Origin of the sequence: Arthrobacter sp. TS-15 (assembly GCF_006964045.1) — a bacterium.
Lineage (GTDB): Bacteria > Actinomycetota > Actinomycetes > Actinomycetales > Micrococcaceae > Arthrobacter.
On the sequence record NZ_SDXQ01000048.1, the window covers coordinates 1 to 57671 of the forward strand.

Sequence of the window (57671 nt, forward strand, 5' to 3'; positions counted from 1 at the left end):
GCTCCCACCCCAGCCGCCCCACTCCCTGGCTTGAATACGCCTGCCGCAAGTTCGGCCGCAGTGAACCCGTGGCCGGCGATCGGCGCCGCAGTGGCCGGGGTCCTGGTGCTTGCTGGATTCCTGTGGTCGCCGAGGCTGAGCCGGACGGTGCTCCGGCGACGCCGGCTCAGCCAAAAGCCTCCGGCCGATTCCGAGCTCCCGGGCTATAAGGATCCTGCCCCTGAACTGGCGTGGGCGGAGTTGCAGGATCTCTCCACCGACTACGGCGTGCCGTCAACGCCCAGCGAGACGCCGAGGCATTTCTCCGCCCGGCTGCGCTCCAGCTCCGCCTTGGGGGTCGCGGGAGGACTCGACGACGCCGCACATGAGGCAGTCGCGTCCCTCACCTCGGACTTCGAACGGCAACGGTACGGCCGAACCATGACGATTGCGCCGTCAGCGGCCGCCCGGATCGCTGTCGTTCGCGAATCGTTGCGGAACAATGCCCGCTGGTTGGTCCGCTTCCGCGCGGACTGGCTGCCGCCGTCGATGATGCAGCGTTGGGTGCATGCCCTCGGCGCACCGTTCCGGGCTGTTGGAAGGTTCGGCACGGCAACGGGGCGGGCGATCGCTTTTTCCTGGCGCAGGCTCAAAGGATTGCTCCCCCAGCGCCACTAGGTCCGGGACCGCTGATCCGGATTCAGACGCAAAGGGCCCGACGCCGGAACTTGTGGTTCCGGGGCCGGGCCCCTGCATGTGTCAACCGTTCTTGTTGCGAGAGCGGCGGACAGGGCTCCTTGGTGGAAAGAGCAGCATTAGTCGGCGTACGGGTCCGCGATACCTACGTACTGGGTGTAGAGGTACTCTTCGATGCCTTCGGAGCCGCCTTCGCGGCCCAGGCCGGACTGCTTGACTCCACCGAACGGCGCGGCGGCGTTGGAGATCACACCGGCGTTGAGGCCGAGCATGCCGGTCTCGATCCTTTCGCTGATGCGCAGGCCACGGTTGAGGTCCTTGGTGAAGACGTAGGCAACCAGGCCGTATTCGGTGTTGTTGGCCAGTCGAACAGCGTCGTCTTCGGTGGAGAAGGTGATGATGGGCGCTACCGGTCCGAAGATCTCTTCCTGCAAGATGCGGGCATCTGCGGCAACGTTCTTCAGCACGGTGGGCTGGTAGAAGTAACCGGGACCGTCGACGGCGGCACCACCGGTGACTGCTGTGGCACCTCCTGCTACGGCTTCGGAAACCAGGGCGTGAACGCCGTCGCGGGCCTTGCCGTCGATCAGCGGGCCAACCTTGGACTCCGGCTCGGTGCCGCGGGCGGTGGTGAGTGCGCCGATCTTGGCGGCGAACTTCTCCGCGAAGGAATCGGCGATGGACTCGTGCACAATGAAGCGGTTTGCTGCGGTGCAGGCCTCGCCCATGTTGCGCATCTTCGCGGCGATGGCACCTTCAACGGCCTTGTCCAGGTCCGCGTCCTCGAAGACCACGAACGGGGCGTTGCCACCCAGTTCCATGGAGGTGCGCAGGACCTTGTCCGCGGCTTCACGGATCAGGGCCTGGCCCACCGGGGTGGAGCCGGTGAAGGAGATCTTGCGGAGACGGTCATCCTTGATCAGCGGGCCAGTGACAGCGCCTGCCGTGGAGGTCTGGATGACGTTCAGGACACCGGCGGGAAGGCCGGCTTCCTGCATGACCTGGGCGAACAGGAGGCTGGTCAGCGGGGTCAAGTTGGCGGGCTTGAGCACCATGGTGCAGCCGGCTGCGACAGCTGGGGCTACCTTGCGGGTGGCCATGGCCAGCGGGAAGTTCCACGGGGTGATCAGCAGGCAGGGGCCCACCGGCTTCTTCTGCACCAGCAGGCGGTTCTTGCCATCAGGTGCTGCGGAATAGCGGCCGGACACGCGGACAGCTTCTTCCGAGAACCAGCGCAGGAATTCGGCACCGTAGGTCACTTCACCGCGGGCTTCGGCCAGGGGCTTGCCCATTTCCAAGGTCATCAGCAGCGCGAAGTCTTCGGCACGCTCAGTGACCAGCTCGAAGGCACGGCGCAGAATTTCGCCGCGTTCGCGCGGTGCGGTGCGTGCCCAGTCAGCCTGGGCGGCAGCAGCGGCGTCGAGGGCGGCAGCGCCGTCTTCAGCACCGGCATCGGAGATGCTGAGCAGGACCTTGCCCGTTGCCGGGTCCTCAACATCAAAGGTCTTTCCGGAACCAGCCGGGCGCCACTGACCGTTGATCAGCAGGCCGGTAGGGACGGAAGCCAGCAGTTCGCTTTCGCGTTCAACCGTGACAGTCATGGCGACTCCTTCGTCTTGGGTGCTTTGGAGAATTGCACCACAGGGGTTTGTTGCCGGAAGTGGCGTGAATTACTGCCACGGTACTGCCCCACGAGAAGCAGTGTCTACGCCTTCACGCACTGCCACATGGTCGTCGATTTGTGCAGGTGCACAGCATAGGTCAGCGTGCTGCGAGTACCGCTGAGTAGAGCTCCCGCTTGCTGACCCGGGCCTCCTCGGCCACTGCGGCTACGGCCTCCTTCAACCGGATGCCCTGCGAAATGAGCTCGTTGACCGCTGCGACGTGGTCCTCCGGCTTGCCGGGTTCCTGTTCGGGCGCACCGGCCACCACAACCGCGATCTCGCCACGGACCTCGTTGATCTCTGCCCACTGGAGCAGTTCACGCAACGTGCCTCGAATAACTTCTTCATATGTCTTGGTCAGCTCACGGCAGACTGCCACGCGGCGATCGGCCCCGAAACGCTCATGAAGTGCCCGCAACATGACCTCAAGCCGGTGCGGGGCCTCAAAAAAGACCATGGTGCGGCGTTCGTCGGCCAGGTCTGCAAGGCGTGAGTTCCTGTCCCCCGACTTTCGCGGCAGGAATCCTTCAAAGCAGAAACGGTCGGTGGGCAAACCGGATAGCGCCAGCGCCGTCAGTACCGCGGAAGGGCCAGGAACCGCCGTGACCGTCAGCCCGGCAGCAACCGCACCCTCCACCAGACGGAAGCCGGGGTCCGAAACTGCGGGCATCCCGGCGTCGCTGACCATCAGGATGGTCTTGCCAGCGCGGACGTGGTCCAACAGTTCACCGGTCTTGGCTACCTCATTGTGCTCGTGGTAGCTGATGACGCGTCCCTTGACTTCAACCCCAAGGGCAGTGACCAGCCGGTGCAAACGGCGGGTATCCTCTGCGGCCACGATGTCCGAGGTGCCAAGGAGTTCAACCAAACGCGCGGAAGCGTCCCCGACGTTGCCTATGGGTGTTGCCGCCAGGACAATCCTGCCCACGCCGGGAGTTGCGCCCGAGGCAGTAGCCGCCTCTTCCAGGTTCTCGTTGAAGGGAGCTTCGTCAGGGGTGCCGCGTTGTTCGTCCACCTGCCAAGCCTAATACCGCGCGGGGTTCAGGGTTGCAGGCGCGGGGTTCAGGGTTGCAGCAAGGATGGAAAGGTAGCATGGGCGGGTGAACCAGTCGCCCGTTCCTGCCACCGCTTCCGGATCCCCGGCAGCGTCCCCAGCGAGCCCGGAACCTGAAGACTCCAAGGCCGCGGAGAACAACGGGCAGTCGGACACACCGAAACCCGCAGGCACGTCGCGCGCCCATCCGGAAGAAGCCCCGCCCGCTGAGACCTGGCCCAGCCGAGGACTGCCCGGCCGGGGTGTGCCCGGCCGAGGCCTGGAGGGGCACCGCTGGATCGCACGGCCGTCCGAGGCCTACACTGCCGCGGCGCTGAAGGAACGTCTGATCGGCGCAACCCAAAGCTGGCGGGACTACCCGGCGTCCCTGCGCTTATGGTTTTGGCTGATCCCTACCCTCACGGCAATCCTGGGCGGCATTCTCCGCTTCTTTCGCCTTGATGCCCCGCACAGCCTGGTTTTCGATGAAACGTACTACGTCAAGGACGCCTACTCCTATGTGGTGAGCGGCTACGAACGCAGTTGGCCGGCCAACGCCAATGACTCCTTCATCGCCGGCAACCCGGATGTTCTCCTCAACACTCCCGAGTACGTCGTCCACCCACCGGTGGGCAAATGGATGATCGCGTTCGGGATGTGGCTGTTCGGCGGGGACAACCCCTTCGGCTGGCGCTTCAGCGCGGCTTTGGCGGGCACGGTGACGGTCTTCCTCGTGTCACTGATCGCACTGAAGCTCTTCCGCTCACACACCCTCGGTGCCGTGGCCGGACTGCTACTGGCCGTCGACGGCCATCACCTGGTGCTCTCCCGCACGTCCCTGCTGGACGTGTTCCTGGCCCTGTGGATCCTGGCCGCTTTTGGCGCCTTGCTCATGGACCGCGACGACGGCCGACGCCGTTTGGCGTCACGGCTTGCCGCGCAAGCGGCTGCTTCGCCGGGCGGCCTACCCACACCCCCCCAGCTGGTCACCGGTCCCTGGCTGGGCATGCGGTGGTGGCGGCTGGTTGCAGGGCTTTGCCTCGGCCTTGCCGTGGGCACCAAATGGTCTGCCCTGTTCTTCGTCGCGGCTTTCGGCATCATGACCGTGCTGTGGGACCTGAACGCCCGCCGTGTCGCCGGGATCCGGAGCTGGTTCAGTGCCGGCATCATCAAGGACGGCCTGCCGGCATTCGTGACCATCATTCCCATTGCAGCAGTCACCTACGTGGCCACGTGGACGGGCTGGTTCCTCTCGAAAGACGCCTATTACCGGCAATGGGCTGCCACCAACCCTGCCCCGGGCTGGGATTGGCTGCCCAACTCCGTGCGCTCCCTGGCGCACTACCACCTTGAAGCTTACAAATTCCATCAGGGCCTGAGCTCGGACCATCCGTATGAGTCCAGCCCCTGGACGTGGCTCATCATGGGCCGTCCCACCTCGTTCTACTACCAGACTCCCAAACCGGGCACTCCCGGCTGCCTGGCTGAGACATGCTCTTCGGCCATTCTGCCCGTGGGTAATCCGGTGGTTTGGTGGGGTGGAACCATCGCGTTGGTGATCCTCTTGTTTTGGTGGGCGGGCCGCCGCGACTGGCGGGCCGGTGCCATCCTCGCCGGCGTGGCAGCCGGGTACCTTCCATGGTTCATGTACCCGGAACGCACCATGTTCATCTTCTACGCCGTGTCCTTCGAACCCTTCCTGGTTCTGGGCCTGACATATGTGTTGGGGTTGGTGCTGGGACGCAGCAGCGACCCCGTCTGGCGGCGACGGTCCGGCCTCTACATTGTGGCTCTGGTCATGGTGTTGGCCGTGCTGGCAACGGCATTCTTCTATCCGGTGCTCACGGCGGAGGTCATCAGCTACCAGGAGTGGCGGATGAGAATGTGGATGCCATCATGGATCTAGGAGGAGTCAAGCAGTGAGGGAAGCAAGCACGGACCTTCTGGTCGAGGCGGACCCGGATACCAACGTGACGGACCTTCTTCTGGAACGCTGCCATAAGGATCCGTTCGGAAACCTGTACGCGCATAACACTGCGAACGGTTGGTTGAACGTCTCCGCTGCGAGGTTCCTTGGCGATGTTACCGCCCTGGCCAAAGGCCTGATCGCAGGAGGACTCAACCCTGGAGATCCTGTGGCGGTGTTGTCCCGCTCAAGCTTTGAATGGACTTTGGTGGACTTCGCCATCTGGATGGCCGGCGGAGTCACGGTGCCCATTTATGAGACGTCGTCGGCAAGCCAGATCGAGTGGATCCTGGCCGATTCCGGAGCCCGACGCATCTTTGTGGAGGACGCCGCCAAAGCAGATCTCGTCCATACACTGGTGGAGCACTCTGCCGTCCTGGGCGAGGACCCCGTGGCCATCATTCGGATGGAGCACGACGGCGACGCACCCAACCTGACCAGCGTCTCCGCCGTCGGGATCGGCGTCATGGACAACGAACTGGAGCGCCAGCGCAGCGCAGCGAACCTGGCCAGTGTCGCCTCCATCGTCTACACCTCCGGAACAACGGGCAAGCCCAAGGGCTGCGAAATCACCCACGGAAACTTTGTCCTCGTGGCGCGGAACGTCATCCCGTTCCTCCCCGAGCTCCTCATGCAGCAAGGCGCGCGGACATTGATGTTCCTGCCCTTGGCGCACGTCCTCGCCCGCGCAGTCCAGGTGGTCTGCCTCACTGCCGGCATTACTCTGGGACACAGCGCCGGCGCCAATGGACTGATGGCAGACCTGGGATCTTTCAAGCCCACTTTCCTGCTCGCCGTACCGCGCATTTTCGAGAAGGTCTACGCCGGTGCCAGCCACAAAGCGGCCATGAGCGGAAAATCCGCGCTCTTCTCGGCAGCGTCCGCCACCGCAGTTGAGTATTCGACGGCGGTGGACCTCGCCGCCCGTGGCGAGGGGCAGGGGCCGGGTTGGCTTCTGGGCATGAAGCATTCGTTGTTCAACAAACTCCTCTACCCCAAGGTGAGGGAGCTGTTCGGCGGCAATGTAGGTTACACAGTTTCCGGTGCCAGTCCCCTGAGCCTGCGGGACAACCACTTCTTCCATGGAGCCGGTGTTCCGGTTCTTGAGGGCTATGGGTTGACGGAGACTACTGCGCCCTGCACGGTCAACACACCCGCTATGTCCCGGATCGGGACCGTGGGGATTCCGCTTCCGGGGACCACCATCAGGGTGGCCCGGGACGGGGAGGTGCTGGTCAAGGGCATTGGTGTCTTCAAGGGCTATCACAACAATGACGAGGCCACCCGGGCTGCCTTCGTTGACGGGTTCTTCCGCACGGGAGATCTGGGCGAACTCGACGCCGACGGCTTTCTGACCATCACCGGACGCAAAAAGGACCTCTTAGTGACCGCCGGAGGAAAGAATGTGGCGCCGGCTCCGCTGGAGGAGAAACTGCGCGAACACCCCTTGGTGGGGCAGGCCGTGGTGGTGGGCGATGGCCGGCCGTTCGTCGCAGCATTGCTTGGCCTGGACCCTGAAGGGATTGCTGACTGGTGCGCGGAGAACAAGGTGGCAGCCATGTCCCCCGACGAAGCCGCCGCTGATGACCGGGTGAAGGCAGCGGTTCAGTCTGCAGTGGACGAGGCCAACAAACTCGTCTCGGCTGCTGAATCCATTAAGAAGTTTGCCTTCATCACGGCGGAGCTCAGCGTCGAGTCCGGGCACCTGACGCCCTCGCTCAAACTGAAGCGGGCTGCGGTGCTCAGCGACTTCTCAACGGCAGTGGAGAAGCTGTACGAGAAGTAGCGCACCACCTAGGTAGCTCCGGATCACCACCTAGTCCTTCCAACTCAGCACCTAATTCGGCGCCAATCACCACCTAGTTGGACCGATTCCCCTCTAGGTGGCGTTGTTGTCCCCGTAACGTTTCCTCACGAACCAACGTTCAAAGGGGAACTCATGTCAGATCCATCGGCTGGGCCGGCTCGGGCACTCTACTACTCCCGGGTGCGGGCAACACTGCTGCCTCGTTACATCGGGCTCACGATCATAGCGGTCGGCATGCTTTTCGTAGCCCTGTCAATGGCTCAGCAACGCGTCGACTTACTCGTCCTTCCGATCATCTTCTTTCCGCTGGGATCATTTATCGGCTTCATGACGGTGACGGTGAAAGTCGATCTCCAAAACGTCGTGATCACCTTCTGCGACATCGTCAAACGCACCCTACCAAGGGCAGGAATTGCAATTGTGACCACTGATAAAACGGCCGGTCCCAGCGGCTACGGAATCCGATATATGGGACCCGGCGTGGTCGGTTATCTCGTGGGCGGTCCCGAGGTCAATATCGAGACGAAGTCCGGCAAAACCTTCATCGCCAGCACGGACCGTCCCGACGAGCTCATTGCTGTTCTAACCGAAGTAAGCAACTAAAGAGGAGAAGCAATTGTCGAATCGAACTTGGCCATTGTCAGCAGGAGCTGTGGCACTGAGCGCAGCCCTCGCCCTAGGCACAAACGGGGTCGCAACAGCAGCACCCCCAGAAACCCACGCCGTCACGCGCCATATAGTGAAGGATGCTACGTCCGAGGGCAAAGCGCTCTTCAAGGCCATCTACTTTGGCGTGGGACCGCAGGTAGCTGAGGTTCGGGAGAAGCTGGCCGACGACTCCTACGTGTCCTTCACACAGACCGCGTCGAGCCAAGAGGGACAGGATCTGGCAGCGGACGCGGTTGTGGCTGCTATCGAAGCCAAGAATCCCAAATTCTTCGGAACCTTCCACGCAGCCCTGATCAGTGGGGACGTCCTGCGGGTTGATGCAAAATTCAAGCAAGTCCAGAAGGTCATGACGGACCTCCTGAAGTCCGAGCCACAGCAGGTTACGGCATTGGCAAAGTCAGACACCGCGAATCCGTTGGCGGCCGTACCCGTCTTCATTTGGGCCGCAGCTGTGTGGGATGTCGCTGCGGCGGTCAACTACGCTGTCGGTGTCAACGTTGCTGTTGCCGCTGCAGCCGTCGTCGTGGTGTACGCCAAGGTCGCTTTCTGGCCCTCAAGCGCAACCACGGGTTCGCAGCTGGAGAGTGAGAACAGCATCTCCCAATTCACTGCCGCTCTTGCGCAGGACTGATCCGGCCGCGATTGATGACCTGCGAACAAACCGTTGAGGGTGTCCCCGCTACTGGCCGGACACCCTCGACGGGACCATACGTCCTACCAATTCATCTGCTGGCCCCGACGGCCGGCCTTCTGCTTCTGGGAGCATACTCCATCTTTTCGTCCATACCGTCAACGATCCTGACTCTGCCCTACCTGGACCAAATAAAACCGAACGCCGTGTCAGCTATGCCTCAGGGGTGGGCCTTTTTCTCCAAGTCGCCCCGCGATCCTTCCGTTGCTCCTTACCGCGAGGATGCCAGTGGCTCTTTGGAGTCGCTCAGCCGACTCCCAACCACCCGCGTCGAGAATCTCTTTGGTGTTAGCAGGGAAGGTCGCGCCCAAGGCGTTGAGGTCGCTTTGATATCCAGCGGATCCGAGGCCGGAAATTGGATGGATTGCTCCAGCCCTGTAGTTCAGGAATGCGTGGAACTCCTGCGTGACGCACCCTCGATTGCGGTAACCAATGCTGTTGCCTCGCCCACAGTCTGCGGTGATGTGGTGCTTGTGCAAACCACGCCGGTGCCTTGGTCATTCAGGCACCAAACGTTACTGAGGGATAGGGCCGATAAGGCCGTTAAGATGCGTGTGGACTGTCATGGTCGTTAGGCTCCCAACCATCGTCGCGATCCCGCGAATAGCAATGCCATTGGTCTGGTCCCCGTTCTTGGGAATTATACGAAGCCTTTTGGCAGTGGGAACCATGCTGACGTTGGTTTTCACGAGCAACGACGCACTATTCAGGCCGGTTCTTGGTGTGGGCGATTATCCCCTGTGCCGCGGCGTTGAATCATTGGGCTTGTTCTGTGTCATTCCGCGTGAGCAACTGGGTCTATCCAAAGTCCTGGGGATCTTTATCCTGTTGCTGGTGATCTCCGGAGTCTTGCCCCAGCTCACCGGTGTCCTGCACGCATGGGTAGCCTTCAGCGTTGCAACGGGCATCTCAATTCCGGACGGCGGCGACCAAATTACGTCGAACCTGGCACTACTACTAGTTCCTATCTGCCTCACGGACCCGAGGATGAACCACTGGCGCAGCGCCCGCTCAGGAGTCCGATTGTTGGCATCCCGGGCTGGAACGGCAGGAGTTTCCCTACTGGCCCTGAAGTTGCAGGTCTCTATCCTCTACTTCTATTCAATGACGGGGAAGATATTCCAAACCGAGTGGGCGGAAGGGTCTGCCCTCTACTACATCGGATCTGGCTTTTTCGGCCCCTCGGGAGCCCTAAAGGACGCTTTCGGCCTGCTGACGGACAATCCCGTGGTATCCCTTGGCATGTCGTGGGGCGCACTCCTGATCGAATTGATGCTCGCCGTTACGTTGCTGACCCCCGACAAGTTCCGCCTCGCCTGGTTCGCTCTGGGCGGTTCGCTCCATGCAGGAATCGCGCTGTTCCTAGGGATCTGGAGCTTCCAAGTAGCTATGCTGGCTGCCCTGTCCCTCCTTACGATTCCGGCTACGTCACCGGTCTATTCGGCAGGATTCCGCCTTCGTCACTTCAGGTTCAAGACGGCTTTCGTAGGGACTCGATAATCCCGAACGAATGCAAACCGGAAATTGGCGGCTTAGTGTCCGTTTAGCTGGCCCCTAACGGCGGGATTCCGAGACTTCCTGGCGAAGGCCAGACGACTCCGACTCCTCGTCTGCTTCCCGCGCGGAAGGTTCAGCCTCGTCCGCGGCCTCCTGCTTGTCCGCAACGCCGCGGCGCCGCTTGGTGGGCCATGTCAGGATGAACGTGACCGTAGCCGCCAGGAATACCAGAGCGCCGATCACAATGCCCGCGTCAATCCAGAACTGGCCCGGGAAAAGCCGGATGAGGGTGTCTTCCAGCGCGAAGGTCCATGTTCCGTTGGCAAAGAAAATCCGGTGGAATTCCGTGAAGAACTGCTGCCAGCTCAGGGCGGCCAGGACAGCTAGACCAATGATGATGACCAGCGTGACAATGGATCCGGCAAAGAGACCTCGACGGATCCCGCCATTGCTCCGCTTACGCAAATACAGGATGGCGATGATGCTGAGGATGATGAGCAGGAGCCCTGCCCCGAAGGAGGACAGGATGACCAGCTTCACGTCGGCCATATGGGAAACTTCGCTGTCCGTGAAGAGCTTCTCCCCGTCCTGATTAACCAAGCCTCCCAGATACCGGGGGGCGGCCCAGTTACTGAGGTAGTCCACAGCGTACGAGCCGTACGTCATTCGGTCGTCAGTGCTGAAGCCGTATCCGTCGCCGGGGAAACCCGGACGGTTGTACTCCACCCACAGGAACAACGGACTGGTGACTGCCCGGACGGCGAGCACCAGGAGAATGATCGGGTACGAAATGGCCAGCAGCACCTGAAAAACCCGAGGCCCTATTGGCTTCACCTTTGCCGCTTGCTCGCGTTCGGCGTTCCGTCGCGCCACTTCGTCTTCCGGCGGGCGGACCTGAAGGGCCGACGTAGGCAACGGTTCAGAATAGTGCGCCGGCGCCTTGCTGGTGGAGGCTTCGGCAAGGGTGTCCGCGAACAACGGGGTTTCAGTACCGGCGTCGGCAGCTTCAGCAGCTTTGCGGTCCGCGCGGCTACCGGGCTGGCCCTTAGCTGGCGTCGCAGTTGAATCAGCTGAAGATTTTGCTGCCACGGTGGTGGCTCCAGTGGTGGCTGCAGGAGTGGCCTCGGTGGCGCCGCCGGACGTTTTTGGCTTCATCCAGTCGAAGGCCGGTTCGTTGGGGTCCTCGTGGACGGCCGTGTCCGGTTCTTGTGGTTTTTGGCTCTTGTCGCTCACAGCGGGTTCACTTCCGTAGGCATCCACCGGCGATTGCTTGCGGCCGGCTCTCTTGTCTGCTTTCGAGCCTACCGCCCGGCCTTACAGAGACACGCGGTGCCACCCCGGCTGCGACCAGATTGAAACGCAACTGTAAGCTCTACGCTGCGATGCTTCGGTACCCGGCGTCGTTGGCATCCATGTCTCCCGTGACGCCCGCGCGGACGGCCTTCCCGCCCAGGACCAGCGTGTACACCCAGTAGCCTGCTAACACCAAGGCGCCGATAGCGATCTTGGCCCATACGGGCAGGGAACTCGGGGTCACAAAGCCTTCCACAATGCCGGAGACGAGCAGGACGAGCACCAGCCCCAAGGCAATGGTGATCAGGGAACGGCCCTCATCAGCCACGGCCTGCAGCCTCGTCCTCGGGCCCGGCCGCACCATGGCCCAAAAAATCTTGAGCCCCGCAGCACAGGCGATGAAAACGGCCGTAAGTTCCATGAGACCGTGCGGAAGGATGTAGCTGAAGAAAATGTCCATCTTCCCCGTCGCAAGGAAAAGTCCCGCAGCGATTCCCAGCCCCTGCGCGTTCATGAACAGGATGAAGGGCACCCAGAATCCGGTAACGCCGAAAGCCACGGCCTGAGCTGAGATCCAAGCGTTGTTGGTCCACACTGCGCCGGCAAAGGAGGCTGCCGGATTCTCGGAGTAGTAGTCAATGAAGTCTTCCTCCACGTACTGCTGCACTCTGGCGTCACTGGAGGCCACAGCCCTCAATGCCTCCGGTGAGGTGCCAATCCACAGTGCATAAGCACCCGCCACCAGGACAAAGGCCAGCCCGCACCACAGGGTCAGCCACCGGATGCGGTAAAACGCCGCAGGAAGTGAAATGACGAAAAACCGCGCCAGATCCTCCATGAAATTCGAGCGGGCCCCGGTGAAACGCGTCCGGGCCTGGGCCAGCGCTGCGGACAAGGATGCGGACAATCCCGTCTCCGGTGCCACAGAACGGATCAAGGAAAGATGCCCGGACACCGTCTGGTAAAGGCGCAGAAGTTCGTCCGCCTCGGCACCCGTCAGCCTGCGCTTGTGCGCCAGGAAATGAAGCCGCGACCATTTGTCCTCATGTACGGCCGAGAAGGCATCAATGTCCACGCCACCACCCTAGCGCCTGTATCCACCGTGCGGTCAGCCCCGCCGCTAGACTCGTTGATGCGGGCGATCACAGCGCCCACAGAATTGGCAAAACTTGGGGGCAGGCATGAGTTCAATCATCACAGGCGAGGCAGTAGTCCTCGAGCTTCGCCCCGCCTCCTTTGCCGCGCGGGCCCTGGGCCTCATCCTGGATGTCATCTCCCAGGTGGTCCTCGCAATACTCCTGATCATCCTCATCGCCTCAACCTCCCGGGACCTTGACGATGCCGCCATCCGAGCACTGATCCTCAGCAGCGTTGTGTTCTCCGTGGTCATCGTCCCCGTCACGGTGGAGACCCTGACCCGCGGGCGTTCCTTGGGAAAGCTCGCAACAGGGCTACGAATAGTCCGCGACGACGGCGGGTCCATCCGCTTCCGGCACGCCCTCATCCGCGGGCTCCTTGGATTCCTGGAGATCTACCTGACCTTCGGCGGCCTCGCAATCGGTGTGGCACTCTTCAACGACAAATCCAAGCGCCTCGGGGACATTGTTGCAGGCACCTACTCCCTCCGGCAGCGAGTACCCTCAAAGCCCCGGATCATGCCCGTAGCCCCGCATCATCTTCAATCATGGGTGGCCATGGCTGACATCGGCAGGGTACCGGACGCCACCGCCCGACGGGCTGGAACTTTTGTACAGCAGGCTTATCTCATGGCCCCGGCCTCGCGCGTCAACATGGCGGCATCGCTCGCATCCGAACTCGCAAGGTACGTGGCACCGCCCCCGCCAGCGGGCACCATCCCCGAAGACTACATAGGCGCAGTCCTCGGGGAACGGCGCAACCGTGAACTCATCCGCCTGCGGCAAGCGGAACAGCGGAACGCAACCATAGGCGAGCGACTCAGGAAACTGCCGTTCACTGACAGTTAGCGCCCCGCTACCGGCTGACGCCGGGCGGCCGCCACCCCGTTTAGCTCACCAGTGAGCCGGTTTTGTGAGTCTTGGGGGTAGGAGGGTGTGGGGGTCGCCTTCGGCGGCGTTGATCTGCGGTTGGGTCACATAGAGCGCCCTGGAGAGGTCCGCTCCGTGAAGCTGTGCTCCGCGAAGGTCAGCTCCCAGGAGGTCTACGGCGGTGAGGTCTGACTTCCTCAGATTGGCTCCGATCAGGTACGCGCCGCGGAGATCTGATCCGCAGAGGCGCTGGTTGGCAAGGTTGGCGCCCATCAGGTCGGCACCTGGCTGGAGGCCGCCGTCGGGCGTTTGCTGGTCTTCTGCGCCGTAAGAGGCGCGGGTATCTTCACTGACCTCCACCAAGAGCGCCCGGACCTCCCCGTGGAGTGTCTCGACGTCGGTGGCAAGGACCGTTGACGCGTCACCTTGGGCGGCGGCTACTACGCCCTCTGACAGGTGGTCCGCCGCGGCCGCGAGCTCGGGATCGAAGGTCCGTTGCCGGGCCTCAGCCAGGTACCAGAGCATCTCGTGGAGTTGCCTGACTACTTTGAACACCGCGAACATCGAGGACATGGATGAGGGATCCTGTGTCCAACTGGTCCCGGCGAAAGTGTGTTGGGAGACCACTTGGCCGGCACCGAAACAATCAAAGACCGTGCAGCCGCGGAAGCCCCGGGGCCGTAAGCGTTGGTGAATGGTGCAGGAAAAGTCGTCCGCCATGTTCGGGCACGGCGAAGCGGCAGGTTTGTCGATCGCAAAGTCAGCCGACCGGGCAAATCCGAGCGCGGTACAGCACAGGGCGAAGCAGTTGCCGCAGTCCGGGGTGAGGTTTGGTGAAGGTCTCATGCATACTCCAGGTGAAGAGAATAGGTCCGGTGGAAGGAGCCGGGGAACCCATCAACGGGTTCCCTAGGGGGACACCCGCAATCACCATGGAGGGCAGCGCAAAGAGCAGGGCCGACGAACCGTCAGCGCTGGAGAAATGGGTCAAAGCGCGCAGGAAAGAATCACTGCAATGATGTTAACAGCTGTACTAGCGTTGAGCGTAGCTCGCCCAGGGTATGTTCCAGTCTCCAAAGCCTTCCAGCGGTTCCACTGCCGGTGCTCCGGTGTTGAGGATCTGAACGACGTCTCCGGTCTTCATGTTGTTGAAGAACCATGCAGCGTCCGCAGGCAACAGACCGACGCAGCCGTGCGATACGTTGGCCACACCAATAGAGCTCCACGCGGCTTCGAGAGCCTGGTGAACGTAGACACCGGACCACGTCAGGCGGTTGGCGTATTCAACCACGAGCGGCGGGTAGTATCCCTTGTCTCCAGGCTTCAGGCCGATGGTGCCGGCGTTGAAGTTGGAGTGGCGTTCTTGCTCCATGATGACCGCGTAGCCGGTGGGCGAAAGCCAGTCTTCCCCGCCCAGTGAGACGGGGGCGGTGTGGACCAGCTGGCCGTCGGAGTACACGTTCATGGTTTTGGTTTTGTCGTCTACTACGGCCACACGCTGCGGGCCCGTAGTGAACGTTGAGACGACGTCCGCGTTGCCGATCATGTTATTACCGAAATCGACGCCCAGGAGTTTCATGTCCACGGTGACGGTGGTGCCTGAAGCCCAGAAGGCCTCCGGACGGATCCTGACTTTCTTGTCTGAGTACCAGTGCCAGGCCACAGGCTGACCGGATGAGACGGTAATGGCAACCCGCTTTTCCATGGCCGCTTTGTCCACTACGGGCTCGCTGAAGTTGATTTCAATAGGCTGCCCGGAGCCAGCCGTGGTGCCGTTGCGGGGGTAGATGGACGCGTCGGCCTCGTAAGCTGCGGAAACAGTGGTGAAGGTCTGTGACTTTTTGGTCTCTTTCCCCGCAGTATCAACCACGGTGAAGGAGTAGTTGTATTGGGTTTTGAACTTCAGGACTTCCAGAGTGGTCCAGGTGCTGCCATCAGGGCTGGTCTTGCCTTGCACAGGTGCCCCGCCGCTAACCGGCGCCAGCACCACGTCCTTCAGCTTGCCGTTGACTGCTTTGATCTGGGGGCCAACAACGGGATTCCACTCCACAGCCCCATCCAGGGGGGTGATGCCCAACTCCACGGGCTTGGCCTCCACAGTGGGGGCAGGCGACGGTGCAACGGCCGTTTCCTGGGGAGATCCGGCCAGCAGTCCGGGTACCGTGACCACGCCAATTCCGCCCACCACAATGGCTGCGCAGACTCCAATAATGGCAAGGATCTTGCCCTTTTTCCGTGTGGCGACTTCCGTCATGGTTCCCGTCATCCTGTCCCCCGCAAGCATTACTGAACACCCAATTCTAGCCGAAAGGCCGGACACGCTGGTCGCGTGTCCGGCCTTTCACCATCGATTTGGGTATTGCCGGCACCGGCAAGCAGTGAAGCCTAGTAGCGGTAGTGCTCCGGCTTGTACGGCCCTGCAACGTCCAAGTCGAGGTAATCAGCCTGATCCTTGCTCAGTTCCGTCAGCTCAACGCCCAAAGCATCCAAGTGGAGTCGCGCAACTTTCTCGTCAAGGATCTTGGGGAGGACGTAGACCTGATTCTGGTACTCGCGCTCCCCGGCCGGCTGGTCCTTCTTGGTCCAGAGTTCAATCTGCGCAATGGTCTGGTTTGCGAAGGAGTTACTCATCACGAACGACGGGTGGCCAGTGGCATTGCCAAGGTTAAGCAACCTGCCCTCGGACAGCACAATGATGGAACGCTCCGAATCCGTGCCGGCCTCGAACACCCATTCGTGCACTTGCGGCTTGATCTCAACCTTCTTGACGCCCGGAATCTTTGCAAGCCCGGCGATGTCGATCTCGTTGTCGAAGTGGCCGATGTTTCCAACGATTGCCTTGTTCTTCATGCCCAGCATGTGCTCGGCCATGATGACGTCCTTGTTGCCCGTGGTGGTGATGAAGATGTCACCCTGGGCGAGCACCGTCTCCAGCTTGGCCACCTGGTAGCCGTCCATTGCAGCCTGGAGGGCACAAATGGGATCAATCTCTGTGACAATGACCCGGGAACCCTGGCCGCGCAACGCCTCAGCGGCACCCTTGCCGACGTCGCCATAGCCGCAGACAACCGCAACCTTTCCGCCCATGAGGACGTCCGTAGCCCTGTTGATGCCGTCCGGCAGGGAGTGACGGATCCCGTACTTGTTATCGAATTTGCTCTTGGTGACGGAGTCGTTGACGTTGATGGCCGGGAACAGCAGCTTGCCCTGCTCCGCGAGCTGGTAGAGGCGGTGCACACCGGTGGTGGTTTCCTCGGTGACGCCCTCAATACGGGCTGCCAGGCGGGTCCACTTCTCCGGATCATCGGCAAGGGTCCTGCGCAGAAGATCCAGGATGAGGACGTATTCCTCCGGATCATCTTCAGCGGCAGTGGGGACGGCACCTGCAGCTTCAAAGTCGACGCCCTTGTGCAGCAGCAGCGTGGCGTCGCCGCCGTCGTCGAGAATCATGTTGGGACCCAACTCCGGGTTGGCGTCAGCGCCGGGCCAGGTGAGGATCTGCTCGGCAGTCCACCAGTACTCCTCAAGGGTTTCGCCCTTCCAAGCGAAAACCGGGACGCCCTGCGGGTCCTCGGGGGTGCCCTTACCAACCACGACGGCGGCCGCGGCTTCGTCCTGGGTGGAGAAGATGTTGCAGGAGGCCCAGCGAACTTCCGCGCCCAGGGCCGTGAGGGTTTCTATGAGCACCGCGGTCTGGACCGTCATGTGCAGGGAACCAGCGATCCTTGCGCCCTTGAGTGGCTGGGAGGCACCGAACTCCGCACGGAGCGACATAAGGCCCGGCATTTCGTGCTCGGCTAGACGGATCTGGTGGCGGCCGGCCTCGGCAAGAGTGATGTCAGCCACTTTGAAGTCAAAAGTCATGAAAGTCCTTAGGGGTACCGTGCGGATGTGGAAGAAGGCGCGTCAGGCCTTGGAATCGTGCTGGCCCGACGTTGCCGCATTGGCAGCGGCCAGAAGTTCCGGTGGCAGGAGCAACGGGATGCCGTCCTCAATGGTGTAGCGGAGCTTTACGCCGTCCGCAGCGGCGTCGGTGGAAACCAACTCATCGCCCTCCTGGACCAGCGGTGACCCCGTCACGGGGCAGCGCAGGATGGACAACAGTTCAGGACTGACCTTTGGCATGAATGATGCTCCCTGGGTGGCGCCGGCATGGCGCCGCTGGCGGATATATCTGCAGATTCCAGACTACCGCGCAGGGAGATCGTGTTTTGATCCCGACGACGAATTGCGTCCAGAGCCCGGGAAGCGTGGCACGGAAAGCGGGTGGCGGGAACGATTAAGTCGGTTCCCGGAGGATCCGCAAGTGCCCGCGGCGGGTGCCCTCGGCGCCGGCGGGCGGCTCCATCTGGGCGTGGTTTTGCCGGGCAGGAGTTTCCGCAGGGACTGAGGCCGCCTCCCGGACCGCGTTGGCAAGTGCCAGCAAATCATCCGGCCCCGGTTCCTGCGGCGTTGTGGGCATGGCCAGACGCAGGACTTCCCAGCCACGCGGAACCGTCAGGGACTCTGCATGTTGGGAGCAGAGATCGTAGGCGTGCGGTTCTGCGTAGGTGGCCAGAGGCCCCAGGACTGCGGTTGACTCTGCGTACACGTACGTCAAAGTAGCCACCGCGGACTGGCGGCAGGCTGATCTGGAACACTGACGAATGGCACCCACAACATCCCAGATTAGCGCCAATGGGCGGCTATATTGCGCATTGATGGTCCGTGCCCCGCCAACTGTGCCGAGCATCAAGTGAGAAGTCTCCGGAGTATCACCCGACGCGGCGCGGTGCGGGCCATGAGGTCGCGCTGGCGGTTCCTCGGGACTAAAGTCGATATATGCAGTCACAGCCACATGTTCCCGGGTTCAATATCCGGTGGACTGACGCCGATGGCGATCAGGCCCAGGAACACGCCGGTTCGGAAGTTCGGGGCTTCCGGCGACGCCGGCGCAACCGGCACGGACGGGGACTGCGCGGAGAACTGATGCTCCCCAACCTCCCCGGGTTCCGCACCCGCGCAGAGCGATTCGATGACATGGTGCTGGACTCCGCGGAGCGGCTCCAGGACATGTGGGGCAAGCAACTGGACGGTGTGCTCTTTGCCGTGGACGAAATCCCGCCCAACCTTGAACAGCTTGTCGCCCTGGGGAATACGGCCCCTTTGGGCTCCTACACGCCCGGTGGCCGTGGCGAGGCACCCATGATCACGGTGTACCGTCGCGTGGTTGAACAGGGCGTTTCCACCCGTGAGGAACTACAGGACCTCGTCCACGACGTCGTGGTGGAGTACACGGCCGAGATGCTCGGCGTGCCGCCTGAGACCCTGGACCCGGTCTACCGGCGTCGATACCAGTGACGACGGAATAACACCGACGCCGGCAGGCGGGTCATGCTGTCAGCTGGGTCGTGCTGTCGGGCGATTCACATTGTCGGGCGGCTCATGCGATAAGTGCTGTTGCCTGCAAGGTGTGCCTAGTAGCCGACCGAGACCGGCACCTTCTGTAGCCCTGAGGCCGCATCCTGAATTGCCACGACCGAAACGTCTGTGCGTCCTTGTTTTCCGAGTACCAGTGCGCCGTACACCGGGTCACCCGACGCGGACACCACATAACCGGCCACCACGGAGTTGCCGGACTTCTCTGGTAGCTCGATCATGGAGGTGGTCCCGCCGGACATATCCACGTCAATGGACTTGCCAACCTTTCCGTCGGCAGTCACCGGAGCGTAGCTGACTGTGCCTCGCCCTTCAGGGACACCAAAGCTCAGGAACTTCTGCCCGTCCCTGGGAACGGCCACCAAGTGCTGGCTACCGAGGCGTGCCGACGACGGAGACCAGGCTAAGTCCGTTGCATCTTCGGCTTTGGTTCCACGGGTGACCCTCGCTGATGCCAGGAAAGAGACATCCGAGCTGGCCCTGACGGTATAGCTGCCGGCTGGGACGCCGTCAAGGTTGAGGGTGGCCACCGTCCCGCCTTTGACCGTCACCACTCCCCCGTTGGGAATTTTGCGTTCTCCGTTGGCACCGTAAAGGCTGACCTGCACCACGGCGTCAGTAGAACCGGGTACGGCGATCTGAAGCGCCGGAACGGCATCCGCGAACCCCGGCTTCGCGGCCAGGGTTTTGACGCCAGACGGGTCTTGAATATCGACGCCGGACATGACCTGAAGGTTCGATGGACCAGCACCCGGCGAAAGGTACTCCACACCACCCGGAGCGATTCCGCGCAACACGCTCTGTTGGATAGTGGCGGCAACGGGGCCTCCCGTGCTGCGCACGTGCACGGCAAGTTGCGATTCACCGGGCGCGAGGCCGGCCAGGTTAACCGAACGGGTGGTGCCGGGAGCTACCAGGAGACCACGGGCCCCGGGCGCCTGGATCTGTCCCTCGTATCCATACAGTTCAAGGTTGACCGTGGCCGGAGTCTCGGAGGCGTTACTCACGTTCAGAACGGCAGTCCGACCAACAGCAGTGTTGGCGCCCAATAACCACGCGTCATTGCCCGGTGGCTGGCATTGAGTTGCCGCCAGGCCCCGAAGATCGCCGTCAGTGGCTGAGTAACTGAGGTTGGCAGCCAGGGACGCCTGCTCGTTTCCCATGGCATCGGCACCCACCACGGCCGGTGACGTCACCGGGCTGATGGACGCTACGCCGGCGGCGAGAACAGGCGGGCCAGCTGTGGGCGGAGGCGTACTGCTGGGTGCCTCTGCGATCCGGGCCACCAGGTCACCACCCAACGCTGCCACACTGCTCCCTGGCACTGTTCCGGCCGGGTTACTGAGCACCACTGCATTCAGGGCGCTGGTGGCCGTGGTGGATACAGGGCTGAAGTCAGCGTCCGTGCCCACCACGGTTCCGTTCACAAGCCGCGCGGGTTCGGGACACACCGCCAGGGCGCGGCCAGCAGGTACGTCAGCCTGGCGGATGTCCACGGAGGTCCCGCCTGAGGGTTCAGGCACCATGGATGTGGCGGCTACTGCCCCTCCGCCGGCGGCAAGGATGACCACTGCTGACAGGACGCCGGTGATGGCTCCCCTATTGGAGCTGCGGCTGCTGGAGCTGCGGCTGGAGCCGGCGCTGCGGCTGGAGCTGGCGCTGCGGGATTTCTTGGGCTCCTGATCTTCAGTGCTTTCGCCGGACACGTTCTTCTGGTCCTCAGACACTGCTGTACTCCTTACGGAGGGAGACTTCGTCCCTCGACATGCCGGTTCGGCTACGGCGTGCGGGCATCGGCACAGCCAGCAGGACCGTGAGTCCAATGACCACCGCTTGCAGGATCCCGAACCACAGGGCCCAGGGGTTGGCGTACCGGATTTCAAGGTCGCCGCCGCTGGCAGGCAGCTCGAACGCCTGTGACCAACCTGATGTTGTGGCCTGCAGTTGGCGACCATCCATCCACGCGGTCCAGCCGGGATCGGAGCGTTCGGCGAGGACGATCTTTCGACCCTCATCCCCGGAGGGCACAGTGGCGTCTACGTTTACTTCTTCGGATGGGAGCGTACTCACAAGAGCACCTTCGGAGTCCACGATACGTACCCTATGCGCTGTATCGGCGGCAGTAGCGGCTTCCTGGTTCCGGGGCGTCACCCGCCACAGCCATCCGGCGTCGGTCTGGCCTACGGCCACCAGTCCTGGGACTGCGTCGATTCTGCTGGCCGTGAGTTGCGCGGCGTTGTCCTCGGCCTTGAGGACGATGAATCCGGCGCCAAGCTGTTCAAGGTCTGCGCGCGGATCCACGCCCGTGCCCGCCACGATGGTGGCGACGGCCCGACGCAAGGATGTGGTGGCAGCGTCATCGTCCGCGATCTCTTCACGTCCTGGTGCGCCAATGATGGTCCGAGCGGAGGCTATGGTGGACAAACTGTCCAACGTGGTCCCGGCTCCACGCATCAGTGACGAGGAGAAGGCCCCCTGTTCACCGCTGGTGATGACCAAGGTTCGCGTGCGCTCAGGCCCCTGTCCGCGGTCTACGGCAGTAGCAGGCAACGTGCCCGTATCTTCCGGCCAAACCTGACGGCGGGCGCCGAGGGACGACGCCTGTTCGGCAGCCCCGGCCGCCACGCTGGATCCAGCAGTCGGAGTGGGCTGGAGGACGTTTTGGGCAGCCCAGGCCGCCATGCCGGCAAGGGGGCCGGCAACCAGGAGTGCCATGGCGACAGCCGAAGCAACGCGCCGCACCTGGACTGGACGCCGGGAACCCTTGGGCATCCTCCGAGGTGCAGCAAAAAGCTTCTCAGCGCCAAGCACGGCAGCACCCAGGAGTAGCATGCCCGAAGCCGACACCGCAGGGCCGGTGAATGGGCCAACAATCACGTTGTTGTTAACCCCGGTGGCCACGTGACCCACCAACCAACTGCTGGCAAGGGTAGCCAAAGCAACCAACCAGAACACCCGGGCCAGTGCGGCGCGTTTTCCGGGAAGGAACAAGGCGGCAACTGCAAGGATCAGAACTGGTGCGACAACAAGCAGAGCCAGCAGTAGTGCCCATGGCACAACGCCCGGACCGAAGACCGCCAAACCGGTCAAACCGCCGTCGATGTCAAAACCGAGCGGCTGGCCGAGAAGCTGCTGCCACAGGGGCGCTGCCTCAAAAGTCAGTGGCAACCCGGGATCGGCCAACAAGGAGCGCGGCCTGTCCAGCACAGATACTCCATACGGCAGGAACAGGGCGACTGTGGGCAGGAGCGACCACCACAGCGTCTTGCCCCGTTGCCCGAGGACCACCGCAGCCAGAACCACCACAACAATGGCAGGTCCCAACAGCGACGGCGCAGAGGCAGTGACCACGGCCATGGCCAGACCGGCAGCGGCGGCAGCAGTCCACGATGGCGTCCCGTTAATTCCGGGCTTGCCGGAGAGCAGGGCAGGACGACGGCTCAGCTGTGTCCCCGCAAGGGCAGGGCCTTGGGCTACGGCGGATCCCGAGGCGCGCAACAGTGCCAGCAGCAACAGCGGCATCATGACATGCGCCACCAGGGACCCGACCCTGCCCTCGTTGATGGAAATCAGCAGTGCAGGAGCACCGGACCACGCCAAGGCGGCCGCAACCCGGAAACGGCGCTTGGTAGTGAGCGCGCCTGCCGCGAACCAGGCGCCAACGGCAGAGAACGGCATGGCAAGGATCAGCAGCCACACCATGGCGGCGTTGCCGTCCCCGCCGCCAAAGAGCGAGAGCAGCCACAACACATAGCCGAACGGATCGCCATGTCCGGGCAGACCTGCTCCCAACGTGATCCACCACGTGGACGCATTGGCCCAAATATCTCCTGGTGAGGCTGAAAGAGGGAGGAGTCCGCCGCCGGTAACAGCGCCTGAGCGCAGCAACCCCAGCAATCCCACGAGCGCGGCGCTGAGTGCCACCAGTGCGGCAACCACGGCACCTGTGCCCACCCAGCCCCGCTCATTGGTGGCCAGAGCGGCGAAGTCATCGGCAGCATCCCCGCTGGGTTCCGGGGCAAGAAGATCGGAGATAGCCGGCGTTTCGTCGGCGGGGCGTATCGCTTCGAGCAACGAGCGCCTGTTGGCACGCACCTCCCGTGAGGGCGTCTGCAGCCCGCGCACAACCGATCTGTGCACCCGTCGCGTCCTGGCCGCAACGCGGCGGCCTTTGGCAATGGCAACGGGCCGAACAAGGGCAGCGATGGTGGCCGTGAACTGCGAGAGGCCATAGCCCGGTTCTTTGACCAAAATGCTCAGCACGAGTCGGATCATGGCGCCGAACAACGCGCCCATCGCCTGGAACGGCACATTCCACCACGGGGTGTGCTTGAGGCGCATGTGGATCTGGGCTTTACGTGCCGCGGAGGATGTGCCCAGGCCATGCGGGCGGTGTTCTACATGGAACATGCGGGCACCTGGGACTACAACTACGCGATTGCCCGCGAGCCAGTTCCGCCAGCAGAAGTCCACGTCATCGCCACTGCCCGGTAACGCGGGGTCGAATCCCTCCAGGAGATCCCAGACATCGCGGCGGATCAACATGCCTGCGGAGTTCACAGCGAAAGTGTCAGTACGGGCATCGTATTGACCTTGATCAACTTCATCGGCGTCGATCAGTGTGAGGCGTTCCGCCCAGCGACTCGTCGAAAGTCCTACATCCACCAGGTGCCGCTTGTTGTCCCAGCCGAGCTGCTTACACCCCGCCACTGTCACTGAGGGCGCGCGTTCAACCGCATGGAGAAGCTCCGCAAGCGCATCAGGCGCGGGGGCGGCGTCATCGTGCAGGAGCCAGATCCATTCGACGGACGTGGTCTTGGCGTCGTTGCCGGCCGGTGCGGCACCGCCATCGGCAGCGTGTGCGGTGTGTCCAGAGGGGGCCAGCTCCTGCAGACCAGCCTGGACAGCGGCCCCGAAACCCGACTTTGCATGGTGGAACGAGGTCACCTTGTTGTGGCCGAAGGCCTCGCTGAGCAACTCCAGTGAGTTATCCGTGGAACCTGTATCAACGCCAATGGCGGCATCTGCCGACCGCGTTTGGTCCGACAATGCCGCCAATGTCCTGGGCAGATAGTTGCCGCCGTCGTGAGAAACCACGACGGCGGTAACATGCACTTCCTTGAGAATTAGACCGCTCGCTTCCTTAGCCGACGACGCTCCCGCTCGGAGAGTCCGCCCCAAATACCGAACCGCTCATCATTGGCGAGAGCATATTCCAAGCACTGCGAGCGGACGTTGCACGCTCCGCAGACCTTCTTGGCGTCCCTCGTCGATCCACCCTTTTCAGGGAAGAAGGCTTCAGGATCGGTCTGTGCGCACAGCGCATCAGTCTGCCAGCCAAGTTCGCCTTCGTCATCGAAGTCCCCCTGAGGAAGGCCGATCCACACCGGTTGCCCCGGAGTCTCAACGGGACGACGCAGCTCCATGGGAGGGTCGTCCAGGTCTTCATCCGGCCCAGCCGGCAGGTCACCAATCAGTGCCTCATGAGCAGCGAGGAGGGCGGTAGCCTGATCCTCCAAAGACTGCTGGACATTCTGGTTGTATCGATCTGCCGCTTCCGGGTCCGCCGGGTCAATGTACCAATCCCCCGGTACTTCCCTCGAACGGTATTTCACCGACGCATGTTCTGCGACGACTGCATCTTCCTGGATACGCAACGCTTGCCCCATGGCGTCCCTCCTGATTTTGCAGCTGCTGCTTGGATGTGTTTCCGATTCCCGGCGACGTTCCGGGTATCTGTGCAGCGGCGTTGATTACTAATTACACGCGTGTAACTACCCACCAGTCAAGCCGCGCCGGGATAATAATCAAGAATCTGTAGAAACGTGGGATGCGCCACGCCCAACATTTTTGTCGAGCCGCCCCGTGTCGTGGCGCAAAATGACAGCCTTGGATCGCCCCGGATGAACTTTCATTGAATTTCCGCGGAAAATTGCATCAGCTTCCGCGGGAGGCCAACGACTGGAGAAAATAGCGTGTGTTGCATTTCACATTAACGATGGCCGGTCCTAAGGAACCTGCCTAACGCCGTGGCAAGATTGACGCATGAGCATCCCGGCAGCGAACCTGATGACCGCCCTACGATCCGGTCACTCAACCTCACCACGACTCACTTGGTATGGCCCCGACTCCGAGCGGGTTGAGCTATCGGGGCGCGTCCTGGACAACTGGGTAGCGAAAACCAGCAACCTGCTGCAGGACGAACTTGACGCCGAACCAGGGATGTCCATCAGGTTGGATCTGCCGGCGCACTGGAAGTCCTTCGTCTGGGCCCTGGCTGCCTGGCAACTGGGCATGGAGGTGGTCTTCGACCACACCTCAGCCGATCTCCTGGCGACGGACAAGCCCGACGACGGCACCGGGGCCGGCTTCGAGGCGGTGGTCGCCGTGCCGCTCGCGGCACTTTCGATGCGCTGGCCCGGCGAGCTGCCATCCGGCGTCGTGGACTACGCCGCTGAAGTCCGTTCCCACGGTGACGTCTTCATGGCACACAACGAACCAGAGGCAAGCTTGCCCGCCGTGCGCGGAACCACTGGACTGCCCCATGAAGAACTTATTGATGGCTTTGCTGCTCCACAAGAGCCAGGCGTCCGCCTGCTGGTCCGCGCCACCGAAGGCTTGGAGCACTGCCTGGCAGCTTCTCTGGGCGCTTGGAAAGAAGACGGCTCAGTAGTACTGGTGCATCCGGACTTGGACGTGACAGAACACCTGCTCGAGAACGAGCGCGTCAGCCGTCCGTAGCGTTAGAGATTCTTGACGGAAGGAAATTCGCCCGTTGCAGGGTTCGTCCCTGCCTCGGAACCCGCCTTCGCCTTGTGGTGAAGCTCAATGATCTCGTGGTCATGCGAGAACTCGGGTTCGGCGTCCAGCTCTTCGTTGAAGACCCAGAAGCGGTACGCAAAGAAGCGGAAGATGGTGCCCAGGATGAGGCCCACCACGCTGCCTGCAATGAACAGCGAAGGTTTGTCGTTGAGGTCCAGAATGTACTTGGCGAACCACACACAGCCGGATGCAATCAGGAGACCTACAAGGTTCATGACGGCAAACAAAACGGCCTCACGAACAACGTTGGCCTGCTTGCGGTGCCGGAACGTCCAGAAGCGGTTGGCCACCCAGGAGAAGATACTTGCAACAATCGTCGCAATGGCCTTCGCCCACACTTCGCTGCCGTGCATCGGGCCGGAAAACAGCCAGATGAAAACGGCCGAGTCAATGACAAAAGCAACACCGCCGACGGCGCCGAACTTTGCTACCTCACGCCAAAAAAGTGAGGCAAGTCCGCGGATGCGATCTGCAAGTGTGGTGATCATGACCCTCCATGGCCGTTGAAATGTGGGCCGATGGGCCAAGCCCATTTTAGCGCCGATTTCCTTGCGCTGCCTTTGAGGGGGCTGTGAGAAGGCCGATACTGACACCCCACACCGGTAGAAATCCGTCCCATGGGGCGGCAGAATCAGTGATCCTGCCGCCGGTTCGGTAGGCTGAACCTTGTGACTTTTCCAGTAATTGGCGTAGTTGGCGGCGGCCAACTCGCACGAATGATGGCTCCGCCCGCTACCGCACTGGGCTTCGAACTCCGCGTTTTGGCTGAAGGTGAGGACGTTTCTGCCGTGGCTGCAGTAGCCACCGCACCCATTGGCGACTACAAGGACCTGGATGCTCTCCTTGAGTTCGCCAAGGGGCTGGACGTCATGACCTTCGATCACGAACACGTCCCCACACAACACCTCCAGGCGCTGCTTGACGCTGGTGTCAACGTCCAGCCGGGCCCGGATGCCCTGGTCAACGCCCAGGACAAATTGGTGATGCGTGCTGCCATTGATCGTCTTGGATTGCCCAACCCGGAGTGGTCGGCTGTCTCCACCGTTGAGGAGCTGGTGGCCTTCGGCGATAGGATCGGCTGGCCCGTGGTCCTGAAGACACCCCGCGGCGGTTACGACGGCAAGGGTGTCAGGATTGTTGACTCCCCGGACGAAGCCTTGGACACGGCCGACTGGTTCCAGGCCATGAGCCCGCTCCTGGCCGAAGCCAAGGTTGATTTCAGCCGCGAGCTCTCTGCCCTTGTGGCACGCAGCCCCAGTGGCGAATCGCGTGCTTGGCCCGTTGTGCACACCATCCAGGTGGATGGAGTCTGCGACGAAGTAATCGCTCCTGCCCAGAACATCTCCGTTGAAGTGGCGGCCGCTGCCGAGGAAGCCGCCTTGCGAATTGCCAACGAACTTGGCGTCACTGGGGTCATGGCTGCAGAACTCTTCGAAACGCCCGGAGTCGGAGCCGGCTTCCTCATCAACGAACTCGCCATGCGCCCGCACAACACCGGTCACTGGACGCAGGACGGCTCCATCACCAGCCAGTTCGAGCAGCACCTGCGTGCCGTGTTGGACCTTCCTTTGGGCGCTACCGATGCTTTGGCGCCGGTGGTAGTCATGAAGAACTTCCTGGGTGGCGACAACCAGGACCTCTTCAAAGCCTTCCCCATGGCGTTGGCCTTTGAGCCAGCAGCCAAGGTTCACTCCTATGGCAAGTCCGTCCGGCCGGGCCGCAAAATAGGCCACGTGAACCTCGTTGGCAGCTCGGTTTCCGACGTCGACTCCGTCCGTCAGCGCGCCACCGCGGTGGCCAACATCATCCGTGACGGCCGAAAACCGGAACAGACCACCCTTGAGGAGACTGCATGACTTCCGAAAAAACGGCCCCGTTGGTAGGACTTGTGATGGGCTCGGATTCCGATTGGCCGGTCATGGAAGCCGCGGCGGATGCCCTGGCCGAGTTCGGCATACCCTTTGAGGCAGACGTGGTCTCGGCCCACCGGATGCCCACCGAGATGATCCGCTACGGACAGACGGCCCACGAACGCGGCCTGCGCGTCATCATTGCCGGTGCGGGCGGCGCAGCCCACCTCCCCGGCATGCTGGCTTCGGTGACGCCCCTTCCGGTCATAGGTGTCCCGGTCCCCCTCAAAACCCTGGACGGCATGGATTCCCTCCTGTCCATCGTGCAGATGCCTGCCGGCGTTCCCGTGGCCACGGTATCCATCGCAGGAGCACGCAACGCGGGACTTCTTGCCGTTCGCATGCTCGCCTCAGGAACGGATGAACTCGCGTCCAAGCTCCGCGAAGACCTCCTTACCTTCGCCCAGGAACTGAACGACGTCGCTACCAAGAAGGGCGAAAACCTGCGCCGCAAGGTGGAACAAGTCTTCTCCCCTGCCAATGCCTCCGCCCGGAGCCCCCGCTAAGGAAGGCAGCGGTTGATGACCATGCACAAGTCCACGAATCAGCCCGGTTCCGCCCTGACTGATCCCGTCCGCTATCCGTCCAGCGCGAGTGCGCCGGTGCGGACCAAACGCGCCTTCGTGCTGGTACTCCTCACTCTCTTTGTTCCCGGCAGTGCCCAAATCGTTGCCGGAGACCGCAAACTTGGCCGCATGGCTTTGCGCGTCACCATCACGGTGTGGGCCCTTGCCCTGCTCACGCTCATCGTTGCGCTGGTGAATCGAAGCCTGCTGCTCAGCCTTGCCACCCATCCCGTGGGCTCGTTGTTCATCATTGTGATCCTGGTGGCGTTGGCCTTGGGGTGGGCCTTCCTGTTCCTCAATACTCTGCGGATCATCAGGCCGGCACTCCTGGCACCGGGAATGCGGCCCATCATCGCCGTCGTTCTGGCGGTAAGCACCGTCATCGCCAGCGGATCCCTGGGCTACCTCGCCTACGTGCTGAACGTGAGCCGGAATGCGATCGGCAGCATCTTCAACGCCGGTCCCGCCATCGATCCCGTGGACGGGCGTTATAACTTCCTCATGATGGGAGGCGACGCCGGCGACGACAGGACAGGCCGGCGACCGGACAGCCTCTCCGTCATCAGCGTCGATGCCAAAACCGGAGAGAGCGCCATCATCTCCGTCCCCCGCAACCTGCAAAATGCGCAGTTCAGCGAGGGCTCGCCCATGCGCACGATTTACCCGGACGGCTACAACTGCGGCGACGAATGCCTCATCAACGCCGTCAACACCGAAGTCACCAACAACCACCAGGATCTCTACCCGGGGGTTGCCGATCCCGGCGCTCAGGCCACGCTCGAAGCGGTGTCCGGCACCTTGGGCATCACCGTCCAGGCTTATGTCTTGGTGGATATGGACGGCTTTGCCAAACTCATCGATGCCATGGGCGGAATCCGGATCAAGGCCGGCGGCTGGGTGCCTATCAGTGGGCCGGTCACTGACGAGGCGAACGGAATCCACGGCATGCCTGACGGCTGGATCCCGGCCGGTGATCAGCACCTGAATGGTTTCCAGGCCTTGTGGTACGGACGCTCCCGCGAGTTCGTGGATGACTACGCCCGCATCGCGCGCCAGCAGTGTGTGCAGCAGGCCATGCTCAAGCAACTCGATCCCGCCACCCTGCTGACCAAGTTCGAGGACATCGCCAACGCCGGCACCAAGGTGGTGGATTCGAACATTTCCTCCACCCAACTGGGCAGTTTCGTTGACTTGGCCTTGAAGTCCAAGAACCAGCCGGTCAAGCGCCTCACCATCGGGCCCCCGGACTTTGACGCGTCCTTCTCCACGGTGCCTGACTTTGACCTGATCCATGCCAAGGTCCAGGAAGTCCTGGCGTCGTCCAACACCCCCAAGGCGGAAGACGCCGTCGTATCCCACGACGACGCCAGTGCCGGTACCGTTGTGGCCGCGGGTCCAACAGCCGGGCTCCTGCCCGCAAGTCAGCTGCCCTCGCCGTCGGCCGATTTCACCCCCGTAACCACCACACCGGACGGCACGCCAATCACCATCGAGTTGCTGAACGGCCTCAAGGCGCAAGGCGATGAGCAAGGCATCCGTAATCTCGTGGCCACCAATGGACAGTGCGCGCCCCTGTAGGCTTGTTCGTCCGCTCCACCCCACGTCCAGCGCAACGATAAGGACCTTCTTTCGTGTACAAGATTGAGAATGTTTTGCGACCCTACGCGTGGGGTTCGACGACGGCCATCGCCGAACTGCTGGGCCGTCCCGCGTCGGGGGGACCCGAGGCCGAGATGTGGATCGGGGCCCACCCGGACTCGCCCTCCGCAGCCGTTCACCCCAACGGTGTTACCCAGCCCCTCGATGCCCTGATCGGCTCGGACCCGGTGCGCTGCCTGGGTTCCGAGAGCATCGCCGAGTTCGGGCCCCGGCTCCCCTTCCTCACCAAGCTCCTGGCTGCCGAGCAGCCTTTGTCCTTGCAAGTGCACCCCAGCCTGGAGCAGGCACGGGAAGGATTTGCCAGGGAGAATGAAGCCGGGATCCCGGCGGATGCCGCGAACCGCAACTACCGCGATGACAACCACAAACCGGAGATGATTTTCGCCCTGACTCCGTTCAAGGCACTGTGCGGTTTCCGTTCGCCGGCTGCGTCCAAGGACATCTTTGAGCACTTGGCCTCTGTCCTTGATTCGGCAGCAGTCGATACTCCCGATGTCATCAGCGGCGTCATCGCAGACCTCGGCCATTCCGATGAGTCCGCAGCGCTGAAGGCCGCCTTCAGCCGGCTGATCCAGGGTGGCAGCGACGTCTCCGACGTGATCCATGAGGTGGTTGCCGTCCTGTCCGCCGGTGCACCGTTGGAGCCGCACCGCGAAGCCCTGACCGCAATGCTGGACATCAATGAGGCCTTCCCCGGAGATCCCGGCGTCCTCATTTCCCTCCTTCTCAACCACCTGTCCCTCGAGCCCGGCGACGTGGTCTACCTGCCTGCCGGCAACATCCACGCTTACCTCCACGGATTGGGCGTGGAGGTCATGGCGTCCTCTGACAACGTGCTCCGCGGCGGACTCACGCCCAAATACGTGGACGTCCCCGAGCTGCTGAAGACTGTCCGTTTCGAAGCACTGGGCGTGCCGCGCGTCGAGGCCAGCGGTACGGAATTCGGGCAGGAACTGTACCGCCCGCCCTTCAGGGAATTCCAGCTCCAGCGCATCGAGCTTGCCCCGGGGGCCGAGCCGGTGCCGCTGGCGCAAACCGGGCCCGCCGTCGTCGTGGTGGTATCCGGTTCGGTGATGCTCGACTCCCCCAAGAGCGACCTCCGGCTTGAGCGCGGCGCCGCCGCGTTCATCCCCGATATCGAAGCGCCCGTCAATGTTCACCCAGTGCAAGGTGCCACCGACGTCAGTGTTGCCTTCGCAGTGACCACCGGTCTGGGGAACTGATCCATGGAGTTTTTCCTGCAAACGCCCGCATGGGCGGCAGTCCAGCGTTCCCTGGGACGCCGTGTCCACGAGCAGTCCGGGCCCGGCTGGAGTTTCCTCGCCATTGAGGAAAAGAACCCTGCCGGCAAGGTTATCTATGCTCCCTATGGCCCCGTGGCGGAGTCCGTGGAGGCTTTCGACGCCGCCACGGCGGCCCTGGTTGCCCTGGCTAAGACCGAGAGTGCGGTGTTCGTGCGGATGGAACCCGCTGCGGCGGGGTTTACAGCGTCCGACGCCGGACCTCTCCTGCGCGCCCGCGGCTTGCAGCCGGCGCCGGTCAACCAGCAGCCGGAGCTGAGTTGGGTCGTAGATCTGGAAGGCGACTTCAAGGACGTGTTGGCCGGGATGAAGCCCACCAACCGGAACCTTTACAGGAACATCCACAAGAAGGGCGTGACGTTCCGCGCATCCCAAGATCCGGCGGACATCAAGATCCTTCTGCACTTCCTCCACCTGACGGCTGCCCGGAACGGCTTCAAACCGCAGAGCGACGAGTATCTCACCCAGGTAGCCGCTTCCCTGTTGCCCAATGGGGCGGGAACGCTGTTCATTGCCGAGCTTGAGGGCGAGCCGATCGCGGCTGCCTTCGCCTACGACTCCGCTGATACCCGTGTCTACGCCCACGCTGCCCTGGACGATACCCATCGCAAGCTCAGTGCGGGCATTCCCCTCCTGGTGACCCTGATGGCCGATGCCAAGGAGAAGGGCCTCAAACACGTGGACCTTTGGGGCGTGGCTCCCGAGGACCAGCCGGACCACAAGTGGGCGGGCTTCACCGCATTCAAGAAGTCATTCGGGGGACGCGAGGTTTCCTACCCCGGCACCTGGGACCTCCCGGTCAACAAGCTCCGCTACGGGGCATACCAAATGGCACGGAAGCTGCGCGACAAGCTCCGCTAGGCCCACATCAGCCTCTCAACAGCGCGAAGCCGGGAGCCGCTGCCCCCACCGCATCCAAACAGCGAAAAGCGCCCCATCGCGGGAGCGGCATCAAATCGACGAGGTACGAGGAGATAGCCGCAGAGCGATGGGGCGCTTTTCGCGTCAAAGACGCGACCTGCAATGGAGGGGTTACGGCTTGCGCGCGTACGTCTCCCACTTGGATGCGTGGTGCTCGGCCTCCACGAAGCGGACCGTTCCGGACTTGGAGCGCATCACGATCGACTGGGTCAGCACGCGGTCCTTCTGGTAGCGGACCCCGTGCAGGAGGTCGCCGTCGGTGATGCCGGTTGCTGCGAAGTAGCAGTTGTCGGAGGTGACGAGGTCGTTGGTGGAGAGGACGCGGTCGAGGTCGTGTCCGGCGTCGATGGCCTTCTGCTTTTCGTCGTCCGAGGTGGGCCACAGACGGCCCTGGATGACGCCGCCGAGGGACTTGATGGCGCAGGCGGTGACAATGCCTTCCGGGGTACCGCCAATGCCCATGAGGGCGTCGACGCCGGTGCCGGAGCGTGCTGCCGCGATGGCACCCGCAACGTCACCGTCCATGATGAACTTGGTGCGTGCACCGGCTTCGCGGATTTCTTCCACGAGGGGGCGGTGGCGGTCGCGGTCCAGGATCATGACGTTGAGCTGGTTGACCTTGACGCCCTTGGCTTTGGCGATGAGGTGCAGGTTTTGCTTGACGGGCAGGCGAAGATCCACCATGTCGGCGGCTTCGGGGCCGGTAACGAGCTTCTCCATGTAGAACACGGCGGAGGGATCGAACATGGAGCCACGCTCAGCTACTGCCAGCACCGCGAGGGCGTTGTTGATGCCGAGGGCGGTCAGGCGGGTACCGTCGATGGGGTCGACGGCGACGTCACATTCGGGACCGGTGCCGTCGCCAACCTGCTCGCCGTTGAACAGCATGGGGGCTTCATCTTTTTCGCCTTCACCGATGACCACAACGCCGTTGAAGTGGACGGTTTGAAGGAATGAACGCATGGCATCGACGGCGGCGCCGTCGGCCTTGTTTTTGTCACCGAAACCTACCCAGTGGCCGCCGGCAATTGCCGCAGCTTCGGTAACGCGGACGAGTTCAAGCGCAAGGTTGCGGTCGGGTTCGTCGAGGCCGACGGCGAGCGACGGCGAAATCGTGGAATACTGCTGGGTCATTGGTGCAGGAGACACTTGAACCTCTTCTTCGAGTGACGATTCACGGGACCGGACATGGTTGCACGGGGCAACCCGGGGTTCCTCTATCAACGATCATAGTCGCCGAGTGGTCCGGGAGTCGTTGGATGACCACAGCCCCCGGCACCTGTGGTGAGGTTACCGGATGTGTGTTCCCTGCCCGGATAAGGGATCATGGAGGGGTGAGTGAAACGCAGGACAGGCCCGCAGCAGAGAACCCATCCGAGGCTGCAGCGGCCAATCCCACCGATGCCCAGGCAGCCCCGGATGCCCCCTATAAACCCGTCATTGCGGCGAAAGCTGCCAAGCGGGCCAACGCTTCTGTCATCGGCATGGTCATTGCGTTGCTGGTTTGTGTCCTGGCTTTTCTTCCCATCGTTTTGATGAACCCGGCGCCCAAGGGCGAGGGTTTCCGGCCTGATGTTGACGTCGCGGCCATCGCCCGCAACGCCACAGGTGTGGCGGGATTCACACCCGTCACCCCGGCCGTCGGCGACACATTCAAACCCAATTACGCCCGGTGGGAGTCCGGCACTGGAAGCGGCGTGCCTACCTGGGAGATCGGGTTCCTCACTCCCAAGGAAAATTTCATTGGCCTCACCCAGACCAATCAGGCGAACCCCACGTGGGTTTTGCAGCAGACAGAGAACCTCCCTGTGACCGGAACCCGTAACGCTGGTGGCCAGGAGTGGGAACTGCGGGACTCCGGCAAAGAAAAGCGGAGCATGGTCCTGGAGTATCGCGGCACCACCATCGTCCTGAGCGGCACGGCTAAGCTCGATGAGTTCGCAACCCTGGCCGCCGCCGTCGTGAAGTCCGCAGAGCAGGCACCGCCTGCCAGCGTTCCGGCTACCGCAACGTCGTCTCCGCAGCCCTCCGCCTGAGAAGCCGTCCGGTTTATCACGCGCAACACTTTCACGGACTGCGGTGTCCGCGTCGTAAAGTAAGGCTCGTGCCTACTTACCTGACTCCAGCCCTGGCGTGGCGCCGTCTCCGCGAGGGCAACGAACGTTTTGTTTCCGGCGAATCCCTGCACCCCAACCAGGATGCTTCGCGACGCTCTTCTCTGATTGAGAACCAGAACCCGTTTGCCGTGATCTTCGGCTGCTCGGATTCCCGGCTCGCTGCAGAGATCATTTTTGACCTTGGCCTCGGTGACGCCTTCGTGGTGCGCACCGCCGGCCAGGTTATTGACGATGCCGTCCTGGGTTCACTCGAATACAGCATCAGCGAACTCCGTGTTCCATTGATCGTCATCCTCGGCCATGACAGCTGCGGTGCGGTCAAGGCCACCAAGTCGGCCGTGGAAACGGGCGAGATGCCTCCGGGCTTTATCCGCGACCTCGTGGAGCGCATTACACCGTCGGTCCTGACGGCCAGGCGCAATAACCAGGACGACGTCAACGACATGGTGGTGGAGCACGTGAAGCAGACCGCTGCCCGCCTGGCTGACAGCTCACGTGTGATTTCGGACGCCATCGACGACGGCCGCGTTGCCGTGATCGGCCTGTCCTACAAGCTGGACGAAGGCCGCGCGGCCCTCGTTTCCGGGATCGGCAAGCTCTAGGAGGACGTGCTCCGGCCTCAGGGCCGGAGCACGTAGCACTCCCCTCCGGGTTTTCTGTGAGGCGTCCAATCGCCATAAGCTAGCCCCATGACTTCCACCACTGAGTTCCGTATTGAACATGACACGATGGGCGAAGTTCGCGTCCCCGTGAACGCCCTGTACCGCGCCCAGACGCAGCGTGCTGTGGAGAACTTCCCGATCTCCGGCAAGACGCTTGAGCGCACACACATTGAGGCCCTGGCCCGCGTGAAGAAGGCAGCTGCACTGGCGAACGCCGAACTGGGGGTGCTCGATGGTGAGCTCGCCGAGGCTATCGCTGCCGCTGCCGATGAGGTTGCCACCGGTAAGTACGACGGCGACTTCCCGATTGACGTCTTCCAGACCGGCTCGGGCACTTCTTCGAACATGAACACCAACGAGGTCATCGCCGAGCTTGCATCGCGCGCCCTCGCGTCCGCCGGGAGCGACAAAGTTGTCCACCCGAACGACCATGTGAATGCCTCGCAGTCCTCCAACGACGTCTTCCCCACGTCCGTGCACGTTGCCGCCACCTCGGCCCTGATCAACGACCTCATCCCGGCCCTGGAATACCTGGCAGCGTCCTTGGACCGCAAGGCAGTTGAGTTCAAGGACGTCGTGAAGTCCGGCCGCACGCACCTCATGGACGCCACGCCGGTCATGCTGGGCCAGGAGTTCGGCGGCTACGCCGCCCAGGTCCGCTACGGCATTGAGCGCATCAACGCAGCACTCCCCCGCGTTGCTGAGGTCCCCCTCGGCGGAACCGCCGTGGGCACGGGCATCAACACCCCTGCCGGTTTCCCGGAACGTGTGATCGAACTGCTGGCAGCTGACACGGGCCTGCCGCTGACCGAAGCCCGCGACCACTTCGAAGCACAGGCTAACCGCGATGGCCTGATCGAGGGTTCCAGCCAGCTGCGCAACATCGCGATCTCTTTCATGAAGATCAACAACGACCTCCGCTGGATGGGCTCCGGCCCCAATACCGGCCTTGGCGAAATCGCCATTCCGGACCTCCAGCCGGGCTCGTCCATCATGCCGGGCAAGGTCAACCCGGTCATCTGCGAAGCGTCCATCATGGTCTGCGCGCAGGTGATCGGCAACGACACCGCCATCGCCTGGTCCGGCACCAACGGAGCCTTCGAACTCAATGTGGGCATCCCGGTCATGGCGGCCAACCTGCTCGAGTCCATCCGCCTGCTGGCCAACACCAGCCGCGTCATGGCGGACAAAATGATCGACGGCATCACCGCCAACGTGGAGCGCGCACGCTTCCTGGCCGAGGCTTCCCCGTCCATCGTGACCCCGCTGAACAAGTACATCGGTTACGAGAACGCTGCCAAGATCGCCAAGATCGCCGTCAAGGAAGGCCTCACCATCCGCCAGGCCACCGAGAAGCTCGGCTTCGTCGGCGAGGGCGAAGGCAAGGTCACCGAAGCAGAGCTGGACAAGGCCCTGGACGTCACCACCATGACTGCCCCGGCCCACAAGGCCTAGCCCTAAGGTTCAATACCTGAAGCACGACGACGGCCGGTACCTTCCGCACGGAAGGTGCCGGCCGTCGTCGTACCCGGAGTTTTTGTACAGCTAACGCCCCTAAGGCGCCCCCTAAGGGTCTTTAGCTGTACAAAAACTCCACTGTCTTTTTGCACTATTGAAATAAGAGTGCAAAACTTTACTTTGTGAGCAATAGTGCAAATATCGACGGCGGCCTCCGCGAGCGCAAGCGGGCTGCCACGCGGACGGCGATCACCGCCGTCGCGCGTTCCATGACCGCTGAGCATGGCCTCAACGGTTTTACGGTTGAGGAAGTCTGCGAGGCGGCGGGGATTTCGCGCCGGACCTTCTTCAACTACTTCCATTCCAAAGAAGACGCCGTGATCGGCTCATTTTCGGATGAGTTGCCGACGGATGCGCTCGAAGTATTCAACCAGAACACTTCCCGCACGCCGGACAGCATTTCCGGAACCCTTCTTGCTGCGCTGCATGTCCTCACAGTGACCCTGATGGAGCGCTCCTCCATCAGCCGCGCAGAGGTTCAGCAGTTCATCGCGGCCATCACTGCCGAGCCGCAGCTCCTGGCGCGGCTCACTCTTGAAGGTGAGGCCCGCGAGCGCCAATTTGCGGAGCTGGTCGCCGCCCGTGAGGGCCTGGACCCTGATCATCCCGAAGTCATGACGGCAACGGTGTTGTTCGGGGCAGTATCCAAGAAGACCGCGCAGCAGTTCTTCTCGGAGGACAACGAGCGCCCCTACCGCGGGATCCTCGAACAGAACCTCAACGCAGCACGCAAACTCTTTGCCCAGCCGCTGGCCACGAACCACCAACTGGGCCCCAACCCCCTTGAATCCTCGAAGGACCCCGCATGAGTACACTCTCCAAGGCAGCTGAACCTCTGCTGTTGACCCAGAAGCGAATCTGGATCATCTTCTCGGCACTGATTGCAGGCATGCTGCTGTCCAGCCTCGACCAGACCATCGTCTCCACTGCCATGCCGACGATCGTGGGCAAGCTGGGCGGCGTTGAGCACCAGGCGTGGATCACCACGGCCTATCTCCTGGCAACCACCATCGTGATGCCCATTTACGGCAAGTTCGGTGACATCCTGGGCCGGCGAAACCTGTTCCTTGTAGCTATTGCCCTGTTTACGCTTGCGTCCGTAGGCTGCGCGTTTGCCACCGATTTTTGGGGCTTCGTCATCTTCCGCGCCATTCAGGGCCTGGGCGGCGGCGGACTCATGATCCTTTCGCAGGCCATCATCGCTGACATCGTTCCGGCCAAAGAACGCGGCAAGTACATGGGCCCGTTGGGCGCCATCTTTGGCCTCTCCGCGGTCGCCGGACCCCTGCTGGGTGGGTTCTTTGTGGACCACCTGACCTGGGAATGGGCTTTCTACATCAACATCCCCATCGGCATCGCCGCGTTCATCACCGCCTGGTTCACCCTGACGCTGCCTAACAAGAAGGCCGAGAAGAAGATCGACATCCTGGGTGTCTTGTTCCTCTCCGCTGCCACCACGTGCCTCATTTTCTTCACCGACTTTGGTGGCAAGAAGGATGAGGGCTGGGACTCGCCCCTTACATGGGCGTTTGGGGCCGGCATGGTCCTGGCTGCGGTTCTCTTTGTGATGGTCGAGCGTCGCGCCGAGGACCCCATCATTCCGCTGAGCCTGTTCAAGAACCCCATTTTCATTAACGCAACGGCCATCGGTTTCACCCTGGGCCTGGGCATGTTCGCGGCCATCGCCTTCGTTCCTACGTTCCTGCAGATGTCATCCGGAACCTCCGCCGCCGAATCAGGCCTGCTGATGCTGCCCATGATGGTTGGCCTGATGGGCACGTCCATCTACTCCGGTATCCGCATTTCCAAGACCGGCAAGTACAAGATGTACCCCATCCTGGGTGCAGCGCTCACCATCGCTGCCATGCTGTGGCTGACCACGCTGACGGCGGCAACCCCTATCTGGGTTATCTGCGTTCAGCTCTTCATCTTCGGCGCGGGCCTTGGACTGATCATGCAGGTCATCGTCCTGGTGGTGCAGAACTCTGTTCCGGCGGACCAGATCGGTACGGCTACCAGTACCAACAACTACTTCCGTGAAGTAGGCGCTTCACTGGGCGTGGCCGTCTTCGGAGCAATCTTCACCAACCGCTTGGCGGAGTCCCTCACTGAGGCCTTCACAGGGGCCGGGGCCTCTGCCGAGCAGGCCTCGCAGTCCACCAGCACGCTGGACCCCCAGGCCTTGGCACAGATGCCTGAACAGCTGCGCGATGCGATCGTCAACGCCTATGCCAATTCACTGGCACCGGTGTTCTGGTACCTGGTTCCGTTCATCGCCATCGCGCTGATCCTGGCCATTACTCTGAAGCAGATCCCGCTCTCCGATACCGCCGGCATGGTGGCACGCGGCGAGGCTGTGGGCGGGGACGAAGCTGACCGTCTGGAGGCAGAGCGACTGGAGACTGCGCGTTTGGAAGCCGATCTGGCGGCGTCGGAGGGATTCGACAAGGATCGTGCTGACGCGGGACGCCAGTAACGCTAGTCCTCCACTTGGTACGCCACGGGGCCTTCGGGCTCCGTGGCGAGCCTGATGGCCTCAAGGTTTCCGGCGCTCATGTCCGGAAGCTCGTCCAACGCGAACCACCCCACTGCCAGTGATTCGTCATCGTTGACCTGCGCCTCGCCGGAGATGTACCGGCACCGGAACGTGATGTCCAGGAAGTCGCACACGTCGCCGTTGGGGAAGGTCACCGGCCCCACAACTCCGACGCCGATGATGCGCTCAGTCTCGGCCACCACCGCTGTTTCCTCGAAGATTTCCCGCACGAGCCCGGGTGCAGGATGCTCTCCCGGTTCCAGCATTCCGGTGATGAGCGTCCAATGGCCGTTGTCGGCGCGTTGACCCAACAACACCCTGCCATCGTCATCAAACACCACTCCCCGCACGGCCGGCAGCCAGAGGGGGTCGTTACCGATCTTCTCCCGTAATCTGAGCACGAACTCGGGTGCACCCATGGTGTCAGTTTTCCTTCAATTCGATGGTGGCCTTGCCTAAAGCATGACCCAGCACGGTTAACACCGAGAAGACGGGGAGCGTTGCAATTTGGCCGCAGTTAGCCCGGAACGAGCGCTTGCATGGTTTCACGCTGGAAGGATCAGCATTGCGGCAGCCGCGCCTGCCAGCATGAACGGGCCGAACGGGATGGCCGAGCTCAGCGTGCCTCGCCGGGCCACCAGGATACCCAGGCTCCACAGCCCTCCCAACAGGAAGGCCGCGAACGTCCCCGCAAAAATGTGGCTCCATCCCAGGTAGCCCAGATAGAGGCCCAGCACTCCGGCCAGCTTCACGTCGCCGAAGCCCATCCCCGGCGGGTGAACGAGCCGCAGCACGAAGTAGAAGAGCCAGAGCACGGCACCGCCGGCAATCACACCCAGGCCGGGCACACCAAAGAGCACAGCCGCCGATGCGCCCTCCGTGGGTGCATCGGCGAAGTACGCCAGTAGGGCCGCCGCCAGCAAGAGCGTCCCGGCGACCGCATAGGCCGGGAACACGATGCGATCGGGCAACAGGTGGCTCCGGACATCTATCACCGTCAACCGCACTGCCGTGACCACGAAGTACACGCATGCGGCCACTACCAGCCAAAAGCCGATCGGGCTGTCCGTCCAGAGGTCTGAGAGTCGTCGAATCACCTTCGGATGCTATCCCGCTTTGACCGTCCGGCCCGCTTGAACGCTTGGGTAAACTGTGGATATGGGGCGCTATAGTGCAGCAGGACCGGGTTTTGACTTGTCCTCCACATTCCGCAATCTTTGCCGTTCTTCGCCGTGGAAGTGGACCAGCCTCCGCTTCGAGTACCTTGAACGGTCCGCGCCCAAGGCCACCTTGGTCCGGGCATGGCTCAGGCGCCCGGGTGCACTGCGCCTCGAAACCCCGGACGGCCAACTTCTGCACAGCACCACCGGCATCAACGACTCCCGGGATGATCTTTACGTCAGTTCCACGCGCCGTTCGTGGCTTCTGCCGGCTCATCTTGTGACGCCCGTTTATGACGACGCCGGCCTCGTCCGCCGGCGTCCCGAGGCCGCCTACGGGGAACCCTCCTTTGGGAATGGCCGCCTCGCCGCCGCGCTGGATCCCGTGGAACTTGCCGGCAAGGCACCGGTCCCCCTGGAATTCCCGGACACCAACCCCGTCTTCCTCGAGCAACCCCGCGAGGTGGACCATGAGGGCCGGCTGGCCCTGGAAACCATCGTCACGCCCAGCCGCACGTACGTCCCCTCGGACCCAACGGAACCCTTGGCACACCCCGGCCGGACCATGATCAGGATCGACACCGCCACCGGCGTTTGCGTCGCCAGTGAAAGCCTGGACGGAGACTCCGCAGGCAAGGGCCACTGGCTCAGGATCCTTGCCGTGGACGAGTACATGCTGGACGACCTTTTCCTGGCGGAATCGATGAACCTCACGGACGTCCGGCGCCACATCTCCTGGGACATAGGCCCCGCCGCCTAAGAGCCACACGCCATCCGCGCTAAGCTACGGCGATGACATCGCTGGCAGAAATATGGCCCCCGTTCGGACTCACCCTCACCACCCCGAGGCTGACCCTCCGTCCCGTTCTGGACGACGACATCCCGGCCGCCGTGGCCGCGGCCCGCTCCGGCGTGCACCAACCCGGCAAGAGCCCGTTCAGCGTGCCGTGGGCAGAACTTCCAGAGGACGAACTCGCCCCGAATATGGCGCAGTGGTACTGGCGCTGCCGGGCGAACTTCACGCCTGAGTCCTGGACCCTGCTCCTCGGAGTCTGGAACGACGATGAGCTCCTGGGCGTCCAAGACATCGGTGCCAAGAACTTCAACACCCTCAAAACAGTCAGCACGGGCTCATGGCTCAAGGAGTCCGCCCAGGGCCAGGGCTTCGGCAAGGAGATGCGTGCCGCCGTCGTCAGCTACGCCTTCGATTACCTGAACGCGGAAGTGGCGGAGTCCGAGGCAGCCGTCTGGAACCAACAGTCCCTGGGCGTCTCCACCGCCCTGGGCTACGAACTCAACGGCATCTTCCGCGATGGCTGGGGCGAAAAAGTGGAAGAAGTCCAAAGGGTCCGCCTCACCCCCACCACCTTCAAACGCCCCACCTGGACCCTCACAGTCCAAGGCCACGAAGCCTTTTCCGAATATATAGCCATCTAGCAACTTCCGGCGGGGCGCCTGACAAGGCGAAGGCCAGGCATCCGGCAGCGTGCGTCAAAAGCGAGGAACGAGCTAGCACGCAGAGGATGTCTGGCCTTCGCCGTAGGTGGGCAAAGCGTCGATGGGGTTAGATTTCAGCCCCTTCGAGCAACTCCGTCACCAGGGCCGCAATAGGCGACCTCTCGGACCGGGTCAGCGTGATGTGCCCGAACAGCGGGTGGCCCTTGAGCGTCTCCACTACAGCTGCGACGCCGTCATGCCGCCCTACGCGGAGGTTATCGCGCTGGGCGACGTCATGGGTGAGGACAATTTTGGAGTTTTGTCCGATGCGGCTCATGACGGTCAGGAGCACATTCTTCTCGAGTGATTGCGCTTCATCCACAATCACGAAGGCATCGTGCAGGGATCGTCCGCGGATGTGGGTCAAGGGCAGGACTTCGAGCATGCCGCGGTCCATGACTTCTTCCACGACTTCCTGGCTGACCAATGCCCCGAGGGTGTCGAACACGGCCTGCGCCCACGGGTTCATCTTTTCCGATTCGGAGCCAGGGAGGTAGCCGAGTTCCTGGCCGCCTACCGCGTAAAGGGGGCGGAACACCACCACTTTGCGGTGTTCCTGGCGTTCCAGGACGGCTTCCAGGCCCGCGCAGAGGGCTAGTGCGGACTTGCCGGTGCCTGCGCGGCCACCGATGGAGACGATGCCCACGGCGGGGTCCATGAGGAGATCGATGGCCAACCGTTGTTCTGCTGAACGTCCGTGGAGTCCGAAGACGTCACGGTCGCCTTTGACGAGCCGGACCTGCTTGTCTGCCCCAACCCGGCCCAGCGCGGAGCCGCGGTTGGAGAGGAGAACGAGTCCTGTGTTGACGGGCAGTTCCGCGGCTGCGGGGATAAAAGCTGGTTCGTGGCCGTAGAGGGTAGTGATTTCTTCCTCGGTGGCGTCCACTTCGGCCATGCCCGTCCAGCCGGAGTCTTTGACGAGTTCGTTGCGGTACTCGTCAGCTTGAAGTCCCATGGCAGAGGCTTTGACGCGCATGGGGAGGTCTTTGGACACGACGGTTACGTTGTGGCCCTCGTTGGCCAGGTTCTTGGCGACAGCCAGGATGCGGCTGTCGTTGTCTCCCCCACGGAATCCTGCGGGCAACACTTCCGGGGAGATGTGGTTCATTTCCACCCTGAGCATTCCGCCGTCTTTGCCGATCGGGATGGAATGGTCCAGTCCGCCGTGTTCGATTCTGAGGTCATCCAGGAGCCTCAGCGCTTTCCGGGCAAAGTAGCCCAGTTCGGGGTCGTGGCGTTTCCCTTCCAGTTCGCTGATGACCACGATGGGGACAATCACCTCGTGTTCGGCGAAGCGCAACAGTGCGTGTGGATCGGATAGCAGAACGGACGTATCGATCACGTAGCTGCGGCCTGTGGCGGATGGTGTGGTCCGCCCTTGTGGTGAGACCCGCTTGGCGCGAGAGGTAGCTGCACTTTCCCCGTCGGAAACCATTGCGGGCAGTTGCTCAGAAATAGCCACATCGACTCCAGCCCCGGGCAGTTCGCCCGGCCTAATGGTGAAGCGGCTCGGCCGGAAGGCCGGGCGTGGCCTCCCATGTAACTGGTGCGATAGTCCGCTCCATATACTGGCCTCCCCGATCAGCGGGCGGTTTTGCCTGCTGATGGGATTAACGTAATCCTCAGCACATTCATTTCCGCAATCCACGCCCGGCAAGTCGCATGTCCGACTCGTTAAATTTTGGTAAACCGGGGTCGCTTACGCGCCGAACCGCCGCTGGCGCCCGGCATAGTCCCTGAGCGCACGGAGAAAATCGACCTTCCGGAAGGCCGGCCAGAGAGCTTCGCAGAAGTAAAACTCGCTGTAGGCGCTTTGCCACATGAGGAAGCCTGAGAGCCGCTGCTCGCCTGAGGTTCGGATCACGAGGTCCGGATCGGGTTGGCCGCGGGTGTAGAGGAACCTGGAGATGTCGTCCACCGAAAGTTCATTTGCGACGTCGGACATGCTGCGTCCTTTGGCGTCGGCGTCGTGCAGGAGTTCGCGTACGGCGTCGACGATTTCGCGGCGGCCGCCGTAGCCCACGGCCACGTTCACGTGGATTTTTTCGTGGACGGGGGTGCGGGCGGTGAGTTTGTTGAGGCGCTCGGCCAGGTAATCCGGGAGGAGTTCCGGTGCGCCCATGGCGTGGACGGAGACGTCTTCGTCTTCGTCAAGGCGGTCCATGGTGTTGGCGATGATGCCCATGAGCAGGTCCAGTTCTTCGCCGGAGCGGCTCATGTTGTCCGTGGAGAGCATGTAGAGGGTGACTACCTTGACGCCGAGTTCCTGGCACCAGCCGAGGAACTCGTGGATCTTGTCGGCCCCAGCCTGGTGTCCTTGGCTGGTGGGCGCATTGAACTGCCGGGCCCACCGACGGTTTCCATCCACCATGACGCCGATATGCCGCGGGATTCTGTCTTGCTTGAGGGAACGCAGTAGCTTGCGCTCGTAGAAGCCATAGAGGAAACCGGGCAGCTCCACCGGACTCACCTGACTTCCTTACTTGTACGACGACGGCGCACATCCAAGGCTACCGTCCCCAGCTGCCGCCCCGGTGCAGTCGCCAGTCAAATTCGGCCCGCTCTTTGTTACCAGTGGGTAACTTACCGAAACGTAAGTTATTCTTGTCCCATGGCTGAGATCCTTGACACCAAGCCCCTTTGGCGTGGCTGGATCCACGCCGTCGCCGCTCCCTTCGCACTCGCTGCAGGGATAATCCTGGTGACCGTCGCCCCTACCCCGGACCGCAAGATCACGTCAGCCATTTACGCGTTGACGGGCTTTCTGCTGTTTGGCGTCAGCGCCGTTTACCACCGCGGAAACTGGTCACCCAAGGTCCGAATGCTGCTCAAGCGGCTGGACCACACCAACATCATGCTGGTGATCGCCGGTAGCTACACGCCCCTGGCGTGGTCCCTCCTGGAGCGCTCACAAGCCGTGACCCTGCTCTGGCTGGTGTGGTCCGGAGCCATAGTTGGCGTTCTCTTCCGCATTCTGTGGACGCACGCTCCCCGCTGGCTCTACGTTCCGGTCTATATCGCCTTGGGCTGCGGAGCTTTGTTCTATCTGCCCCAGTTCTTCACTGCCAACGCCCCTGCAGCGATACTCATTTGCGTGGGCGGAGCGCTGTACATTGCCGGCGCTGTCTTTTACGCCATCAAGAAACCGAACTTCAGTGCCCGGCACTTCGGCTTCCACGAGCTCTTCCATGCCTTCACGGTGCTGGCATTCGCCGCGCACTTCGTGGCGATCATGATGGCAGTGCTGAGCTAGGCCTGCTGCGCGCCCTGGCTCGCTGCTTCAGTCCCCTGGAGCCGGATTCAGCGGCCTCGAGGACCGCTTTCGCCGTTCTCCTCAGCCGAGCTGCCGGCGTCGTCTCCAGCTTCGGCAGCCAGGCGCGCTTCCTCAACCTGTGCGCGGTAGCGGACCCGCCGAATCCTGCGAACCATGTCTACAATCAAAAATGTGGTCAGAATCACAATGAAGGCCGTGAGGACGAAGCCCCACGTACCGGGCGTCACCTGATCCTCGGACAGGCCAGGCCGCAGCGTGCCCGTGGGATCAGGCGACGGAGTGACGGTCAGGGCAAGAATCAAGTGATGCACTTTCAAACCTTCTATGGGAGCTGATGCGTGCCGACTGGCAGCGCGTGGCCGGTAAGCCGGCTGGCCACACAGTAATTTCTACGAGCGATAGAAACTTCTGGCTTTCCTATCTTATCCCCGCGAACAGGTCCTTTTCCGGCAGCTCTGAAGGGACCCGGGACTTGATCAGGGTGTAGTCCTCCCATGGCCACGTCGACCGCTGCAGATCCGGTGACACTGCGAAGAAGAAGCCGAGGGGGTCGATCTGGGTCCTGTGTGCACGCAGCGCATCATCCCGGGCCTCAAAGAAATCACCGCATTCAACCTGGGTGGTGGTCCGGTGCCCTGCCTCCGGTGCAGTGTGGCCTTCTGCGTCGGTCTCCAGCCACGCAGCCAGCCGCTCGGCGTAGGGAGATTGCAGGCCCGCTTCCTCCAACGCAAAATGCAGCGCACGGAACCGATCCGGGCTGAAGGCGCGGTCGTAGTAGAGCTTGCTGGGCGCCCATGGCTCACCCATGCCCGGGTAGCGCCCGGCATCGCCAGCGGCCTCAAAAGCTTCCACGGCAACCTTGTGGGCCATGATGTGGTCCGGGTGCGGGTAACCACCGTTTTCGTCATAGCTGAGGATGACGTGCGGCTTGAAGTTACGCACCAGCCGCACCAAGGGCGCAGTGGCGCGCTCCAGCGGCTGCAAGGCAAAGCAACCGGGCGGCAGCGGCGGGAGGGGGTCACCTTCGGGAAGGCCCGAGTCCACAAAGCCCAGCCAACGCTGCTGGATTCCCAGTACGGCGGCTGCGTTTGCCATCTCGATGCGACGGGCGCCGGCCATGTCCCGCTTGGGGTGGGGGGCCTCTTCCATGGCAGGGTTCTGGATGTCTCCGCGCGAGCCATCCGTGCAGGTGGCAACCATGACGTCCACTCCGGCAGCGGCGTACATCGCCATGGTTGCAGCGCCCTTGCTGGACTCATCGTCCGGGTGGGCGTGGACGGCGAGCAGCCGGAGCTGCTGGTCGGAACTGCTGGACGCTGTCACGTGACGGCTCCTCTTTCATGGATCGAGCTTGGGGGCGGTGATGGGGCGCCGGGATCGGCACTAAACTGGATGGGTGACTTCAGAGGACCTATCGGCCACCCGAGTACCGGCAAGCTCCAGCCTAGCCAATCGTTACGGCGGTCAAAAGCGCGCCATGACGCGCAAGACCAAGCGGAACATCGTCATCGCCGCCTTGGTCCTGGGGATTGGGTTCGCCGCCTACGTGGCAACGGGCTCCGCGCAGGCCCCGGTCACGTTCAAGGACATTGGGTACAGCACGGTGGACGACACCCAGGCAGAGGTTGATTACCAGGTCACAAAGTACCCCGGAGCTACAGCCAAATGTGCCATCAAGGCCTTGGATTCGAAGTTCGCGGTGGTGGGCTGGAAGGTAGTGGAAATCGGGCCCAACGATCCCCAGGATGATCCCGACGGCGGCAGCACCACCGCGCAGCGAACTGTCCTAAGGACCGAGTCCCCGGCTGTCTCGGGAGTGGTGGACAACTGCTGGATCGTGGACAGCGGCAAATAGCATCTCGTGTGAGCCAAGACTCAACCGGTTTGGGTTCGTCCAAAGGATTTACTACAATGGATGAAACCTTCACCCCGTTAAGTTGGTTACTGAGTATCACGAGTGGCCACCTCGGCGGGGTCTTTTTGCATTGTCAGATCTAGAGGAGAAATCCGTGTCTACCACCAACAGCGCCACTGCAGCTTGGCTCACCCAGGAAGCATTCGATCGCTTGACGGCTGAGCTGGACCACCTTTCCGGCGCTGGCCGGGCGGATATTGTCCAGAAGATCGAAGCTGCCCGCCAGGAAGGCGACCTCAAGGAAAACGGCGGCTACCACGCAGCCAAAGAGGAGCAGGGCAAGATCGAGGCACGTATCCGCCAGCTCACCGCCCTTCTGCGCGACGCCCATGTGGGCGAGGCCCCGGCAGATGACGGAATCGTTGAGCCCGGCATGCTGGTCATTGCCCGCATCGCCGGTGACGAAGAGAAGTTCCTTTTGGGTTCGCGTGAAATCGCCGGTGACTCGGACATTGACGTCTTCAGCGAGAAATCGCCCCTGGGCGCAGCGATCATCGGACACAAGGAGGGCGACAAGCTGAGCTACATCGCTCCCAACGGTAAGGAAATTCCGGTGGAGATCGTTTCGGCCAAGCCGTACGCAGGCTAAGCGGCGGCTCACCCGGCCTGAGAACACGACGCCGGTCCACCCCTTTTCGGGGTGGACCGGCGTTTTTCGTGTGCTCACCCAACTGGTCGTCGTGCACTCAGTTGTGTAGGGGCACGCTGGTAGGGGTGGGGGCGGTTGGGTTAGTGGCGGTTGGGTTAGAGTACGGCGGGCTTGGGCTTGGGACGCAGCAGGATAGCAGCAACGACGCCGCCTATTGCCCCGCCGAGGTGCGCCTGCCACGAGATGTAACCCATGACCGTGGGAAGCACGCCGAAGAGGATGCTGCCGTAGGCCATGAACAGCACCACGGAGAGCAGGATTTGCCACCAGCTGCGGTTGAAGAATCCACGCACCAGCAAGAACGCGAAGAACCCGAACACCAGTCCGGATGCCCCCACGGTCACCCCTCCCCCGCCGATCAGCCACACCGCCAGCCCTGACCCGAGCCAGCTGAATGCCAACGCCGTGATGAACACGCGGATGCCGGACAGGAACACCAGGAAGCCGAAGATGATCAGCGGCAGCGTGTTGGACAGAAGGTGGTTGAAGTTAGCGTGCAGCAGCGGAAAGGTCAGGATGTCCAGTACCCCGTCAATGGAGCGGGAGCGCAGACCAAAGGTGGAGTTCAGTCCGTGGCGCATCAAGGTATTGAGGATCTCTATGACGTAGAGCAGGACAACGAAGCCGCCCATAAAGAGCAGGCCGCCTTTCGCCCGCCCGGCCAAAGATTCGCGCGCCTCTTCCTTTGATTCCTCAGGCATTCCAAGCACCATGGGCGCCCCTTCCGTCAGTGCACCACGATCGGCTGGAAGCCCTCGGCCCGCAGTGCACCGAGAACCTGCTCGCCGTGTTCGTGGCCTTTGGTTTCCAGGTTGATAGTGATGGAGACGTCCCCCATGCTGATGGAACCACCCAAACGGGTGTGGTCCAGGCCGGTGACGTTGGCATCGTTTTCAGCGATGATGCGGGCTATGGTGGCCAACGAACCCGGCCGGTCATCGAGCATCATGCGGACCGTCATGAAACGGCCTGCGGCCGAGAGACCGCGCTGGATGACTTTGAGCATGAGCATGGGATCGATGTTGCCGCCGGAAAGCACGACGGCGGTGTTCCCCGGGTTGTCGATCTTGCCGTCCATCAGTGCGGCTACTCCGACCGCCCCGGCTGGCTCCACCACCATCTTGGCGCGCTCGAGGAGGAAGATCAGGGCACGGGCGAGCGAGTCCTCGCTCACGGTGACTACGTCGTCAACAAGCTCGCGGATGATGCTGAAGGGCAGTTGCCCCGGACGTCCTACCGCAATGCCGTCGGCCATGGTGGTGACCTTTTTCAGTGGCACCAAGGCATCGGCGGCAAGGGAGGGCGGGTAGGCGGCGGCGTTTTCTGCCTGTACGCCGATCACCCTGATCTCGCGGCCAAGTTCCTTGGCCCTGGCCTTGATGGCCACAGCTACGCCTGCCAGCAGCCCGCCGCCGCCAACACCCATGAGGATGGTGTCTACGTTGGGGATCTGGTCCAAAATTTCGAGCCCGATGGTGCCCTGTCCGGCAACAACATCCACGTTGTCAAAGGGGTGGACAAACACTGCGCCTGTCTCGTTGGCGTAGCGTTGCGCTTCCGCCAAGGCCTCATCCACGTTGTGGCCGTGCAGGACCACCTCGGCGCCGTGGCTCCTGGTGGCCGCCAGCTTGGGCAGGGCCACACCCAGGGGCATGTAAATGCGGGCATTGATGCCCAGGCTCTTGGCCGCCACTGCTACACCTTGGGCGTGGTTACCGGCTGAGGCCGCCACGACGCCGCGCTTCTTTTCCTCGTCCGTCAGGCGCGCCATGCGCACGTAGGCGCCGCGAACCTTGAAGGAGCCTGCGCGCTGCAGGTTCTCACACTTGAAAAAGACGTTGCCGCCCACGAGGCTGCCCAGCGCACGGGACGACTCCACAGGAGTCTTGGTAATAATGCCCTCGAGGAGCTCCTGCGCCTTGAGGACATCGTCCAGCGTGACGGGCAGGGTTTCGAGGGTATTCACTGACTATTCTCCTTTGTTGGTGTCGGCTTGAGGCTCCTCAACAGAGGCGCTCCCCGAAGCCTTGGTCTTGCCGGTGACGCCTTTGGCGAGGCGCGATTCGGGCCGTGGGAGGTGGACCTCCTTGAAGTTGGCATCACTGTCCGGCCCCGCCGAAGCGGCAGCCGGCTGGAGTTCCACACCGCCCAATCCTTCATCATGTTCCCACGTCCGGCCCGCAATGTAGCGAACTGCCGTGTTTACTACGGCGAGCAACGGAACCGCGAACAGGGCTCCGGGGATGCCGGCCAGGTACGATCCGGCGGCAACTGAGAGGATCACTGCCACCGGATGAAGTGCCACGGCCTTGCCCATCACCAGGGGCTGCAGGATGTGGCTTTCAAGCTGCTGCACCACCAGCACGATTGCCAGCATGATCAGTGCGTTGATGGGCCCGTTGGCCACGAGGGCGAGCAGGACCGCGATGGCACCGGTCACCAAGGCACCCACCACCGGAATGAACGAGCCGATGAACACCAGCACCGCCAAGGGCAGGGCCAACGGGACCTGGATGATGGCTGCGCCGACGCCGATGCCCACAGCATCCACGAACGCGACGAACATTTGAATTCGCACGTAGCTGACCATGGACGTCCAGCCCCGGCGCCCGGCGCCGTCAGTGGCCCTCCGTGCGCTCCTGGGCAGGAGCCGGACCATGAAGGCCCAGATCCGGGGTCCCTCCAGGAGGAAGAAGATAAGTATGAACAGTGCAAGGACAAGACCGGCCGCGAAGTGACCGGCAGTGCTGCCGAAGGACAACGCGCCGCTGAGGATGCTGCTGCTGTTGTTCTGGAGGGCGTCCGCGCCGTCGGAAATGTACTGGTCAATCTGGTCTGCGGTCAGGTGCAGCGGCCCATCGGCCAACCACGTCTGAATCTGCTGGATGCCTGCCAGCGCCTCCTGCCAGAGGGCGCCAAAGCCTGTCACCAGTTGCCTGCCAACCAGCGCGAGGGCACCGCCGATCACGCCAATGAAGCCCAGCACTGTGATGGCAACCGCTCCCCCGTTGGGTACCTTGCGGTTGCGCAGCCACTTCACTACCGGGTGCAGCAAGCCGGCCAACAGCGCAGCAACCATCACCGGGATAATGAGGAAGCTAACTTTGCCCAGCAGCCAGACAAGGGCGCCGATCATGAGCAGGATCAGGCCGGCCCGCCAGGACCAGGCTGCTGCAATGCGCACCCCATACGGGATGTCTTCGGCAATTTGGCGGTCAGAACGTGTTTTGGCGTCCGGTGTTGGCGTCATGAACCCATAATTCCGTAGGGCGCGCCGTATGGGAAACCGGCTCTCACTTCCGGGACATTTCCAAGCCCGTCGGAGCCATTCCCAGGCTTTTCCGAGTCCAGGGAGCTATAGGGAGGCTGCGATTCCCCAACGCATGGTGAATGCCTCGCCCGGCGCCAACCACCGGAGGCCATCACCGCTGTTGAAGGCGTTGGCCGGCCCGGTCATGGGTTCAAGGGCAACGGCTTTGGAACGGCCTGGGAAGGTGTCGGTGACGAAGACGTGAACATATTGGCAGTTTTCGTCCTGCTCCAGGCTCACACTGCGGCCATCCGGTGCGGTCAGCGTATGGCGCGCCGAGCCGCCGTCGAACGCCAGGTCAGTCAAGGCGACGTCCACCAGCAGGCCGCCTACTCGGGCACCACCGGAGAGGTCGTACTCACCGTCCGCAGGCGCGGTGCTGCGCGGAATGAGGCGCTCGTCCGCCACCAGCCGGGTGGCAGCCCGGACGGTCAGGACCAGGTCCTCGGGGGCTACATCGCCGATCCGCAGGTACGGGTGCGCGCCCAGGACGAAGGGGGCATTGCTTTGGGAATCGTTGATCAGCGTCTGGGAGACGCGGAGATCAAGGTTCTGGTCCAGTTCGTAGCGCACCTGGTGCCGCACCAGGAACGGGTAGCCGTGCTGGGGAAATACTGTGGCTTCCAGCGTCACGGAGAACTCGGATTCGTCCACCAGCACGTACCCGGTGTTGCGCAAGAGTCCGTGGCTGGCGTTGTTGCGTGAGGCCTCGGTGATGTCCAGTTGCTGCTTCTTGCCGTCCAGGTACCAGATCCCGTCCTCTACCCTGTTGGCCCACGGCGCCAGGGTGATACCCGTGGCACCGGGGGCAATGTGGTCGTCGCCGTAGCTTTCAGTCAGCTCGACGCCGCCACGGGAGTAGAGTCGCAGGCCGGCGGCGAGCTCGGTAATGACGGCGAGCGCATCGCCCCGGCGGAGCTCGAACTGGCGGCCCGTGGCGAAGCGGCGGGACTCGGACTGATGGGCGTTATCGGCTGGCGAGGGGGAGACAGACATGGCAATACCGTACTGCATTGCCTGACCTTCACGGCGAGATGAATGTTAGCTTTTGTTAGAAACTATGCGTTTTTGGTCACTTGTGAAATACTGAACCTATGAGCCGCATCACCAGCACCCGCCTCGCGGACAGCCGAGAGCTGATCTACTTCGACGACCCCGGAACGCCGGAGCGAACACCGGATTCCCTGGTGGACCACCGCGAGCTTCCTGCCCGTGGCGAGCCAGGCGAGGTGCGCTACGACGCTTTGTCCGGTGACTGGGTGGCGGTAGCTGCCCACCGCCAAACCCGTACGCACCTTCCCCCTGCTGATCAGTGCCCCATCTGCCCCACCACGGCTGCTAACCCTTCGGAAATCCCGGCATCGGACTATGACGTGGTGGTGTTCGAGAACCGCTTCCCTTCATTGGGTCCGGCCGTGGGTGATATCCCCCCGCTTCCTGCACCCGGGCACTCCGGCCACAGCCTCAAGGGCCCGGCGTACGGCCGCTGCGAGGTTGTCGCCTTCACACCTCAGCACACCGGCTCCTTCGCTGAACTGGGCGAAACACGTGCGCGTACGGTCATCGAAGCGTGGGCCCAACGCACTGAAACTCTGAGCGCCCTCCCCGGCATCAAGCAGGTGTTCCCGTTCGAGAACCGCGGCGCGGACATCGGCGTCACCTTGCACCACCCGCACGGCCAAATTTACGCTTACCCCTACGTGACCCCCCGCGCCGCCCAGCTCGGTGCGGTAGCGCGAAAGTACTACGACGACGTCGACGCGAAGGAAACGCTCGGGGCCTCCCTCCTCAAGGCCGAACGTGAGGACGGCAGCCGCATGGTCCTGGAGGCCAAGCACTTCAGCGCCTATGTGCCGTTCGCTGCGCGCTGGCCTTTGGAAGTCCACCTCGTTCCGCACCGCAGCGTCCCGGATCTTGCCGCGTTGACGGGCGAAGAACGCGATGAGCTCTCGCACGTCTACTTGGACCTGTTGAAGCGGCTCGACGCCCTCTACCCCACCCCCATGCCGTACATCTCTGCCTGGCACCAGGCACCCTTGGACCCTGCCCTTCGCCCTGCAGGCCAACTGCACTTGCAGCTCACCTCTCCCCGCCGTGCTGCCGATAAGCTGAAGTACCTGGCCGGTTCCGAGGCCGCCATGGGCGCGTTCATCAACGACACCACCCCCGAGGCAGTGGCGGAACGGCTGCGTAGCGTCGCCGCACAACCTTCGACTATGACTCTGGAAGGCACACGAGCATGACCACCACTACCGAGACCAGCGTCCTCGCCGCCCGCTTCCAGGAAACGTTCGGCGCAGCTGCCGACGGCGTGTGGCAGGCACCGGGACGGGTTAACCTCATCGGCGAACATACGGACTACAACGAGGGCTTTGTGCTGCCCTTCGCTATCGACAAGACAGCAAAGGTGGCCTTGCGCGTCCGAGACGACTCGAAGGTGCGCATGCTGTCCACCTTCGGCGGCCACGGAATCGTGGGAGCCGACCTGGCGGACTCGGAACCCGGGTCAGGTGAAGGGTGGTCACGCTACCCCCTCGGCGTCGCTTGGGCGCTTAAGGAACGTGGCGTCACGGTGCCTGGCTTTGACCTCCTGCTCGACTCCGATGTTCCCTCCGGCGCTGGTTTGTCTTCCTCCCACGCAATCGAGTGCGCCGTCATCTCGGCCCTCAACGAGTTGACTGGCGCCGGTCTGGCTGCCGAAGACCTGGTGCTCGTTACCCAGCGCGCCGAAAATGTGTTCGTAGGCGCGCCTACGGGCATCATGGACCAGTCGGCTTCCCTGCGTGGCGCCAAGGGGCACGCCGTTTTCCTGGACTGCCGCGACCAGCATGTGGAGCTGGTCCGGTTCGACGCAGAAGCGTCCGGCCTGGTCCTGTTGGTCATTGACACCAAGGTGTCGCATTCACACGCCGACGGCGGTTACGCCTCCCGGCGCGCGTCCTGCGAGTTGGGTGCCGAGATCCTTGGCGTCAAGGCACTGCGCGACGTCGGCGTGGAGCGTTTGGAGGAAGCCTCCGGGTTGCTGGACGAGACGACCCTCCGGAGAGTCCGCCACGTGGTCACCGAAAATGATCGCGTACTTCAGACAGTGGAAACCCTGGACTCCCAGGGCCCTGCCGCGATTGGTGCACTGCTGGATGCCAGCCATGTCTCCATGCGCGACGATTTTGAGATCTCATGCCCGGAACTCGACCTCGCCGTGGACACATCCCGGGCCAACGGCGCCATCGGTGCACGCATGACCGGCGGCGGCTTTGGCGGATCAGCCATCGCACTGACTCCGGTGGGCCAAGAGCAGCAGGTTCGCGACGCCGTCGTGCGTTCTTTCGCGGAGACGGGCTTCACCGCACCTGACATCTTCACCGTTACCCCGGCAGAAGGCGCCCTGCGCCTCGCCTGACGCGTTCAGTTCCACCGTGCTAGCGCCCGGCGTCCCAGCGGATGCCGGGCGTAAGCTGGGGCCATGACTGAGGCTGTCATCGTTGCTACTGCCAGAAGCCCTATTGGCCGGGCCTTCAAGGGTTCCCTCAAAGACGAACGTCCGGATGACCTGGCCACCGCCATGGTGCAGGCCGCCCTCGCAAAGGTTCCGGGCTTCGATCCCGCCGCCGAGGACGGGCAGGGCCTGGACGACATCCTGCTGGGCTGCGCTGAACCCAGCGGTGAGGCCGGATCCAACATGGCACGGGTGGTTGCCGTCCTGGCGGGTTTGGACCGCGTACCCGCAGCAACTATCAACCGCTTCTGTGCCTCCAGCCTGCAAACCCTGCGGATGGGCTTCCATGCCATCAAATCCGGGGAGGCGCACGCGATCGTGTCCGCCGGGGTGGAGAGTGTGTCCAGGTACCAGAACTGGGCAGGGGCCGGCGAAACGGATTCCTCTAACCACAACCCTCTTTTCGAGGCAGCGGCCCAGCGTACTGCGGCGCGCGCGGCCTCCAACATCCCGTGGACCGACCCGCGTCTCGGCGGGCGGCTACCCGATATCTATATCTCCATGGGCCAGACCGCCGAAAACGTGGCCACAAGCTTCGGAATCAGCCGGGCCGAGCAGGACGAGTGGGGTGTCCTGAGCCAGAATCGCGCCGAAGCCGCCATCGCCTCAGGGTTCTATGCCCGCGACATCACGCCCTACACGCGCAAGGACGGAGTTGTGGTGGAGCGCGATGACTCGCCCCGGGCCGGGGTCACCTTGGACGCCGTCTCCGCGTTACAGCCTGTGTTCCGTACGGAGGGGACCGTGACTGCAGGTAATGCCTGCCCCCTGAACGACGGTGCCGCGGCTGTGGTGGTCATGAGTGACGCGCGCGCCCGCGAATTGGGCCTGCAACCGCTGGCGCGGGTGGTGTCAACCGGCGTCAGCGCCCTCTCCCCGGAGCTTATGGGCATGGGTCCCGTGGAATCGACCCGGCGGGCCCTCGCCCTGGCAGGACTGACCATGGACGACATCGACCTCGTGGAGCTCAACGAAGCCTTCGCCGTGCAGGTGGTGGCGAGCGCCCGCGAGCTGGGAATTGATCCATCGAAGCTGAACATCCATGGTGGCGCCATCGCTTTGGGCCATCCCTTCGGCATGACCGGGGCCCGAATGACCAGCACGCTCCTCAATGGGCTCAAAGAACGCGACGGAACCCTGGGCCTGGCCACACTGTGCGTCGGCGGAGGCCAGGGCATGGCCGTGGTTTTTGAGCGCTTGAGCTAGCCGACAGATCTTCAGGTGGCGAGTGGTTGGATCTGACCCCTCAGCGACACAAAAATGCCCCCGAAGACTCTTCGGGGGCATTTCGCGTTGGAGCTGTTGGTAACTAGTCGTCGCCTCGAAGGATTGCCAGCAGGCGGATGATTTCAACGTAGAGCCACACCAAGGTGACCGTCAGGCCGAATGCCGCAACCCAGGAGTACCGCTCCGGGGCGCCTGCACGGACGCCTTCCTCGATGCTGGTAAAGTCCATGATCAGCGAGAATGCGGCCAGGCCGATGGCCAGGATACCGATGAAAACGCCGAGCGGGATGCCGAAGAACTCAACGCTTGTGCGCAGACCGAAGGGCTCCTGCACAACACCGGTCCACGACATCACCAGGTTGATCAGTGCGAAGACCGCGTAACCGATAGTGGCGATCATGAAGAAGCGCACCATCTTGGGGGTGGCGCGGACCTTGCCGCTCTTGAAGAGCACCAGGGTGACGCCGAAAACTGCCAGCGTACCGATGACAGCCTGAAGGCCGACACCGGGGTACATGCCATCCAGGACTCGGGTAAGTCCGCCCAGGAACAGGCCTTCAAGGCCGGCATAGGCGAGGATCAGGGCCGGTGAAGGCTGCTTCTTGAAGGTGTTGACCAGGGCAAGGACGAAGCCGCCCAGTGCACCAACGATCATCAGCATGGTGGAGAGGCCGGGAGCAACGAAGAGAGTGACGCCGGCACCGATGATCAGCACAACGAGGCAGGCGACGGTCTTCATGATGACGTCGTCATAGGTCATGCGGCCGGTGTCGGCCGGGCCTGCAGCAGGCTGGTTGTACATCTGCTGCAGCTGCTCGTTGGTCATGTTCTGCTGCTGGGCGGACCATGCTGCGTGGCCGTCCATGACCTGGCTCGGTGCACGGCCGGGTGCTTGGTTGAACTGCTGGCCGTACGGGTTCTGCGGTACAGGCGGGGCCTGCTTTGCTCCACGGAAATTCTTTCCGTTGAAGACTGGGTTTCCGCCAAGTGCCATTGCGGGTGTCCTCCTGAAAAAGGGCTAGTGATAATTCACGGTACCAATTACCACGTGCGCGCGGCAGGGAAAGTTCCCTTGTTCACCCAGACGAAACTCAACCGTGACAAGAAAAGGACCAGCGGCTGCTCCCGGAGGTTTGCGAGCATTGGTGCATCACAAGTTGCCTATAGCTTCACAGTTGTTATCTGATCGCGATCTTCCCAGCCCCGAACTGGGCGTTTATTGCCTCCACCGGGCGGTAACATAGGCCACACATGGGTGACTTAGATCACAAACGAGGCAGCTAGGCAAGAACAATTCACAAGCCCCATGACCGTTCGCACCGGCTGCAATGGCGCAGCCGGGACCACCCCCACTGTGGAGGTTTCCATTTTGAGAAGCACACTGCGCGACCCGTCCATGAGACGGTCCAAGGGACTGCAGAGAGTTGTGGGGGCGCTGTTCGCAGCCCTCATTACCGCTCTGTTGATCGCCGCCCCTTCGGCACAGGCAACCACCCCCTCGCCTTCGCCGTCACCGACGTCGTTCCAAAACAACATCAGCGGGTTCCTCCGCGACGATGCCCGGGCCCCCATATCCGGAGTCAAGATCAAAGCCACGGGCAACGGATTCGAAGGTGAAGCCACCTCCGGTGCAAACGGAGCCTGGACCATCGGCGTTCCCGTCCAAGGTACTTACACCATTGAGCTGGATACCTCCACGTTGCCGGAGGGAATCGCACTGGCCGAGGGACAGGACAATCCCCGTGATGTCACCTTCAGCCAAACATCCAACTTGTCGGTGATCTTCGCCTTTGGCGAGGGCATTGTGGTGCAGCAACAGGACTTCGGCCAAAACCTCCTCAATCGCCTCGTTGCGGGTCTTAGCTTCGGCCTCCTCCTTGCACTCGCCTCAGTTGGCCTTTCCCTGATCTTCGGAACCACCGGCCTGACCAACTTCGCCCACGGTGAGATGGTGACGCTGGGCGCGGTACTGGTGTTCATGTTCAATGCCTTCGGGCTACCCTTCTGGCTGGCGATCCTGCTTGCCCTGGTGGGCGGCGGTCTCTTCGGATACGTCCAGGACGCAGGGCTTTGGCGGCCCTTGAGGAAGCGTGGCTCCGGCCTGGTCCCCATGATGATTGTCAGCATCGGCCTGGCACTGGCAATCCGCTACGTCATTCAGTTCTTCTTCGGCGGCGCAACACAACAGCTGCCCGGCGCGCAGAGTGCTGAGATCCAAATCGGACCTGTGTCGATTTCTCCGAATAATCTGTGGTCCCTGATTATCAGTGCCGTGGTGATCGCTTTGATCGGCATCGTCCTGCTTAAGACCCGCCTCGGCAAGGCGACCCGCGCCGTAGCGGACAATCCCGCACTGGCAGCTGCCTCCGGCATCGACGTTGACTCTGTGATCCGCATTGTCTGGATTGTGGG

54 protein-coding genes (1 of these 54 running past the window's edge) are annotated in these 57671 nt (G+C 62.6%); 29 read left to right on the forward strand and 25 right to left on the reverse strand.

Annotated features, from left to right (window positions below; all coding sequences use genetic code 11):
* Positions 1-657 (forward strand): DUF4129 domain-containing protein (locus EU811_RS18875; protein WP_142939844.1); only part of this gene is annotated, 657 nt, incomplete at its 5' end.
* A 137-nt stretch (positions 658-794) separates the two neighbouring features.
* Here EU811_RS18875 and EU811_RS18880 read toward each other — a convergent pair.
* Both EU811_RS18880 and rsmI read right to left on the reverse strand, forming a co-directional pair.
* Positions 795-2276, reverse strand: a complete 1482-nt coding sequence (locus EU811_RS18880; protein ID WP_142939845.1) for an NAD-dependent succinate-semialdehyde dehydrogenase — start codon at positions 2274-2276, stop codon at positions 795-797.
* Between the two features lie 160 nt (positions 2277-2436).
* Positions 2437-3306, reverse strand: a complete 870-nt coding sequence (rsmI, locus tag EU811_RS18885) for a 16S rRNA (cytidine(1402)-2'-O)-methyltransferase (RefSeq protein WP_238703465.1) — start codon at positions 3304-3306, stop codon at positions 2437-2439.
* Positions 3307-3439: 133 nt separating this feature from the next.
* Here rsmI and EU811_RS18890 point away from each other — a divergent pair, with 133 nt between their 5' ends.
* The 6 genes from EU811_RS18890 to EU811_RS18915 all read left to right on the forward strand — a co-directional run bounded on the left by EU811_RS18890 (position 3440) and on the right by EU811_RS18915 (position 10005).
* Positions 3440-5278 carry a dolichyl-phosphate-mannose--protein mannosyltransferase gene (locus tag EU811_RS18890; RefSeq protein WP_142939846.1) on the forward strand — a complete coding sequence of 613 codons (1839 nt, stop codon included), beginning with the start codon at positions 3440-3442 and terminating at the stop codon, positions 5276-5278.
* Between the two features lie 13 nt (positions 5279-5291).
* Positions 5292-7124, forward strand: coding sequence for an AMP-dependent synthetase/ligase (locus tag EU811_RS18895; RefSeq protein WP_142939847.1), 1833 nt, complete (start codon positions 5292-5294; stop codon positions 7122-7124).
* Positions 7125-7277: 153 nt separating this feature from the next.
* Positions 7278-7748: a hypothetical protein gene (locus tag EU811_RS18900; RefSeq protein ID WP_142939848.1), complete on the forward strand. Its 471-nt coding sequence runs from the start codon at positions 7278-7280 to the stop codon at positions 7746-7748.
* Between the two features lie 13 nt (positions 7749-7761).
* A complete protein-coding gene (locus EU811_RS18905; RefSeq protein WP_142939849.1) occupies positions 7762-8445 on the forward strand; it encodes a hypothetical protein in 684 nt (227 codons plus the stop codon).
* A 14-nt stretch (positions 8446-8459) separates the two neighbouring features.
* Positions 8460-9080, forward strand: a complete 621-nt coding sequence (locus EU811_RS24760) for an SdpA family antimicrobial peptide system protein (RefSeq protein WP_142939850.1) — start codon at positions 8460-8462, stop codon at positions 9078-9080.
* Positions 9081-9114: 34 nt separating this feature from the next.
* Positions 9115-10005: a sporulation-delaying protein SdpB family protein gene (locus EU811_RS18915; protein WP_223942608.1), complete on the forward strand. Its 891-nt coding sequence runs from the start codon at positions 9115-9117 to the stop codon at positions 10003-10005.
* Between the two features lie 54 nt (positions 10006-10059).
* Here EU811_RS18915 and EU811_RS18920 read toward each other — a convergent pair whose 3' ends face one another.
* Positions 10060-11235 carry a TIGR01906 family membrane protein gene (locus EU811_RS18920; RefSeq protein WP_238703459.1) on the reverse strand — a complete coding sequence of 392 codons (1176 nt, stop codon included), beginning with the start codon at positions 11233-11235 and terminating at the stop codon, positions 10060-10062.
* A 139-nt stretch (positions 11236-11374) separates the two neighbouring features.
* A complete protein-coding gene (locus tag EU811_RS18925) occupies positions 11375-12370 on the reverse strand; it encodes a stage II sporulation protein M (RefSeq protein WP_142939852.1) in 996 nt (331 codons plus the stop codon).
* Between the two features lie 106 nt (positions 12371-12476).
* Between EU811_RS18925 and EU811_RS18930 the strand changes: the two genes are divergently transcribed.
* The gene (locus EU811_RS18930) at positions 12477-13280 is read left to right on the forward strand and encodes an RDD family protein (RefSeq protein WP_142939853.1); all 804 of its coding nucleotides are present in this window, start codon (positions 12477-12479) and stop codon (positions 13278-13280) included.
* A 45-nt stretch (positions 13281-13325) separates the two neighbouring features.
* Here the strand turns inward: EU811_RS18930 and EU811_RS18935 are convergent, their stop codons facing one another.
* From EU811_RS18935 to EU811_RS18960, 5 genes are all read right to left on the reverse strand, one after another.
* Positions 13326-14147 (reverse strand): pentapeptide repeat-containing protein, encoded by an 822-nt coding sequence (locus EU811_RS18935; RefSeq protein ID WP_165450210.1) that lies wholly within the window; start codon positions 14145-14147, stop codon positions 13326-13328.
* 187 nt (positions 14148-14334) lie between these two features.
* Positions 14335-15555: a L,D-transpeptidase gene (locus EU811_RS18945; protein WP_238703460.1), complete on the reverse strand. Its 1221-nt coding sequence runs from the start codon at positions 15553-15555 to the stop codon at positions 14335-14337.
* A 131-nt stretch (positions 15556-15686) separates the two neighbouring features.
* Complete coding sequence (ahcY, locus tag EU811_RS18950) at positions 15687-17165, reverse strand: adenosylhomocysteinase (protein WP_142939857.1); 1479 nt, start codon at positions 17163-17165, stop codon at positions 15687-15689.
* Positions 17166-17207: 42 nt separating this feature from the next.
* Positions 17208-17426 (reverse strand): Trm112 family protein, encoded by a 219-nt coding sequence (locus EU811_RS18955; protein WP_142939858.1) that lies wholly within the window; start codon positions 17424-17426, stop codon positions 17208-17210.
* 154 nt (positions 17427-17580) lie between these two features.
* Positions 17581-17958 carry a DUF3499 domain-containing protein gene (locus EU811_RS18960; protein WP_187697257.1) on the reverse strand — a complete coding sequence of 126 codons (378 nt, stop codon included), beginning with the start codon at positions 17956-17958 and terminating at the stop codon, positions 17581-17583.
* Positions 17959-18122: 164 nt separating this feature from the next.
* Between EU811_RS18960 and EU811_RS18965 the strand changes: the two genes are divergently transcribed.
* Entirely contained in the window at positions 18123-18641 is a 519-nt protein-coding gene (locus EU811_RS18965; protein WP_142939859.1) for a metallopeptidase family protein, read from the forward strand.
* A 116-nt stretch (positions 18642-18757) separates the two neighbouring features.
* Here EU811_RS18965 and EU811_RS18970 read toward each other — a convergent pair whose 3' ends face one another.
* Genes EU811_RS18970 through EU811_RS18980 form a run of 3 tightly spaced genes read right to left on the reverse strand, consistent with a single transcriptional unit; the run spans position 18758 to position 24388 of the window.
* Positions 18758-20446 (reverse strand): DUF5719 family protein, encoded by a 1689-nt coding sequence (locus tag EU811_RS18970; RefSeq protein ID WP_142939860.1) that lies wholly within the window; start codon positions 20444-20446, stop codon positions 18758-18760.
* Positions 20439-23834: a glycosyltransferase family 2 protein gene (locus EU811_RS18975; RefSeq protein WP_142939861.1), complete on the reverse strand. Its 3396-nt coding sequence runs from the start codon at positions 23832-23834 to the stop codon at positions 20439-20441. The genes EU811_RS18970 and EU811_RS18975 overlap by 8 nt, the downstream gene beginning before the upstream one ends.
* Before the next feature lie 11 nt (positions 23835-23845).
* Positions 23846-24388 (reverse strand): WhiB family transcriptional regulator, encoded by a 543-nt coding sequence (locus tag EU811_RS18980; protein ID WP_142939862.1) that lies wholly within the window; start codon positions 24386-24388, stop codon positions 23846-23848.
* Positions 24389-24764: 376 nt separating this feature from the next.
* On the opposite strand from EU811_RS18980, the gene EU811_RS18985 reads away from it, so the two are divergent.
* Positions 24765-25460, forward strand: coding sequence for a TIGR03089 family protein (locus EU811_RS18985; protein ID WP_142939863.1), 696 nt, complete (start codon positions 24765-24767; stop codon positions 25458-25460).
* Positions 25461-25462: 2 nt separating this feature from the next.
* Here EU811_RS18985 and EU811_RS18990 read toward each other — a convergent pair whose 3' ends face one another.
* Positions 25463-26029: a GtrA family protein gene (locus EU811_RS18990; protein WP_142939864.1), complete on the reverse strand. Its 567-nt coding sequence runs from the start codon at positions 26027-26029 to the stop codon at positions 25463-25465.
* Between the two features lie 180 nt (positions 26030-26209).
* Between EU811_RS18990 and EU811_RS18995 the strand changes: the two genes are divergently transcribed.
* Genes EU811_RS18995 through EU811_RS19015 form a run of 5 tightly spaced genes read left to right on the forward strand, consistent with a single transcriptional unit; the run spans position 26210 to position 31838 of the window.
* Entirely contained in the window at positions 26210-27397 is a 1188-nt protein-coding gene (locus EU811_RS18995; protein ID WP_142939865.1) for a 5-(carboxyamino)imidazole ribonucleotide synthase, read from the forward strand.
* Positions 27394-27957 (forward strand): 5-(carboxyamino)imidazole ribonucleotide mutase, encoded by a 564-nt coding sequence (purE, locus tag EU811_RS19000; protein ID WP_142939866.1) that lies wholly within the window; start codon positions 27394-27396, stop codon positions 27955-27957. The genes EU811_RS18995 and purE overlap by 4 nt, the downstream gene beginning before the upstream one ends.
* 15 nt (positions 27958-27972) lie before the next feature.
* Complete coding sequence (locus EU811_RS19005; RefSeq protein WP_142939867.1) at positions 27973-29595, forward strand: LCP family protein; 1623 nt, start codon at positions 27973-27975, stop codon at positions 29593-29595.
* A gap of 53 nt (positions 29596-29648) precedes the next feature.
* Positions 29649-30899 (forward strand): mannose-6-phosphate isomerase, class I, encoded by a 1251-nt coding sequence (gene manA, locus EU811_RS19010; protein ID WP_142939868.1) that lies wholly within the window; start codon positions 29649-29651, stop codon positions 30897-30899.
* Between the two features lie 3 nt (positions 30900-30902).
* Positions 30903-31838 (forward strand): lipid II:glycine glycyltransferase FemX, encoded by a 936-nt coding sequence (locus EU811_RS19015; protein ID WP_142939869.1) that lies wholly within the window; start codon positions 30903-30905, stop codon positions 31836-31838.
* A 171-nt stretch (positions 31839-32009) separates the two neighbouring features.
* Here the strand turns inward: EU811_RS19015 and glpX are convergent, their stop codons facing one another.
* Positions 32010-33032: a class II fructose-bisphosphatase gene (gene glpX, locus EU811_RS19020; protein ID WP_187697249.1), complete on the reverse strand. Its 1023-nt coding sequence runs from the start codon at positions 33030-33032 to the stop codon at positions 32010-32012.
* Between the two features lie 200 nt (positions 33033-33232).
* Here glpX and EU811_RS19025 point away from each other — a divergent pair, with 200 nt between their 5' ends.
* The 5 genes from EU811_RS19025 to EU811_RS19045 all read left to right on the forward strand — a co-directional run bounded on the left by EU811_RS19025 (position 33233) and on the right by EU811_RS19045 (position 38671).
* Positions 33233-33934 carry a DUF4245 domain-containing protein gene (locus EU811_RS19025; RefSeq protein WP_238703461.1) on the forward strand — a complete coding sequence of 234 codons (702 nt, stop codon included), beginning with the start codon at positions 33233-33235 and terminating at the stop codon, positions 33932-33934.
* 68 nt (positions 33935-34002) lie between these two features.
* Positions 34003-34617: a carbonic anhydrase gene (locus tag EU811_RS19030; protein ID WP_142939872.1), complete on the forward strand. Its 615-nt coding sequence runs from the start codon at positions 34003-34005 to the stop codon at positions 34615-34617.
* Positions 34618-34704: 87 nt separating this feature from the next.
* Positions 34705-36132: a class II fumarate hydratase gene (locus tag EU811_RS19035; RefSeq protein WP_142939873.1), complete on the forward strand. Its 1428-nt coding sequence runs from the start codon at positions 34705-34707 to the stop codon at positions 36130-36132.
* A 185-nt stretch (positions 36133-36317) separates the two neighbouring features.
* Positions 36318-37004 (forward strand): TetR/AcrR family transcriptional regulator, encoded by a 687-nt coding sequence (locus tag EU811_RS19040; protein WP_142939874.1) that lies wholly within the window; start codon positions 36318-36320, stop codon positions 37002-37004.
* Positions 37001-38671: an MDR family MFS transporter gene (locus EU811_RS19045; protein WP_142939875.1), complete on the forward strand. Its 1671-nt coding sequence runs from the start codon at positions 37001-37003 to the stop codon at positions 38669-38671. Before EU811_RS19040 ends, EU811_RS19045 begins: the two co-directional genes overlap by 4 nt.
* Before the next feature lie 2 nt (positions 38672-38673).
* Here EU811_RS19045 and EU811_RS19050 read toward each other — a convergent pair whose 3' ends face one another.
* Together EU811_RS19050 and EU811_RS19055 are read right to left on the reverse strand one after the other, a co-directional pair.
* Positions 38674-39150, reverse strand: a complete 477-nt coding sequence (locus EU811_RS19050) for an NUDIX hydrolase (protein WP_142939876.1) — start codon at positions 39148-39150, stop codon at positions 38674-38676.
* A 126-nt stretch (positions 39151-39276) separates the two neighbouring features.
* Positions 39277-39828: a prepilin peptidase gene (locus EU811_RS19055; RefSeq protein WP_142939877.1), complete on the reverse strand. Its 552-nt coding sequence runs from the start codon at positions 39826-39828 to the stop codon at positions 39277-39279.
* A gap of 61 nt (positions 39829-39889) precedes the next feature.
* Here EU811_RS19055 and EU811_RS19060 point away from each other — a divergent pair, with 61 nt between their 5' ends.
* Positions 39890-40651, forward strand: coding sequence for a hypothetical protein (locus EU811_RS19060; RefSeq protein WP_142939878.1), 762 nt, complete (start codon positions 39890-39892; stop codon positions 40649-40651).
* 32 nt (positions 40652-40683) lie between these two features.
* Entirely contained in the window at positions 40684-41328 is a 645-nt protein-coding gene (locus EU811_RS19065; protein ID WP_142939879.1) for a GNAT family N-acetyltransferase, read from the forward strand.
* Positions 41329-41455: 127 nt separating this feature from the next.
* On the opposite strand, the gene EU811_RS19070 is transcribed toward EU811_RS19065, so the two are convergent.
* Both EU811_RS19070 and EU811_RS19075 read right to left on the reverse strand, forming a co-directional pair.
* Complete coding sequence (locus EU811_RS19070; RefSeq protein ID WP_142939880.1) at positions 41456-42850, reverse strand: PhoH family protein; 1395 nt, start codon at positions 42848-42850, stop codon at positions 41456-41458.
* A 237-nt stretch (positions 42851-43087) separates the two neighbouring features.
* Complete coding sequence (locus tag EU811_RS19075; RefSeq protein WP_142939972.1) at positions 43088-43849, reverse strand: isoprenyl transferase; 762 nt, start codon at positions 43847-43849, stop codon at positions 43088-43090.
* A 150-nt stretch (positions 43850-43999) separates the two neighbouring features.
* On the opposite strand from EU811_RS19075, the gene trhA reads away from it, so the two are divergent.
* Positions 44000-44641, forward strand: a complete 642-nt coding sequence (trhA, locus tag EU811_RS19080; protein ID WP_142939881.1) for a PAQR family membrane homeostasis protein TrhA — start codon at positions 44000-44002, stop codon at positions 44639-44641.
* A gap of 47 nt (positions 44642-44688) precedes the next feature.
* Here trhA and EU811_RS19085 read toward each other — a convergent pair whose 3' ends face one another.
* The gene (locus tag EU811_RS19085; RefSeq protein ID WP_142939882.1) at positions 44689-44973 is read right to left on the reverse strand and encodes a hypothetical protein; all 285 of its coding nucleotides are present in this window, start codon (positions 44971-44973) and stop codon (positions 44689-44691) included.
* A 106-nt stretch (positions 44974-45079) separates the two neighbouring features.
* The gene (gene mca, locus EU811_RS19090; protein ID WP_142939883.1) at positions 45080-45985 is read right to left on the reverse strand and encodes a mycothiol conjugate amidase Mca; all 906 of its coding nucleotides are present in this window, start codon (positions 45983-45985) and stop codon (positions 45080-45082) included.
* Between the two features lie 73 nt (positions 45986-46058).
* Between mca and EU811_RS19095 the strand changes: the two genes are divergently transcribed.
* Together EU811_RS19095 and greA are read left to right on the forward strand one after the other, a co-directional pair.
* Positions 46059-46517 (forward strand): DUF4307 domain-containing protein, encoded by a 459-nt coding sequence (locus EU811_RS19095; protein ID WP_142939884.1) that lies wholly within the window; start codon positions 46059-46061, stop codon positions 46515-46517.
* A gap of 154 nt (positions 46518-46671) precedes the next feature.
* The gene (gene greA / locus EU811_RS19100) at positions 46672-47166 is read left to right on the forward strand and encodes a transcription elongation factor GreA (protein WP_142939885.1); all 495 of its coding nucleotides are present in this window, start codon (positions 46672-46674) and stop codon (positions 47164-47166) included.
* Positions 47167-47321: 155 nt separating this feature from the next.
* Here greA and EU811_RS19105 read toward each other — a convergent pair whose 3' ends face one another.
* From EU811_RS19105 to EU811_RS19120, 4 genes are all read right to left on the reverse strand, one after another.
* On the reverse strand, positions 47322-47939 hold the full coding sequence (locus EU811_RS19105) for a rhomboid family intramembrane serine protease (RefSeq protein ID WP_142939886.1): 618 nt from the start codon (positions 47937-47939) through the stop codon (positions 47322-47324).
* 14 nt (positions 47940-47953) lie between these two features.
* On the reverse strand, positions 47954-49192 hold the full coding sequence (gene ilvA / locus EU811_RS19110) for a threonine ammonia-lyase (protein WP_142939887.1): 1239 nt from the start codon (positions 49190-49192) through the stop codon (positions 47954-47956).
* 3 nt (positions 49193-49195) lie between these two features.
* Positions 49196-50476 carry an AI-2E family transporter gene (locus EU811_RS19115; RefSeq protein WP_142939888.1) on the reverse strand — a complete coding sequence of 427 codons (1281 nt, stop codon included), beginning with the start codon at positions 50474-50476 and terminating at the stop codon, positions 49196-49198.
* A gap of 105 nt (positions 50477-50581) precedes the next feature.
* Complete coding sequence (locus EU811_RS19120; RefSeq protein ID WP_238703462.1) at positions 50582-51532, reverse strand: aldose 1-epimerase family protein; 951 nt, start codon at positions 51530-51532, stop codon at positions 50582-50584.
* 98 nt (positions 51533-51630) lie between these two features.
* On the opposite strand from EU811_RS19120, the gene galT reads away from it, so the two are divergent.
* The 3 genes from galT (at position 51631) to EU811_RS19135 (ending at position 55238) form a co-directional block, all read left to right on the forward strand.
* Positions 51631-52779, forward strand: a complete 1149-nt coding sequence (galT, locus tag EU811_RS19125) for a galactose-1-phosphate uridylyltransferase (RefSeq protein WP_142939890.1) — start codon at positions 51631-51633, stop codon at positions 52777-52779.
* A complete protein-coding gene (galK, locus tag EU811_RS19130) occupies positions 52776-53936 on the forward strand; it encodes a galactokinase (protein WP_142939891.1) in 1161 nt (386 codons plus the stop codon). The genes galT and galK overlap by 4 nt, the downstream gene beginning before the upstream one ends.
* Before the next feature lie 63 nt (positions 53937-53999).
* Complete coding sequence (locus EU811_RS19135) at positions 54000-55238, forward strand: acetyl-CoA C-acetyltransferase (RefSeq protein ID WP_142939892.1); 1239 nt, start codon at positions 54000-54002, stop codon at positions 55236-55238.
* Between the two features lie 103 nt (positions 55239-55341).
* Here the strand turns inward: EU811_RS19135 and EU811_RS19140 are convergent, their stop codons facing one another.
* The gene (locus EU811_RS19140; protein WP_142939893.1) at positions 55342-56253 is read right to left on the reverse strand and encodes a Bax inhibitor-1/YccA family protein; all 912 of its coding nucleotides are present in this window, start codon (positions 56251-56253) and stop codon (positions 55342-55344) included.
* Positions 56254-56565: 312 nt separating this feature from the next.
* Between EU811_RS19140 and EU811_RS19145 the strand changes: the two genes are divergently transcribed.
* On the forward strand, positions 56566-57671 hold the 5' portion of the coding sequence (locus EU811_RS19145) for a branched-chain amino acid ABC transporter permease (protein ID WP_142939894.1). The gene runs 292 nt beyond the window's last position; only the first 1106 of its 1398 coding nucleotides appear in the window; its start codon is at positions 56566-56568; its stop codon lies off the right edge, out of view.

Bases quoted from the DNA above. Each gene is read 5' to 3' on its own strand.
- EU811_RS18880 (WP_142939845.1), bottom strand. From the start codon at position 2,276: ATGACTGTCACGGTTGAACGCGAAAGCGAACTGCTGGCTTCCGTCCCT.
- EU811_RS18900 (WP_142939848.1), top strand. From the start codon at position 7,278: ATGTCAGATCCATCGGCTGGGCCGGCTCGGGCACTCTACTACTCCCGG.
- EU811_RS24760 (WP_142939850.1), top strand. From the start codon at position 8,460: ATGACCTGCGAACAAACCGTTGAGGGTGTCCCCGCTACTGGCCGGACA.
- EU811_RS18915 (WP_223942608.1), top strand. From the start codon at position 9,115: ATGCCATTGGTCTGGTCCCCGTTCTTGGGAATTATACGAAGCCTTTTG.
- EU811_RS18930 (WP_142939853.1), top strand. From the start codon at position 12,477: ATGAGTTCAATCATCACAGGCGAGGCAGTAGTCCTCGAGCTTCGCCCC.
- EU811_RS18935 (WP_165450210.1), bottom strand. From the start codon at position 14,147: ATGAGACCTTCACCAAACCTCACCCCGGACTGCGGCAACTGCTTCGCC.
- EU811_RS18945 (WP_238703460.1), bottom strand. From the start codon at position 15,555: ATGACGGAAGTCGCCACACGGAAAAAGGGCAAGATCCTTGCCATTATT.
- ahcY (WP_142939857.1), bottom strand. From the start codon at position 17,165: ATGACTTTTGACTTCAAAGTGGCTGACATCACTCTTGCCGAGGCCGGC.
- EU811_RS18955 (WP_142939858.1), bottom strand. From the start codon at position 17,426: ATGCCAAAGGTCAGTCCTGAACTGTTGTCCATCCTGCGCTGCCCCGTG.
- EU811_RS18965 (WP_142939859.1), top strand. From the start codon at position 18,123: ATGCAGTCACAGCCACATGTTCCCGGGTTCAATATCCGGTGGACTGAC.
- EU811_RS18980 (WP_142939862.1), bottom strand. From the start codon at position 24,388: ATGGGGCAAGCGTTGCGTATCCAGGAAGATGCAGTCGTCGCAGAACAT.
- EU811_RS18985 (WP_142939863.1), top strand. From the start codon at position 24,765: ATGAGCATCCCGGCAGCGAACCTGATGACCGCCCTACGATCCGGTCAC.
- EU811_RS18990 (WP_142939864.1), bottom strand. From the start codon at position 26,029: ATGATCACCACACTTGCAGATCGCATCCGCGGACTTGCCTCACTTTTT.
- purE (WP_142939866.1), top strand. From the start codon at position 27,394: ATGACTTCCGAAAAAACGGCCCCGTTGGTAGGACTTGTGATGGGCTCG.
- EU811_RS19005 (WP_142939867.1), top strand. From the start codon at position 27,973: ATGACCATGCACAAGTCCACGAATCAGCCCGGTTCCGCCCTGACTGAT.
- EU811_RS19015 (WP_142939869.1), top strand. From the start codon at position 30,903: ATGGAGTTTTTCCTGCAAACGCCCGCATGGGCGGCAGTCCAGCGTTCC.
- glpX (WP_187697249.1), bottom strand. From the start codon at position 33,032: ATGACCCAGCAGTATTCCACGATTTCGCCGTCGCTCGCCGTCGGCCTC.
- EU811_RS19035 (WP_142939873.1), top strand. From the start codon at position 34,705: ATGACTTCCACCACTGAGTTCCGTATTGAACATGACACGATGGGCGAA.
- EU811_RS19045 (WP_142939875.1), top strand. From the start codon at position 37,001: ATGAGTACACTCTCCAAGGCAGCTGAACCTCTGCTGTTGACCCAGAAG.
- EU811_RS19050 (WP_142939876.1), bottom strand. From the start codon at position 39,150: ATGGGTGCACCCGAGTTCGTGCTCAGATTACGGGAGAAGATCGGTAAC.
- EU811_RS19060 (WP_142939878.1), top strand. From the start codon at position 39,890: ATGGGGCGCTATAGTGCAGCAGGACCGGGTTTTGACTTGTCCTCCACA.
- EU811_RS19065 (WP_142939879.1), top strand. From the start codon at position 40,684: ATGACATCGCTGGCAGAAATATGGCCCCCGTTCGGACTCACCCTCACC.
- trhA (WP_142939881.1), top strand. From the start codon at position 44,000: ATGGCTGAGATCCTTGACACCAAGCCCCTTTGGCGTGGCTGGATCCAC.
- EU811_RS19105 (WP_142939886.1), bottom strand. From the start codon at position 47,939: ATGGTGCTTGGAATGCCTGAGGAATCAAAGGAAGAGGCGCGCGAATCT.
- EU811_RS19115 (WP_142939888.1), bottom strand. From the start codon at position 50,476: ATGACGCCAACACCGGACGCCAAAACACGTTCTGACCGCCAAATTGCC.
- EU811_RS19120 (WP_238703462.1), bottom strand. From the start codon at position 51,532: ATGTCTGTCTCCCCCTCGCCAGCCGATAACGCCCATCAGTCCGAGTCC.
- galT (WP_142939890.1), top strand. From the start codon at position 51,631: ATGAGCCGCATCACCAGCACCCGCCTCGCGGACAGCCGAGAGCTGATC.
- galK (WP_142939891.1), top strand. From the start codon at position 52,776: ATGACCACCACTACCGAGACCAGCGTCCTCGCCGCCCGCTTCCAGGAA.
- EU811_RS19135 (WP_142939892.1), top strand. From the start codon at position 54,000: ATGACTGAGGCTGTCATCGTTGCTACTGCCAGAAGCCCTATTGGCCGG.
- EU811_RS19140 (WP_142939893.1), bottom strand. From the start codon at position 56,253: ATGGCACTTGGCGGAAACCCAGTCTTCAACGGAAAGAATTTCCGTGGA.